The following is a 57051-nucleotide window of genomic DNA, read 5'->3' as shown; positions in this document are numbered from 1 at the left end:
TCCAATACAAAATTAGATGTGCTATTTCCAATGATTGCAACTTTATCTTTCCCATAAATACTGAGATATGTATTGGAACTTGGGTCATCAATTTCTTTATGATATTTCAAATTGCCGAAAGCATCTAATTTGAAAAACATACTTTTATAACCTGTCAAGGGAATTTCTTGGCCTCTGTAATTGATGGATTGGTTCCAGATATCAACTAAATAAATATTTTTATCTGAGTCAAAATCAAGATTGTTTGAATTCAAATTTTTTGTTTCACTAAATGGTGAATTTGAATAATCGGATGAAAAAAAAGGGTGTGACCAAAGAACATCGCCGTTAATATTAACTTTTGAAATCAATGCTGTGGAGTAGCTCGAAGAATTAGGATAAGGATTGGTGAAAGTTTCGTTTTGTAAATTCATGTTACTGTAAGTATGACCGTAAAGTACGAAATCGTCGCCATCGAACTTTACAGCTGTACTTTGGTAATCTGTATTCGGGACACCACTAGATAGATAATTTTTCGCACCTAAAACAGTACCTTGTGGATTCATCTTCAAAAGCACAAACTTATTACTGTTTTGGCCGTTCTGAGGGACAGTTACATTATCAAAATACATATCACTATTCTGATTTTCGACATTGAAGAACATAAAGATATTATTCTGCTGGTCAAATCTTGTAAACAATTCTGAGTTTGTTTGGTAAGGAAAGGACTTAAAGAAAAGTTTGTTTCCGTTCGCATCGAGTTTTAGTATAAAAAAGCCATTTCCATTGACTTGCAAATACTCTCCACCGTAAAGCAGTTGTGATGATGAAGTTTTTCCAACTATGATGATATTACCTTCGTTATCGTAATACGCAGAGATATCTCTTGTTGATAGTGGTCCAGGCCAATATATTCCGTACGCAAGATCTTTTGACCATTTGAAAGCACCAGTTTGGTCAAACTTTGATATGCTTGCTCTTGCATATTCAAATTCTTGCGAGTGTCCCTGACTATCTGTAATCTTACAATTTGAAAAATCATCTTTGTAGCAATTGAAAACAGAAACCACTTCTTTTTCGGTGTTAATATCTAAACGATGACCTTCAATCCAATATCCTGAATAATTATCTATTATTCCATCTGCTTTTATCATCCATTCCAGATTGCCTGTTGTAGATATCTTTGAAATTATATTGTTGTTGACTGCGCTTTCGTTTTCCTGTCCGAAATAATTTAAAATTTTTCCATTTGTAATATATGAATTAAAAATTTCACCATTTTCATAGACTTTAAAAAGTTCCCTACTGCTTAAATATCCATAGTTTCCAGAACTGCTGTAGGTATGGTAATTGCTAAAATCCTTTTCATTGAAAGCTTTTTTTGATATATAAGAATTTGGATTCTGCGAAAAACTCGTAAAAGTATCACCATTGTCAATGTAGATAGAAATGTCAGCTCGATTTGAGCCTAGGTCGAAAGGCGATACAAAATCAGAAGATGAGATCAAAGTCCCATCATTTTTAATAGAAATCATTCCCCTTTCCTGGAAAGAAATATATTCACCTTTATAAGTTATTGAAGACTTTGGGCTGTTCATTATAAAATGCAGGCTTCCCTCTTCACCTTTGTATAATTTTACACCATCGAAAAAACTATTTGTTGATAGGTTATTAAATGCACTTCCATAAAACCATGCCGAGACGGTTAATTCAGGATTGTACTTTCCTAACCATAGATTTTTTGAACCTGAACTACTAGTTGTGGCTCCATTTACTATTGTACCGCTATGATTTTCTGAAGAAATAATTGTTGTGGATGGATATGTAGCGGCATAGTAGACCGCATTATCCTCATCAATCATTATATCATTTATTCTTATTGCGGACGAAGTTGTATCAGGGCTATTTTGAGGATAGAACCTTATGAATGCGTCTTCCGTAAAATTCAAATCAGTCCTGATTATGATCGCATTCTGTCGGAGAATAGTTTTGCCTAAAATCTGTATATCAGCCATGGTACGTGCACCCAGATAAATCTGACTGTTTTTTAGTTTGACCGTTGATATGTTTAGATTTGAAAGAGACTTTGTAAGCATCAAATCACCAGAATCTTTGTTAAAGATTGAAAAAGTAGTTGAGCCATTAAAAAGGACTAGGTTTTGGTTTTCTATATGAATGGAGGCCGAGTTGGAAATAGAATGCTCTATATTTTTACCCCATATAACGTCGCCTGAGCTACTTAACTTTAATAACAATTTTATACTTGTTCGAGGTGATGTTGTAGAAAAGGTTTCACCATTTATCAGTATCTGTCCTTGAAGTGTACAAGCTACATAGATATTATTTTCGGAATCTACATTTATAGTAACTGGACGTATTTTACCTTTAGTACCAGCATTAAACGTTTTCAACCAAATTTTTTCTTTAGTAAACTTATTGGTTTTCGCAATATACAAGTCATCCAGACCTATGGTTGGCATAGCCTCATTTAAAAAAGTATATGAACCATTTGCATAACCCACAGATATGTGGTTTCCATCAAAATCAAAGATCGTATTTAAAATCTGACCGCCATTGTAAGTATTAACTTGGAGAAATTTTTTGGTGCCTAGCGAATTGTTTTGAGCATGGAGTAAGAGTCCTGTGATTAAACTAAATAAGAAGTAAATTTTCTTCATGGTTACAAGTTTTGCCAAAAGTACAAAAAAACCTCATAAAATTTTCTCTGAGTTTTTGATCATAAATAGTTTAAAATGATAGCTGTACTAAGTTGATTTTGCATAACACTTCATTTTTTTCTGTAAAATCTCCTATAATTATACAATTTTATAAAGTCATAAAAATTCGATTGTTAGTACTGTAAATCTCTTTATACAAATCATGTTATATTTTTCATTTTTGTATAAAACAAGTTTGTTTAAATTATTAATTAATATAATTGTAATGCATTACACTTGCTGATTTACTAATGTTAAATTATCTTCGCAGTTGCAAATTTTTAATTGATGAAAAAATTATTTTACGTGGTCTTGGTTTTGATGATGGGCTTCATGCAAGCACAAAATGTGGGAATTAATTCACCAAATCCATTGATAACTTTAGATGTAAATGGTGCTGCGGGTACCACTACAACATTGGATGGTATACGTGCGCCAAGAATCACTTTAGCACAATTGAATGTTAAGACAGGATACACAAGTGCTCATGAGGGAGCAATGCTGTATATTACTAGTATTGCAGGCGGTTCCACTGTGGCTTCCACAGCCCAGGTTACTACCGTTGGATATTATTACTACGATGGTGCAGCATGGCAATCTGTTGTTGCAAAAGCCGGATCTGCAGTTTTTGTAGCTTCGCTTGGAAATGGCCTTGGTGGTAACACCGCTGCTACCATTGCCGCTGGAGCTTTTAATACCGTTCCCTTGGCAGCAGTAAGCAAAAATATTGGTGGAGGTGTCTGGAATCCTACGAATTACACTTACACCGTCCCAAATTCTGGGACTTATCTTATCAAATCAACTGTCAGATTAGTTGATGGTAGTGTCAGCAGAAACATTTATCAGGCAGTTCATACGGCAAATTCTGATATTCCTGAAGGGATTTGGGATACAAATGCCACAATTTCAGGCAGTTCAAACAGATGGACAATGCTGTATAACAGAATTGCCTACTTCAACAAGGGTGATCTTCTAAGACTTTACATTTACTCGGACGGTCAAATCGCAAATGTTTCAGATGCATCGCTGAACATTGTACTGATCAGTCCTAACTAAAAATATACTATACTTTAAAAATAAAACCTCAAGAGATCCTTGAGGTTTTATTTTTAAACAATTACCTGAAAATCATTTTCTTACATGTTCCTTCTATATTTCCCACCCACTTCAAACAAAGCGTTGGTAATCTGCCCAAGCGAACAGTATTTTACAGCATCCATCATCACATTAAATAAATTCTGCTGATTGATGGCAGCGTGTTGAAGCGTTTTCAGGGCAGCTTCAGATTTATCTTCATTGGATTTCTGGAAATTATGAAGCGTTTCAATCTGCACCTGCTTTTCTTCCTCGGTCGAACGAATCACTTCTCCCGGACGAACCGTTGGCGAACCGTCTTTTCCTAAGAAAGTATTTACACCGATAATTGGATATTCTCCGGTGTGTTTCAGCCATTCGTAATGCATCGATTCTTCCTGGATTTTGGAACGCTGATACATCGTTTCCATCGCACCCAAAACACCGCCTCTTTCTGTAATTCTGTCGAATTCTGCATACACAGCTTCTTCTACCAAATCTGTCAGTTCTTCAATAATAAATGAACCCTGGAGCGGGTTTTCGTTTTTCGCCAAACCTAATTCTTTATTGATAATCAACTGAATGGCCATCGCTCTTCTTACAGACTGCTCAGTCGGAGTGGTGATCGCCTCGTCATAAGCATTGGTGTGTAGTGAATTACAGTTATCGTAAATTGCATACAATGCCTGAAGCGTCGTTCTGATATCATTAAAATCAATTTCCTGAGCGTGAAGTGAACGACCTGAAGTCTGAATGTGATATTTCAGCATTTGACTTCTCTCGTCTGCACCGTATTTCAGTTTCATTGCTTTTGCCCAGATTCTTCTCGCCACACGTCCGATCACTGAATATTCAGGGTCGATACCGTTGGAGAAAAAGAAGGATAGGTTCGGCGCAAAATCATTGATATCCATTCCTCTTGACAGATAATATTCAACATACGTGAAACCGTTTGCCAATGTAAATGCCAACTGAGAAACCGGATTCGCACCTGCTTCTGCAATGTGATAACCGGAAATAGAAACTGAGTAGAAGTTTCTCACTTTTTCCGTGATAAAATATTCCTGAACGTCACCCATCAGTCTCAACGCAAATTCAGTAGAGAAAATACACGTGTTCTGCGCCTGGTCTTCTTTTAATATGTCTGCCTGAACAGTTCCACGAACGGTAGCAATGGTTTTAGCTTTGATTTCAGCATAAGCTTCCGCAGGAATCACTTCGTCACCCGTTAAACCTAATAATTTTAAACCTAAGCCATTGTTTGAAGGTGGTAATTCGCCATTGTATTTTGGTCTTTCCAAACCTTTGTCGTCGAATTTTGCTTTTAAAGCTTTTTCAATATTTGCTTCTAATTGATGTTCAGCAATATATTTTTCAACATTCTGGTCGATGGCAGCGTTCATAAAGAAAGCCAGCAACATCGGCGCAGGTCCGTTGATGGTCATTGAAACTGATGTCATTGCATTCACCAAATCAAATCCGGAATACAGTTTTTTAGCATCATCTAATGTTGCGATAGAAACTCCCGCATTTCCGATTTTACCATAAATATCTGGTGGTAGGGCAGGGTCCTGTCCGTATAACGTCACAGAATCAAATGCTGTTGATAGGCGTTTTGCATCCATTTCCGCAGATACATAGTGGAATCTTCTGTTGGTTCTTTCCGGTCCGCCTTCTCCTGCGAACATTCTTGTCGGGTCTTCTCCGGTTCTTTTGAAAGGATAAATTCCTGCGGTGTAAGGAAATCCGCCCGGAAGATTTTCCTGACCCTTCCATTTAATCAAATCTCCCCAATCGGTGTACTTTGGAAGAGATATTTTTGGAATTTTTAAATGAGATAAAGATTCTGTTGAGGTTTCTACCTTGATTTCTTTTCCACGAACGAAATAAGAGTAAAACTCAGCTTTGAAAGCCTGTTTCGTGTCATCCCAATTTTTTAAGAAGTCGATGTTTTCCTGTTGAAGGTCTTTTTCTGCCTTCTGATATTCAGCATCCAGAGTTTCGTTTAAAAGGAAACTTTTTACGCCTTCAATGTGATACATTTTCCTTGCTAGTTCTGCCTGTTTTTCAACATTGGCGTCGTACTGTCTGTTGTTTTCAACGATTTCAGAAAGATAACGGACTCTTTTTGGAGGAATAATCGTGATATCTTCCGAAACTTCCTGTTCAACAAATCCTTTTAGATTTAAATCAGAATATTTAGCATTAACTTTTTCAATTAATCTGTTGTACAAATCAGTAGTTCCGTGGTCATTAAACTGGGATGCTTTTGTCGCATAAACCGGCATATCATCCAATGGACTTTCCCACAACAAATGGTTTCTCTGGAACTGTTTTCTTACCGCCTGAAGCGCATCGAGCGCGCCACGTTTGTCAGATTTATTTAATGCAACCAAATCAGCATAATCCAACATATCGATTTTTTCCAACTGTGTGGAAGCTCCGTATTCAGGCGTCATCACGTACATTGAAACATCCGCAAAATCTGAAACTTCCGAACCGGATTGTCCGATACCCGAGGTTTCCAAAATGATAACATCTGGATGAGCCAGTTTCAACACATTTAATGCTGAATGAATGAACGGAGAAACAGAAACATTGTTTTCTCTTGTCGCCATCGAACGCATATAAACTCTGGGGTCATTAATCGCATTCATACGGATTCTATCTCCCAACAATGCACCTCCTGTTTTCTTTTTTGAAGGGTCGATAGAAATAATCGCAATCTTTTTACCCGGATTTGAACGTAAGAAACGTCTTACCAATTCATCTGTCAAAGATGATTTTCCCGCTCCACCAGTTCCTGTGATTCCGATGATTGGAATATTTAAATCTTTTGATTTTTCGTCAATGGCTTTTACCAAATCCGGTTTTTCTTCTGAAAAGTTCTCAACGGCAGAAATTATTTTAGCGATGCTTGTAGAGTTTTCGAAACTGATATTATCCAAATCTTCAGCAGTCACTTCTTTTCCTGTCGCAAAGTCTGATTTTTTCACCAAATCGTCGATCATTCCCTGAAGACCAAGTTCGCGGCCGTCGTCCGGGGAATATATTCTGTCGATTCCGTAAGACATAATATCTTCGATTTCTTCGGGCAGAATCACACCGCCGCCACCACCGAAAATTTTAATTTGCGGAGAGTTTTTTTCTCTTAAAAGGTCGTAGATGTATTTGAAATATTCGTTGTGACCACCTTGATAGGAAGTCAGTGCAATGGCGTTCGCGTCTTCCTGAATTGCTGTGTTTACAACCTCTTCAGCAGATTTATCGTGGCCAAGGTGAATGACTTCGCATCCTGTTCCCTGAATCACACGGCGCATAATATTGATGGCTGCATCGTGCCCGTCGAATAACGAAGCTGCGGTGACGATTCTTACTTTGTTTGTCGGTGTATATTTTTGGTTTTCCATTTCTTAAAATCGATGTTTCCAAAGATAATATTTTTTGGGAAATGGCAATGGGATGGAAGATGGATGTTTGGGAGATTGGAGATTGGAGACGAAGAGATTGGAGACGAAGAGATTGGGGACGAGGAGATTGGGTGGTGGTGAGATTTTTGCCAAGCGTAATTTTATGAGGAAACCCATAGCCCCGATTGCAACGGCATCCTTTTTTGTGGTGGCGATGGAAATGCTCGGAAAAGATACTAAACGTCTTTCGCCATCACAAAAAAGATATAGTGGAAAGCGGGATAAAGCTCCTAAAAAATTATTGTTTGATGAATTTGAAGGTTTTGATGCCAACTTCGGTTTTCACGGAAAGTACATAAACGCCAGAAGGCAGCTTGGACACATTGATCCTTTGTTTGTTGTCGGACAGCATTTGTTTTCCTGTAAGGTCAAAAATTGCAACTTTCTGGATCTCGTGCTTCACGTTGAGAATGTTGATGTAATCTGCCGTGGGATTCGGGTAAATACTGAGGTCTTTCAGCTCAGAGGTTCCTAAGGTTCCAAGCGCATCGCCCAAGGTGATCGGTTCGCGGAAAAGCGAAAGATCGAAGAAAATGTTGTTCTGAAGCGTAGAATACGTGTAGGCTTCAGCGGTATAAACGGCAAAGTCAGTATTCTGGACGTTGTCAAAATTAAGGTCTGCAGAGGTTGCACTTAGTTTCTGGTCTAGATCTTTGAACCAAGAGAAGGTGTAATCGCCTGATAACGATTGATCCAGCTTGGCAGTTTGACCAGCGATCGCTAGCACGATCTTTTCCTGATCGTAGCGCTGAGGTGAATAGTTGAGTTCGGTCTGTTCCGCAAAGTCTGTAATGTAATCCGATAGATTTGATCTTGTAAAACGGTTGTTGGAAATATGGGTGATCTTTGGAAGCTGATCCGGAAGTTCTCCTGTCAATTGGTTGCTGTTGAGATTTACCATCATCAGTTTTTTCATTCCCAGCAATGCCGACGGAAAAGTGCCAGAGATCTGATTGTTGTTCAGGAATAACTGCTGAAGACTTGATAATCCGGTAAGCGTGGAAATTCCGCCACTGATCTTGTTTCTGCCCAAGTTCAGAGACTCTAGTTTCTTCAACTGGGAAAGTTGTGCGGGAATCTGTGAAAGCTGATTGTTTTCCAAAGACAGCCATTCCAGATTGATAAGGTTGGAAAGTGTTGTCGTATTTTGCTCCGTCAAAGCGTTGTTGCTGAGGTTGAGGCTAGTAAGTTGTGTGCGTTGCGAAACCTGAGTAGGAATCTGAGTCAAACCAGTTCCTGACAAGGAAAGTGTTTTCAGTTTTGTAAGTCCTGCAATGTTTCCATAGGCATTGGCAGGAATTGGATTGTTGTCCAGGATCAAAGTCTCAAGGTTAGAAAAAGCAGCGATTTTTGCCGGGATGCTGAGCAATTCCAGATTGGCAATATTCAGAATTTTGATGTTGTTGAAGTTCTGAAGTAACGCGTTGACATCTGCAATGGTAAAATTATTTCCGCCCAATCCAAGATCCTCTAGATTTACGAGTCCAGAAAGTGAAGTGGTTGGATTGCCGATCAATCTGTTGTTGCTAACGTCTAATCTTAACAATGTGTTGAGGGACGAAATTCCCATGGGTACTTCGCCAGTCAGTTTGTTGTTGCTGAGGTCTAGTTTTGTAAGCTTTGTAAGGGAAGTGACATAGGTCGGGAAGTAGCCACTAAGCGCATTGCCAGCGAGGTTGAGTTCTGCGACCACACCATTCTTGATACCTACGCCAAACCAGGTTCTAGGATCTTTTTCCAAGTCCCAGGTTCTGTTCCAATGTTCACCATCGGTGGAATTGTAGATGTTGACTAGCGTGCTTCTTTCAGCATTGGAGATGCTCCATTGTGCGAAGAATAAATTGGAAATCAGTAAAAAGAATAGAATTTTTCTCAAGTGTGTTCAAAATTAAAACGCAAATATAATAGATAATAGAATTAGTTGTACCGTTTTACAAAAAATTAATGGTTAATTTTAAATGACTGAAACAAAGTTCGATACGTGGTGTTCTTTCAAAAGAAAGATCCAGCATGATTGAAGCTGGATCTGTATTCGTAAGATGTGAATTTTATTTTCCAAGATAGGAGTTGTACATCCAAACTTCTTTCTCCTGTTCTGTGATGTAGTCGCTCATTTGTGAGTTGGTTCCCTCGTCGCCGGCCTCATCTGTGATGTCCAGAAGTTCTCTTTGAAGGTCAATCACCACTTTGAAGGATTCAAGAATGATCTCCACGCTTTTATTTCCGTCAGAAACTTCTTTGCTTTCTTTGATGGTTGATACCTGAAGGTAGTCCGAATAATTGTGTGCTGGCGTTGCGCCAAGTGTCAGGATTCTTTCGGCAATTTCATCGATTTTCAGGACAAGGCTGTTGTATAGCTCTTCGAATTTTGGATGAAGGGTAAAGAATTGGTGACCTTTGATGTTCCAATGCGATCCTCTCGTGTTTTGGTAGAAGACCGAATAATTGGCCAGTAAGATATTAAGTTTGTCCGAAATGTTTTTGCAATCGTTTTCATTGAGTCCGATCAATACAGAATTTTTCATAATTTAATTTTAAAAATATGAACAAGATAAGAAAATATGATGCCGAAGTCTGGACAAAAGTATAGAAGCTGGCTATGTCTAATTTTAAAAATAAATATCAAAAAAATCCTTAATATTGCCTTTGACTAATAGCAAATCAATGGCAAAATATATCGTTCTGGCTGTACTGATCATCATTTTAAATTTCATTCACAGTTTCTTTCTGCCTTCGGGCGGCGTGTATGCTGACAGTCTTTCTTATTTTGAAATTGCGAGCGATCTGCCAGATCCTGTCACCAATCTTTTTCCTTTAGGCTATCCGGCCATGCTCCGTGGCTTCTTTGAGGTCTTCGGCGATTATTTTTGGGCGGCAAAATTTCTCAATACGTCTATGCTCGTTGTGATCTTGCTGTTTTCTTATTTCAAAAGCTTTTATTTCAAAGAGACGGTTTTGTTGATGACAGGTAAAACGATCTTGTTTGTCTTTTCGATTGCTATTTCTGAAGGTCTTTTTGTGTTCCTGCTTTATTTCCTTTTGTATTATTTGAACAAGATCCTTTTGGAACATCGCAATTCTTATAAAAATATTTTGATTGCATCTCTCATTATGTTGGCAATGTTTGTCTCCAGATATTCGGGGATCTATGTCTATTTGTCAATTGGCGCATTTTCGGTCTATCTATTTTTCAAAGGCAAAGACAAAATGCAAATTAGAGGAATGATTCTATTTCTTCTTTTGTCAGGTTTAGGGATCGCGGGCTATCTTTTGTTTAACTATAATATTTTCGGAAGTTTTACAGGCGAAAATCTAAGAGGAAAACCAGAAGAAATTCTTCCTATCTATATAATAAGAGATCTATTTGGAACAGCGAATGCCATTGACCCTTATATTGGTCTGAAGCCATCTTCGAATAGTATGGCGAGTTTGGTTGTACAATTTTTCGTTTTGATGACCGATGTTTTTGTGTTTTTATACTTTCTAAGATATTTTAAAAGAGCAAAAGCAAGTAGTTCATATTATTTCCACGCCTTGTTGTGGACCGTCGCAGTTGGTTATGCTTTGTCTCTGCTCGTGTCAGGTTGTTTCCAGCAGATCGAAGAGATGAACACCAGGATGATGGCCGCTGCCAATGTGTGTCTGTTCTTTTCATTCTTGATATTATATTTTAAAAATTCTAATACGGATAAAGTTATTTTCCGTGTTGCCTGTTTTTTTGTCGCCTTCTTTACTTTATATAGTTTGAAGAATCCGGTGAATTATTTTGAAAACCGGAATCAGATAGAACCTCAGATGCCAAAATTCAGTCACAAAAAATATTTGTATAATGATGATCGAGGTGGAGCAGATGCGCTGACCACCTATCACATTCCCATTATAAACAAGACGTTCCAATACAAGCACACCAACAATCAAAAAGGTGATGTGAAGCAGTCCATTGCCGGAACCATCAATCCAAAGATCAAATGGCTGAAATATGATACCATCAAAGACAGATCACAAGTTCTCTACACTTCAGAACTTATTCTAAAATAACGGGTCAACATCAATGGTTTGATTCTGAATCAATAAATATTATTTGATTCTGCATAATTTTTTATTCTAACTACTTGTGGATTAAAAAATTATTCATAATTTTGCACCCTAAAATAAAAAGCAATTAAATGCCTACTATTCAACAATTAGTTAGAAAAGGAAGAGTCGCACTCACCAAGAAGAGTAAATCGGCTGCCCTTGATTCTTGTCCACAAAGACGAGGTGTATGTACGAGAGTATATACTACCACTCCTAAGAAACCTAACTCTGCACTTAGAAAAGTTGCAAGGGTAAGACTTTCAAACGGTAAAGAGATCAACGCCTATATCCCGGGCGAAGGACATAATCTTCAAGAGCACTCGATAGTATTGGTACGCGGCGGAAGGGTGAAAGACCTACCGGGAGTACGTTATCATATCGTAAGAGGAGCACTGGACACTGCAGGTGTAAGTGGAAGAACGCAAAGAAGATCCAAGTATGGAGCTAAGAGACCAAAACCAGGTCAGGCGGCGGCACCAGCTAAAGGAAAGAAAAAGTAATCATTAAATAAGGTACAGAAACAATGAGAAAGACAAAAGCGAAAAAAAGACCGTTGTTACCAGATCCAAAGTTTAATGATCAATTGGTAACTAGATTCGTAAACAACTTGATGCTAGATGGTAAAAAATCTATCGCATTCAAAATATTCTATGACGCACTAGACATCGTAGAAACTAAAAAAGGAGAAACTGAAAAGACTGCCCTTGAAATCTGGAAAGATGCATTGACAAACGTTATGCCTCACGTAGAAGTACGTTCTAGAAGAGTAGGTGGTGCTAACTTCCAGATCCCAATGCCGATCAGAGCTGATAGAAAAATTTCTATGGCTATGAAATGGTTGATCCTTTACTCTAAAAAGAGAAATGATAAATCAATGGCTTTGAAATTGGCTAACGAGGTTGTAGCAGCTTCAAGAGAAGAGGGTGCAGCTTACAAGAAAAAATCTGATACTCACAAAATGGCGGAAGCTAACAAGGCTTTCTCACACTTTAAATTCTAATTAGAAATGAGTAGAGATCTTAAATTTACAAGAAATATTGGTATTGCTGCGCACATTGATGCTGGTAAAACTACCACTACAGAAAGGATTTTATTCTATACTGGAGTAAATCACAAAATTGGTGAGGTTCACGATGGTGCTTCTACAATGGACTGGATGGAGCAGGAAGCAGAAAGAGGTATCACCATTACTTCTGCTGCAACTACTTGTTCTTGGAATTTCCCAACAGACCAGGGTAAAGTACTTCCTGAAACTAAACCTTACCACTTCAACATCATCGATACACCAGGACACGTTGACTTCACAGTAGAGGTTAACAGATCTTTGAGAGTATTGGATGGATTGGTTTTCCTTTTCTCTGCAGTAGATGGAGTAGAGCCTCAGTCTGAAACAAACTGGAGACTTGCTGACAACTACAAAGTTGCGAGAATGGGATTCGTAAACAAAATGGACCGTCAAGGTGCTGACTTCCTTAACGTGGTAAACCAGGTTAAGACGATGTTGGGATCAAACGCAGTTCCAATCGTTTTGCCAATCGGTGCTGAAGAAGATTTCAAAGGTGTTGTTGACTTGATCAAAAATAGAGCGATCATCTGGGATGAGGCAGGACAAGGTGCTACTTTCGAGGTAGTTCCAATTCCTGAGGATATGAAAGCTGAAGTTCTGGAATACAGAGAGAAACTAGTAGAAGCTGTGGCTGACTACGATGATACTTTGATGGAGAAATTCTTCGAAGATCCAGATTCTATCTCTGAAGAAGAAATCAACGAAGCACTTAGAAAAGCGACTATCGATCTTTCTATTATCCCAATGACTTGTGGTTCTTCATTCAAAAATAAGGGAGTACAGTTTATGTTGGATGCAGTATGTAAATACTTGCCTTCTCCATTGGATAAAGATGATATCAAAGGTACAGACCCAAGAACTGACGCTGAGATCACTAGAAAACCAGACGTAAAAGAGCCTTTCGCGGCTTTGGCATTTAAGATTGCTACCGATCCTTTTGTAGGAAGATTGGCATTCTTCAGAGCATACTCTGGAAGACTAGATGCAGGTTCTTACATCTTGAACACCCGTTCAGGAGATAAAGAAAGAATCTCTAGAATCTATCAGATGCACGCTAACAAGCAAAATCCTGTAGAATATATTGAAGCAGGAGATATTGGTGCAGCGGTAGGTTTCAAATCTATCAAAACTGGTGATACTATGTGTGACGAGAAAAACCCTATCGTTCTAGAATCGATGGTTTTCCCAGATCCGGTAATTGGTATCGCTGTTGAGCCTAAAACTAAAGCTGACCAGGATAAGATGGGTAACGCTCTAGCTAAATTGGCTGAAGAGGATCCTACTTTCACAGTGAGAACTGACGAAGCTTCTGGACAAACGATCATTTCTGGTATGGGTGAGCTTCACTTGGATATCATTGTTGACCGTATGAAGAGAGAATTCAAAGTTGAAGTTAACCAAGGACAGCCTCAAGTAGAGTACAAAGAAAATCTTACAAAAGTTGCCAGCCATAGAGAAGTTTACAAAAAACAATCTGGTGGTAAAGGTAAATTTGCAGATATCGTATTCGATCTTGGACCAGCTGACGAAGGTAAAATTGGTTTAGAATTCATCAATGAGATCAAAGGTGGTAACGTTCCTAGAGAATTTGTTCCTGCTATTGAAAAAGGCTTTAAAGCTGCAATGAAGAACGGTCCTTTGGCTGGTTTCGAAGTTGAAGGTATTAAAGTTACTCTTAAAGACGGATCTTTCCACGCGGTGGATTCTGATGCACTTTCTTTCGAATTAGCTGCAAAATTAGGATTTAAAGAAGCGGGACGTGCTGCTAAGCCAGTGATCATGGAGCCTATTATGAAATTGGAGGTTGTAACTCCAGAAGAATATATGGGTAACATCATTGGTGACCTTAACAAGAGAAGAGGTACGATCAGTGGACAAGAAGAAAAGAACGGTGCCGTTGTTATCAAAGGTTCAGTTCCATTATCTGAAATGTTCGGATATGTTACGACTCTAAGAACACTTTCATCAGGAAGAGCTACTTCTTCTATGGAATTAGAGAAGTACCAGGCTACTCCTCAAAACGTTGCTGAAGATATCATTGCTAAAGCAAAAGGTTAATTTTTTAAATCAAAGAAATGTCACAAAGAATCAGAATAAAACTAAAATCTTACGATTACAACTTGGTGGACAAGTCTGCTGAGAAAATCGTAAAAACGGTAAAGGCTACTGGTGCTGTTGTAAACGGACCAATTCCATTGCCAACGAACAAGAGAATCTTTACAGTACTAAGATCTCCGCACGTAAACAAGAAAGCAAGAGAGCAGTTCCAATTGTCAGCTCACAAGAGATTGATGGATATCTACTCTTCTTCTTCTAAAACTGTAGATGCTCTAATGAAATTAGAACTTCCTTCAGGAGTTGACGTAGAAATTAAAGTGTGATGAATGCGTTGGAAGATGGATGACGGAAGTCGGAAGTTTTTCAGCAATCGCAAAACACTTTGCAACTATATTAGATCCGTTCTCGCAAGAGAGCGGATTTTTTTGTTAATTATTTAATGAAATTTTGTTTGATTAGCTTTTCTGGTGATAGTTCATATTATTCTTAAGATATTTATTACAATAATTAATTATGATAGTTAAAGTTAAATTGCGGAGTTTGTGCTGAAAATAAAAATTGTTTATGAAATATTTATAATTATTAAAATTAAATACGGAAATTGTCATTAAATTGCTACATTTGTTGCCCTAATTTTAACAATATGAATAAAAAATTAACTACTTTACTTTTCTTAGGTGGCCTATCCCTGATGAATGCACAATGGAGCAAAGCAACACCTAATGTAGAAGTAAATCGAAAAAGTGATAACTCAGTTTATTACAAATTAGACATCAGTGCCATCCGTGGACAATTGCTTGCAGCCGATAAAGTTGGAAATGCCGCAGGAACAGTGACGGTCAGTATGCCGACAATCGATGGCAAAATTGAAAGGTTCGCTGTCAGCAGCTTCCCCGTGATGGACGAGGCATTGGCAAATCAATACCAGTTGGGATCTTATGTCGGTGTTGGAATAGATGATCCTACGAAATATGTGAGATTCAGTGTGGCGCCAAACGATTTCCAGTCTATGATGATCAGTAATGGTAAATATGAATTTATAGAACCAGCTACTGAGAGCAAGACTTTTTACTCCATCAAGGGTAAATCAAAGAAAGAAGGAATCTTCAGTTGTAATACAAAGGAGAGTTTGGAATCTGTAGAAGGTCTGAAAAAATTAATGGATGAAGGTATTGCAAGTAAAGCAGGTAACAAAAAATTCCATACGCTGAGATTAGCTTTGTCTGTAACTTCAGAATACACGGCCTATTTTGGTGGAACCGCAGGAGCTTTAACACAGATGAATGCGACGATGACAAGAGTCAATGGTGTATTTGAAAAGGAATTCAATCTTCATCTGAATATGATTAATGCTCCAGCCCTGATATTCACCAACGCATCTACAGATCCATACAGTAATGCAAGCCAAATGTGCAAATGGAACTATGAGTTGATGACCACGCTAAATGGTGGAGCCTACGGTGTGACAAGTTCTAGTTTTGATATTGGACATCTTTTTGGAGCAACTGGCGGCGGTGGTAATGCAGGTTGCATTGGTTGTATTGGTAGTAATGATACATCAACAACTTCTTATACCGCTGCGCAAAGTGATTGTCAGGTAAATGGAACAGGTGCATATTATGCATATATCTCTCCAAATAATTATAAAGGAAGTGGCATAACTTCTCCGTCTGGCGGTGGACCTTTGGGTGACACTTTTGATATCGATTATGTAGCCCACGAGTTTGGCCATCAATTGGGAGCTAATCATACTTTTAGTTTTAATGAAGGAGAAGGTGTCAATGTAGAGCCAGGTTCTGGTTCAACTATTATGGGTTATGCTGGCATCACCGGAGCAAACACCGATGTCCAGAATAATTCAGATCCATATTTTCATACAGTAAGTATCGATCAGGTTCAGACAAATCTTACTTCCAAAACAGTAGATGTTGAAACTGATATTACTAATAATCCGCCAGTCGTTACCGCTATGACAGCAACTACTTACACAATTCCACGTTCAACAGCTTTTGTTTTGACAGCTGAGGCTACAGATTCAGACGGCGATGCACTTAGTTATTGTTGGGAAGAGGTAGATCATAGTAATTTGGCAAATGGTATTGGTAAGGTGTCCGGAACTGGTGATGGAGCTGCCACTATTGGAAGTACTACCAGAGGTGCTTCTTTCAGATCTTGGTTGCCAACTTCATCTCCTACAAGATATTTTCCAAAACTAGCGACAGTTCTTGGCGGTGCTGTAAGAAATGTTGATGATTTTGAATCCACTTCTTCAGTGGCCAGAAATACCACGGCTAACCAAACAAAATTCCGCGTTACTGTAAGAGATAACAAAGGTGTTGATACCCAAACGGCATACACCACACAGAACATACAGGTAGGAACTGCGGCAGCCTTCACGGTCAACACTATTCCAACTTTGATCGCTGGTGCCAACTCAACCATTACTTGGGTAGTTTCGGGAACAACGGCTTCTCCTTACAATGTGGCCAACGTAAAAATTGATTTCACATCCGATGCTGGTACAAGTTGGACCACATTGGCCGCTTCGGTTGCTAATTCTGGTTCTGCAAGTGTGGCAATCCCAGCAAGTTTGGTAGGGAAGTCCGGACATGTCAGAGTTTCTGCTATTGGGAACGTTTTCTATGCAGTTAAGCCTGCAACGGTAAGTTCAACATTGGCTGTTTCTGATGTTACCAACAAGTCAATTCAGATCTTCCCAAATCCAGTAAAAGATGTTTTAAATGTCTCTAATGTGACTTTGAACTCAAACTATGAGATCTTCAATGCAGCAGGACAATTGGTTTCCAAAGGGAATCTTGGAACAGGAAAGGTAGCTGTGAACAAATTAGCAAAAGGCGTTTACTTCCTAAATGTAGATGATAAGGGAACGGTTGTGAAAACCAAATTCGTAAAAGAATAATCATTTCAATTTCTCTAAAACCAAAGCCGCTTCAGGATTTCCGAAGCGGCTTTTTTATGTATAATTTAAATTTTCTAAGTTTAATTCTTAACAAAAAAACCTCAATTGAAATTAAGGTTCTGATCATTATTAAAATCGTTTGTTCTTAAAAATCGTAGCCAACTTTAAAGCTAAGATCAGGAATGACCTGTGTAGAATAACCCTTCTTCAAAATCTTTCCAATACCCAAACCTGCTTTGAACTCATAGTTGAAATGCTTCGCAAAGTTCCTTCTCAATCCCCAAGTTGGGACCACAGATATTGTTTCGCTTACAGAAAGATTCTTGGTATTTGATATCACAAACCAATCCGGGATATATTCAACTTTCAAAGCAAGGTAGTTTCCAGAATTATTCGTGGTGTTTTTTCCTGCATCTGTTCTTTTTTGAAGATTGTAATAGAACTTTGGAGTCAAAGAAATAGCTGGGGTCAAAGCAAATCCTGTTTTGCTGTACATGTCGCCACCCCAAATAGATGGGTACAATTCTAACTGACTTCTCAACGTAAAATGATCAGCAAGTCTCGCTTCATTATAAAACTCAGCACCGAAAAATCCCACTTGGATCCCGGTAACAGATTTCTCTACGCTCGTTTTTTCCTGCGATTGGACGTGGATTCCTACAAACAGGGCTAATGCATATACTAGTCTTCTCATATTCTCAAAAATTATTAGTTTGATCACAAAGAAAAAGATTAAAAACGAATATAACAACAATGTGTGTTACTAATTGTAGATATTATATTATGAGATGAAAATTACTATAGATTGTTATTTATACGAATCTCAATTGAACAGATTCTTCCTTAATGACAATATTGAGTTTCATCCTTCAAATCATAGAAAACAAAAAGCCGCCTCCAAAATTGAAGCGGCTTTTTATATTTAATTGAAACTTACTTTCGTGTATAATATCCAAAATACAGACAACTGCTCTGGAGATTTTTATAAGTTGCTGTTTGGCTATAGTTGGCTTTCAGTTGTGCAAACGAGGTTCGGAATTTTTCATTCTTGGTCTTGATGGCAAAGAGCTCGTTTTGTTTAGATTTCTCTTCGTATTTCGGGTCATCGTATTTCACTTCGAGTGGATTGTTGGCTTCCCATTGGTAATATTTACCTTGCTCGGCGCTCGCCATTTGGAAAAGAATTCGGGCTTGGTTTTCTTTGTCTTTTGATAAGGTCAAAGCTTTTTTATAATAATTGATGGCGAGATCAAAGTTGTCTGGCTCCACATAACTTCTGCTGGAAAAGTTTTTATAATACAAATAAAACGGTGACTGCAACTCATTCCCAAATTGGAACTTCGGTCCATTGTAGTTATCGACATCCATCACAAAAAGCTCTCGGAAATATCCCAAGATCGATGTGTTGTAAAGCAGATTTCCCAAAAGCTGATTGGCCAATCTGGCTTTGTCATCATTACCCTTCCCAATATTTTCCAACTGGATCATCGCATCTGCCAGCTCGATCTTGTTCATTTTGTTTTTTATGAATGGAAAATTGGAAAGTCCTTCCGCCTTCATCGATTCTTCTGGCTTACTCTGGAAACTTTCCCAAACATTGTGTCCGAAAACCAAAGACGAGATATTATTGAAACCATTGTAAGCACCATTTTCAAAGACCATTGGTTTTTCTACGTAGGTTTTGCCATCGTCTTTCCAGTCGGCCAGCATTCTTGGGATGCCTTTGTAGTTCTTGGCCTTAGAATAAAAAGCTTTCGCCTTCGTGAAGTCTGCCAATCGCATCGCCCGGTCGCCATAGATCACATTGAAGAAAGATTCCGGATCGGCAATGTCTTCCATTTTCTTCACCAGGTAATTTTCGAACGCCGTTTTGTTTGGCTTTTTGTAGAACTCTTCCACCTTTTTCACGAGGTCAGAATTCGGATTGTATTGCAGGTCGGAGAGATTGTTGTTCATCAGAAAAGATTTGGCATCCTGTTTCTCGATGAAATAACGGTTGGCAAGAATGTCCACCACAAAGTCTTTCGTAGAAGGCATGTACGTCCAATCTCTATAATCGCCTTTCTCTTGGATGATCTTCGCATATTTTGTCATCAATGAGTTTTCAAAAGCCGGCGTGATCGTAGGTTGTGAAACGATCTCATTCAACATTTTGAATTTCTCGATCTCCGCCAAATATTCCTTATCTGATGTTTTGATTTTGGAAAGGACGTTTTGGCTGCCTTTGTAATCGGTGTTCAGGAATTTGATGTAGGCTTCGCAAAGTTGCCAGAATTCATCCGCGCCTTTTTTATTTTTTGCAAGGACAATGGTCGCCTCCAGATCTTTGGCGAAATCTTTTGATTGATTAGCATAATTGTCTGGTGCATAAAGTGGCAATCTCTTATTTCGGAAATGGTCGCAATCTTTGTCATTACAGTAAGGATTCACGACCAGATAATTTCTTTCCAATTGATTGATGGCTCGCACGGTCAAGACTTTTAGAATGTCAGATTCTGTGTTGTTCTCGATCATCTTGTTCATGATCGGAACGGGATTGTTGAAGGAGTTGTAGGCAAGGAGAAAGTAGGCCATATTTTTGTCTTCAGGCATTTTGGTTTGGGCAAGGATCTTATTGAAGTCTTTGTCCGTCGCCAAAAACATGGAATTGTAGGCGCTTTCTTTTTTGTTCTTCGTATTCTTGAAGACCTGGAAGAAATCCCAGTTCGCTTTGTCAAATTGTTTCAGTCCGCGTTCGGCACCGGCTTTTTGGTCCAACGCGTAGTAATACATATGGTTTTTCAGCTTCAAAGGTTCCACATAAGTTTGGAAATCATTGATCGCCGACTGATATTTTCTGGAATAATGGTTGAAGCGCACGAGTTGATAGGCATATCTCAGTTTGATTTCCGGATTGGTTGCAGCTTTGTAAAGTGAGATCAGTGCAGCGTTCGTTTTTTCATAATTAAGTTGAGTCGCATTCTTGACGACAGTCTTTTCGTCTCTGTAATAGTAAGCATCCGGATTCTCAACATAGTTGATCCGCATATAAGGTTCCATATATTTTGCCTGGATCAGATAATCCACCGCTTCCTGATATTTGGTGTAAAAACCTTTCCCAAGTTTCTGAAATAATGGATGGGTCAGCTGACCTTTCTTAAGACTGTTCAAATGTTTGATGTCCACTTTGGTGACCAAGGCGTTGGTTTCTTCGTAGGTCAGTTTGTTGTCAAAGTATTTGACCCAAGATTCGATGTTCTCGTCGGGAACATTTTTGTCTATTTTTCCATCATAATTATAACCGTAGAAATGACTGCTGTAAGTAAGCAGAAAAGGTTCATAGGTTTTGTTGTGAATGATCTCTTGCGCAAACAGGTTGAAATATTCGTGATCCGGGTCGTACCACGAACAAGCTTTTGAACTTTCTTGAAAACCTAAAAATAGAGCGGCGGTCAGAATTAGTTTTTTCATTGGAAAAGGGTATTATAGTTTTTGGTGAATCTCTCGTCGAGATGATAATATATAAGGAGTGGTTTGTAATCTAGTTTTTCATTGATGAAATTAATACTTTCCAGAATATCTTTCTCCGGAATTTCCTCCACCTTGATCTTGAAACCTTTGTTGAGATACATTCCGAAATAGAAATCGTCTTTCAGAACTTCAAAGTTATTGTCATTAATCTTCCTGAAGTTTTTATTTTGCATCAATTCTTCTGCCGTTAAGGCATTAATGAGTTTTTTCTTTCCAACATGATTCGTCACGATTCCCCAAGAATAGATCGGCAGAGCGACATCTAATTTTATAGGATAATCATCCAAGTGTTTAAGATAGGATTTCAAAGTCTTCACATCCAGGATAGAATTCTGTTTTTGATTTTCGAGTGGGGAAGAAGTGGCATAACACATCAGGTACATCTTCTCAACCGGCGGAATTCCCGTTTGCAATTTATCTTTGACTTGATGAAGCCTTAAGGTACAGGTCACATTTTTCTTTGAAACTCTTTTGAGAGTTTGTAGGAATTTAAAATAATCAACTTTTGTAGAAGTGGTCCAGTCGCTGTCGATCTGAATTTCGTTTGCCAGATCGAGATTGTTGTTTGATTTGATCCTATTAATATGCTCATTGATCTGATCAGCCATAAGTTCGATGTCATTTGGTTGGATGTTGAACCAAGTTTCATTGGTAATGAAAATGACGGGAACGATCTTTTTATTAATGGAAAGATCTTTGTCAATAGAAATCACGCCGACTTCCAAGAATTGATCATTCTCCTTCACGACATCAAAGAATCTGGTGTAGAGATTTGGGGCTTTGCTGTTATTAAGAAGTTGCTGTTCGTTTTCGGTCAAGATTAATTTTGATCGCCAGTAGTAAAAACCGTGGTCATTATCAATGTCAGTTTTAGAGCAGCTGGTCATTAACAAAATAAAAAAAAGAAGATGAAAAGTTCTCTTCATAGAAATCTGTTATTAAGCATCATTAATATTAATCATTAAAATGAAAAGGCAAAAGGAATTCCCAGGAAATAAAATTCAAAAATGCATCACGACGAATGTTTAACTTTGAAAATAAAAATGAACAATAAAAATTTGTTTGAAAGATTCTCGAACTGGGCCACGACTTTTACGGGAAGTTCTTATGCGTTTATCGGTGCGGTTCTCATCGTTATACTGTGGGCAGGTAGCGGTCCGATCTTCAATTATTCCGAAACCTGGCAGTTGGTTATCAATACCGGGACAACCATTATTACATTTCTGATGGTTTTCCTGATCCAAAAAGCACAGAACAAAGATGGGAAGGCAATCCAGCTCAAACTGAATGAACTCATCGCGGCCAGCAAACAGGCAAGTAACAGAATGGTTGATATCGAAGACCTTACTGAGAAAGAACTGGACCAACTTCATGATTACTTTGTCAAAATCGCCGAATTGTCCAAACACGCGGAGAATATCCATAAATGTTATTCTATAGATGCGGCTGTGAAAAAACACAAGAATAAGTATCAGGACAAAAATCCTGAATTATAAATCCGTCATTCAAAACATCCTTTCCAGGAGAATATTTTCCCAAAATCACGTAACTCACAAATTATCAAATAATTTCCCAATATTTATTTGTCAATATAAAAAATATTCTTACATTTGCACACTCATTTTAGGGAAGGAGTATGCCTATTTCAAACATAGTACATTACGAAGACCGCTAAAATGTTAAGTTTTAATATAATAGATATATATAAATAATGTCAGGTATTATTGGAAAAAAAATCGGGATGACATCTCTGTTTGACGAGAACGGCAAAAACTTGCCTTGTACCGTTATTCAAGCAGGTCCATGCTCGGTTTTACAGGTCAGAACCATTGAGAAGGACGGTTACAAAGCTGTTCAGTTAGGTTTCGATGACAAGAGTGAGAAGAACGTTGGTAAAGCGTTAGCTGGCCACTTTAAAAAGGCTGGTTCAACTCCTAAAGCTAAGTTGGTAGAATTCTACAGAGAATTCGTAGACCAAGTAACAGTAGGAGAAGATGTAACTGTGAAATTATTCGGCGAAGGAGAATTCGTGGATGTTACAGGGACTTCAAAAGGTAAAGGTTTCCAAGGTGTTGTTAAAAGACACGGCTTTGGAGGTGTAATGCAGGCAACTCACGGACAGCACAACAGACTTAGAGCTCCAGGTTCTATCGGTGCGGGTTCAGATCCATCTAGAGTATTCAAGGGGATGAGAATGGCAGGCAGAATGGGAGGTAAGCAGGTAACTGTTCAAAACCTTCAGGTGTTAAAAGTAGATGAGGAACAAAATCTTTTAGTAGTAAAAGGTGCTATTCCGGGAGCGAAAAATTCTTATGTAATTATCAGAAAATGGAACTAGTAGTATTAAATACATCAGGAAAAGAAACCGGAAGAAAAGTAACTCTTGACGAAACAGTTTTCGGAATTGAGCCAAACCAGCACGCGGTTTACTTAGAGGTTAAACAATATCTTGCTGCTCAGCGTCAAGGTACTCACAAATCAAAAGAAAGAAGCGAGATCACAGGTTCTACTAGAAAGCTGAAGAAGCAAAAAGGTTCTGGGTCTGCTAGATATGGTGATATCAAGTCGCCAACTTTCAAAGGTGGAGGTAGAGTTTTTGGTCCAAAGCCAAGAGATTACCGTTTCAAATTGAACAAATCTTTGAAAAGATTAGCTAAGAAATCTGTACTTTCTCAAAAATTGAAAGATAACAGTGTTAGAGTATTGGAAAGTTTCAGTTTTGATGCGCCTAAGACCAAAGAATTCATCACATTGTTGGATGCTTTGACCCTTACAGGTAAAAAATCATTATTCGTACTTCCTGAGTCTAACAAGAATGTATATTTATCTTCAAGAAACTTACCTAAAACGAGAGTTTTAACTTACAACGAGATCTCTTCTTACGACTTGATCAACGCAGGTGAGATTATCTTCTTGGAAGATGCAGTAGAAAAATTTCAGGAAAACTTAAAGAAATAAATCATGTCACTTATTATTAAACCAATCATTTCAGAAAAAGCAAACTATCTTACAGAGTTGAGAGGTGCTTATTCTTTCTTAGTTGCTCCAAAAGCAAATAAGATTCAGATCAAAAGTGCTATCGAAGCACATTATGGTGTAAAAGTAGCGGACGTTAGAACGATGATTTATGCGCCTAAAGTTTCTACTAAAAACACTAAACAAGGACTTCAAGTTGGGAAAACCAATAAATTGAAAAAAGCTATCGTAACATTGGCAGCTGGAGAAGTTATTGATATTTTCGCAACTAATTAATTAATTTATAAATAAGAGTAATGTCTGTTAGAAAATTAAAACCTATCACCCCGGGACAGAGATTCAGAGTTGTAAACAACTTTGAGGAAATTACTACCAACAAACCAGAGAAATCTCTAACAGTTGGTATTAGTAAGTCAGGTGGACGTAACCAAACTGGTAAAATGACCATGCGTTACACCGGCGGTGGACACAAAAAGAAATACAGAATTATCGACTTCAAAAGAAACAAACATGATGTTGAAGCAACGGTAAAAACTGTAGAATATGATCCAAATAGAACTGCTTTCATCGCATTGGTGGAGTACGCAGACGGAGAGAAGAGATATATCATCGCTCCAAACGGGATCAAAGTAGATCAAGTAATCATCTCAGGAGAAAGCGTAGAGCCAAATGTTGGTAACGCAATGAAGCTGAAAAGCATTCCACTAGGAACTGTGATCTCTTGTATCGAATTGAAACCAGGACAAGGTGCTACTCTTGCTAGAAGTGCTGGATCATCCGCTCAATTAACTTCAAGAGACGGAAAATATGCAATCGTTAAATTGCCTTCAGGAGAATCTAGAATGATCCTTACTGAGTGCTATGCAATGGTTGGATCTGTTTCTAACTCAGACCATCAGTTGACTGTATCAGGTAAGGCTGGTAGAAGCAGATGGTTAGGAAGAAGACCTAGAACAAGACCAGTAGTAATGAACCCTGTAGATCACCCAATGGGAGGTGGTGAAGGACGTTCTTCTGGAGGTCACCCAAGATCTAGAAACGGTATGCCAGCTAAAGGTTACAAAACTAGAAAGAAAAACAAAGCGTCTAACCGTCATATCATATCTAAACGTAAATAATTATGGCAAGATCACTTAAAAAAGGACCATTTATTCATCATACTTTAGATAAAAAGGTTCAGGCAAATATAGAGTCTAATAAAAAGACTGTAATCAAAACTTGGTCTAGAGCGTCTATGATCTCTCCAGACTTCGTAGGTCAAACTATCGCAGTACACAACGGGAAATCCTTTATCCCGGTTTATGTTACAGAAAACATGGTAGGACACAAGCTAGGCGAATTTTCTCCGACAAGATCTTTCAGAGGTCACGGTGGTAACAAAAATAAAGGAGGTAGATAATCATGGGATCAAGAAAAAGAGAAAGTGCATTAGCACGTAAAATAGCAAACCAAGATGTGGCAAAAGCGTTGCACAACGACTGCCCATCTTCTCCAAGAAAAATGAGATTAGTTGCTGATATCATTAGAGGAGTAGAGGTAGAAAAAGCTTTGTCTATTCTAAAATATTCTAAGAAAGGTGCTTCTGAGAAATTGGAAAAAGTATTACTTTCTGCAATTGCTAACTGGCAATCAAAAAACGAAGGTGCTGACATCGAGGAGGCAAACCTAGTTGTAAAAGAAATATTTGTGGATAGCGCAAGACAATTGAAGAGACTAAGACCAGCACCACAAGGTAGAGGTTACAGAATCAGAAAGAGATCTAACCACATTACATTAATCTTAGGTACTAAAAATTAATTCAAGGTATGGGACAGAAGACAAATCCAATCGGTAACAGATTAGGTATCATCAGAGGATGGGATTCTAACTGGTATGGAGGTAAAAACTACGGTGATAGAATCGCTGAAGATTACAAAATCAGAAGATACCTTGAAGCAAGATTAGCTAAAGGTGGTATTTCAAAAATATATATTGAGAGAACACTTAAATTAGTAACTGTAACTATCACAACTGCTAGACCAGGTTTAATTATAGGTAAAGGAGGACAAGAGGTTGACAAACTAAAAGAAGAGTTGAAAAAATTGACTGGAAAAGATATCCAGATCAATATCTTCGAGATCAAAAGACCTGAGCTAGATGCAGTACTTGTTGCTGACAGCATTGCGAAGCAAATTGAAAACCGTATCTCTTACAGAAGAGCTGTGAAAATGGCGATCGCTTCTACAATGAGAATGGGTGCAGAAGGTATCAAAGTTCAAATCTCTGGAAGATTGAATGGCGCTGAGATGGCACGTTCTGAAAACTTCAAAGACGGAAGAATTCCTTTATCTACTTTCCGTGCAGATATCGATTATCACATCGGTGAAGCATTGACCCAGTATGGTAAATTAGGAGTGAAAGTTTGGATCATGAAGGGAGAAGTGTACGGTAAAAGAGACCTTACTCCACTTGTAGGACAACAGAAAAAAGCACCTTCTGGAGGACGTAATGACAGAAATGACAGAGGCGGAGACAGAGAGAACAGAGGAGGCGACAGAAAACCAAGAAGAAATAATTAATAAAATTTTAGAGGCCAGTTTTTAAATGACCGTTACTTTTTTAAAATCTAAATTCTAAAATCTAAAATTTAAAATTATGTTACAACCAAAAAGAACCAAATTCCGTAGAGTTCATAAGATGAAGATGAAGGGGATTGCCCAAAGAGGGAATCAACTCGCTTACGGAACTTTCGGGATCAAAGCTACTGAAGGAGCTTGGATTACTGCAAGACAAATTGAAGCAGCTCGTATCGCTGCGACAAGATATATGAAAAGAGAGGGTCAGTTATGGATCAAAATATTCCCAGACAAGCCTATTACCAAGAAACCAGCCGAAGTAAGGATGGGTAAAGGTAAAGGTGCTGTAGAATATTGGGTAGCCGTAGTGAAACCTGGTAAAATTATGTTCGAAGTTGGTGGAGTACCTTACGAAGTAGCAAAAGAAGCGCTTAGGCTTGCTGCTCAGAAGTTACCGATCGTTACCAAGTTCGTAGTTGCTAATGATTTTGTTAAACCTCTATAATCTCTATTAAAATGAAAAACGCTGACATCAAAAATTTAAGCAAAGAGGATCTACAAAACCAATTGGCTGAAGCTAAAGCTAACTACGCGAAAACGAAGATAGCTCACAAGATCAGTCCACTTGAGAATCCGATCTTAATCAGAGATTTGAGAAAATCAATCGCAAGACTTAACACAGAGTTAACTAACAAACAATAATTCCTTTTTACAATGGACAGAAATTTAAGAAAAGAAAGAATCGGAATAGTTTCCAGCAATAAAATGGAAAAGACTATTGTTGTTAGTGAAACTACGAGAGTAAAGCATCCAATGTACGGTAAATTCGTTTTGAAAACGAAAAAATATACTGCACATGATGAGAACAACGAGTGCACAGAGGGCGATACAGTTTTGATTACAGAAACTAGACCTTTGAGTAAAAGCAAAAGATGGAGATTAGTAAGAATCATAGAAAAAGCTAAATAATGTTACAAACCGAATCAAGATTAAAAGTTGCTGATAACACAGGTGCTAAAGAAGTACTAGTGATCAGAGTTCTAGGTGGTACTAGAAGAAGATATGCTTCTGTTGGTGATAAAATTGTAGTGACTATCAAAGATTCTACACCATCAGGAAACGCAAAAAAAGGTCAAGTATCTAAAGCGGTAGTAGTAAGAACTAAAAAAGCAGTACGTAGAAAAGATGGTTCATACATCAAATTCGAAGACAACGCTTGTGTTTTGCTAAACGCTGGAGGAGAGATGAGAGGAACACGTGTTTTCGGACCGGTTGCTCGTGAGTTGAGAGACAAAGAATATATGAAGGTTATTTCATTAGCTCCTGAAGTACTTTAATTTTAAAATTTTAGAAAAAATGACAAAAGTTAAAATAAAAAGAGGAGACAACGTACTGGTAACTACTGGAAAAAATAAAGGTAGCAAAGGTGAAGTTCTTGAAGTAATCAGAAAAGAAGGTAAAGATCCAAGAGTGATTGTTGCAGGTATCAACATCGTGAAAAAACACGTTAAGCCGTCTGCTTCCAACCCTCAAGGTGGAATTGTTGAAAAAGAAGCTTCTTTACACATTTCAAACGTAGCACTTGTTGACAAAGACGGGAAAGCTACTAAGACTGGAACCAAAGTAGAAGGAGACAAAAAAGTAAGAGTAGCGAAAACTACTGGAGAAACTTTATAATTAAAATTTACGATGGAATATATAGTAAGACCAAAACAACAATATAAAGACACGATTGTTCCTGCAATGATGGAAGAATTTGGGTACAAATCTGTAATGCAGGTTCCTAAATTATTGAAGATTGTTGTCAGCCAAGGACTTGGTGCAGCTGTTCAAGATAAAAAGATCGTGGATTATGCTGTAGAAGAATTGACTGCAATCACTGGACAAAAAGCTGTAGGTACTTTATCTAAAAAAGATGAGGCTGCTTTCAAACTAAGAAAAGGAATGCCGATCGGAGCTAGAGTAACTCTTAGAGCTGATAAAATGTATGAATTCTTAGACAGATTGACATCTTCTGCACTACCAAGAATTAGAGATTTTTCTGGTATCAAGGCTGATGGTTTCGACGGTAGAGGTAATTATAACTTAGGAATCACTGAGCAAATTATCTTCCCAGAGATCGTGATCGACAAAGTGAAGAAGATCCAAGGGATGGACATCACTTTCGTAACGACTGCGAAAACTGACAAAGAAGCAAAATCATTATTAACTCACTTCGGTTTACCGTTCAAAAAGAACTAAGATGGCTAAAGAATCAATGAAAGCGCGTGAGCGCAAAAGAGAAGCTACTGTAGCTAAATATGCTGAAAAAAGAAAAGCTTTGAAAGAAGCTGGAGATTATGATGCACTACAGAAGTTACCTAAAAATGCTTCTCCTGTAAGATTACACAACAGATGTAAATTGACAGGAAGACCTAGAGGATATATGAGAACATTCGGAATTTCCAGAGTAACTTTCAGAGAAATGGCAAACAATGGACTTATCCCAGGCGTGAAAAAAGCTAGTTGGTAAGCAATTAAAATTTTTACAGCTGACTTCTATATTTTTATAAGTCAGCTGTATTTTAATAAATAGAGGATAAATTGAAATGACTCAAGGACAAAGAAAAAAATAAATACTATTAATTTTTTTTGTACTTTTGCACCCGCTCAGAAAATTATTATTTCCCTGGGTGACAATTATTCTTTTTGACTTTGTTTATTAGAATATAATGAAATTAAGAAAATCAAAGTGACAATTAAGTTGTTTAGATACTGAAGGTAAAGAGATCAGGCGAAGAATTATTCGGATCCATATAAGTCTTTAATCTTCAAGTCTTTTCAATACTGATTGTCATTAACCAATAATTTAAAACAAAGAAATGGTAACAGATCCAATTTCAGATTTCCTAACAAGAGTAAGGAACGCACAAAGCGCAGGCCACAAAGTGGTGGAAATTCCTGCATCAAAAATCAAAAAAGAGCTTACGAAAATTCTTTTTGACCAAGGTTACATCTTGAACTACAAGTTCGAGGATAGCGCGGTTCAAGGAACTATCAAAATCGCTCTTAAGTACGACAAGCAAACTAGCAAGCCGGCTATCAAGTCTATCCAAAGAGCTTCTAGACCAGGTCTAAGACAGTACAAAGGTTCTACAGAACTTCCAAGAGTACTTAACGGACTAGGTGTAGCTATTATCTCTACTTCTAGAGGAGTAATGACAGATAAAAAAGCGAGACAAGAGAAAGTAGGAGGTGAAGTAATTTGCTACGTATATTAATTTTTTAAAACAAGGAAAATGTCAAGAATTGGTAAAGCAATTATAGAAGTTCCTGCTGGTGTTACAATCTCTCAAAAAGATAACGTTGTAACAGTTAAAGGTCCAAAGGGCGAATTGATCCAGGAACTTACAGGAGGGATCACCTTCACACAGGAAGACGGCGTACTTACGTTCAGCCGACCTTCTGACTCAAAAGAGCACAAAGCGCTTCACGGTTTGTACCGCGCGCTTATCAACAATATGATTGTTGGTACTACTACAGGATTTACTAAGAAATTAGAATTGGTAGGAGTTGGATACAGAGCGTCTCACAACGGCCAAAGATTAGAATTGGCTCTTGGATTCTCTCACGGTATCGTTCTAGAACTTCCAAAAGAAGTAACACTAGATACATTGACTGAAAAAGGGAAAAACCCGATCGTTACATTATCTTCTTACGATAATCAACTTCTTGGAATGGTGGCTGCAAAGATCAGATCTTTCAGAAAGCCTGAGCCGTACAAAGGAAAAGGTGTTAGGTTCGTAGGTGAAATCATTAGAAGAAAAGCCGGTAAATCTGCATAAAATTTAAGAAAATGGCATTAACAAAAGTTGAGAAGAGAAACAGAATCAAAAGAAGAGTAAGAGGTAAGATCTCAGGATCTGCTACATTACCAAGATTGTCTGTATTCAAAAGTAATAAAGAGATCTACGCACAATTAGTAGATGATAAAGAAGGTAAAACATTAGTATCTGCTTCCTCTAGAGATAAAGGAGTAGACGCTAAGGGTACAAAAACAGAAGTATCTACAGCAGTAGGTAAAGCAATTGCTGAGAAAGCAAAAGCAGCTGGTATCGAGAATATTGTATTTGACAGAAACGGATTCGTGTATCACGGTAGAGTGAAAGCTCTTGCTGACGGTGCTAGAGAAGCTGGTCTTAAATTCTAATTTTAAAAATTCAGAAAACATGGTAGATAGTAATATAGAAAGAGTTAAACCTGGAGGATTAGAATTAAAAGATCGTCTAGTTGATGTTAACAGAGTAACTAAAGTGACCAAAGGTGGTAGAGCTTTCGGATTTTCTGCAATTGTTGTTGTAGGAAACGAGGACGGGATCATCGGTTACGGACTGGGTAAATCTAAAGAAGTTGCTTCTGCAATCGCGAAAGCGGTAGAAGATGCTAAGAAAAACTTAGTGAAAGTTCCTGTGATCAACCATACAATTCCTCACCAGACTTCTGCAAGATACGGTGGTGCTGATATCTTCTTGAGACCTGCGTCTCACGGTACAGGACTTATCGCTGGTGGTGCAGTACGTGCAGTACTAGAATCTGCAGGTGTACACGATGTATTGTCAAAATCTAAAGGTTCTTCTAACCCGCACAATGTGGTGAAAGCTACTTTCAACGCATTGTTGGACATCAGAAGACCAGAAGAGATTGCAAGAATGAGAGGAGTTTCTTTAGATAAAGTGTTTAACGGTTAATAAATATAATAATGGCAACAATTAGAGTAAAACAAGTTAGAAGCGCTATTAATAGATCTAAGACCCAAAAAAGAACGCTTGAAGCTTTAGGATTCAAAAAACTTCACCAAGTAGTAGAGCACGAAGCTACACCTTCCATCTTAGGAATGATAGCTGCTGTAAGCCACTTACTAGAAGTTCAGAAATAAGACATTAGACATAGAGAGAAGAGACTCTGATCAGGACGTCTCTTATCTCTTATCTTTTAATCTATAATCTCAATTACAATACAACAATGAATTTAAATAATTTAAAACCATCAACTGGTTCTACATTCAGCACAAAAAGAATTGGTAGAGGTCAGGGAAGTGGATACGGAGGTACTTCAACAAAAGGGCATAAAGGTCAAAAAGCTAGAGCTGGTTATTCTCAGAAAATCGGTTTCGAAGGTGGACAGATGCCTTTGCAAAGAAGATTACCAAAATTCGGTTTCAAAAATGTTAATAGAAAAGAGTTCAGAGCGATCAATCTTGATACGATCCAAACTTTGATCGATACTAAAAACATCACTGGTGAGATCACTAGAGACGTATTGGTAGAAAACGGTCTTGCATCTAAAAACGAATTAGTAAAGATCTTAGGAAGAGGTGACTTGAAATCTGGTATTTCTATCACTGCTGATAAGTTTACTAAATCGGCTGAGGAAGCAATCAACAAAGCTGGAGGTAAAGCAATCACGACTCTTTAATTATTGACTAATGAAAGAATTTATACAAACACTTAAAAACATTTGGAGCCTAAAAGAGCTTAGAGATAAAATCGTCTTGACGCTTTTGTTGGTCCTTGTGTATAGATTCGCATCGTATGTTTCTCTTCCTGCAATCAACACTGCAGAAGTAGGAAACTTACTTCAACATTACAAAAACCAAGGCGGGAACCAACAAGGTGCCGGCCTTTTGGGTTTATTGTCTTCTTTCACAGGTGGAGCATTTAGCCGTGCTTCCGTTATGGCATTAGGAATTATGCCGTACATTTCTGCATCGATCATTGTACAGTTGATGGGTATGGCGATCCCTTACCTTCAGAAGTTACAAAAAGATGGAGAAAGTGGAAGAAACACTTTGAACCAGATCACCAGATGGCTTACAATCGCGGTTTGTCTTGTACAGGCGCCTTCTTATTTGACATCGGTAACGCAATTTTTCTTGCCTTATTCACAATTTGCATCCGCATACTACATCGATCCAAACTCGGTGATGTTCTGGTTGCCAAGTATCATTATCCTGGTAGCAGGTTCTGTATTTGCAATGTGGCTAGGAGAGAAGATTACGGACAAAGGGATTGGTAATGGTATTTCTATTTTGATTATGGTGGGTATCCTTGCGGACCTTCCAACAGCATTTTATCAGGAAGTTTTGACACAGAATGGTAAAGGTGGATTGGGAAGCATCATGATCTTGGTGGAGATTATTTTCTGGTTATTGGTAGTTCTTTTAGCAATTGTATTATCAGTTGCGGTAAGAAAAATTCCGATCCAGTATGTAAGTAGAGCTCAGGCAAGAGGTGGCGTAAGCAGAAACTTGATGGATGGCGCCAGACAATGGATCCCATTGAAGGTGAATGCCGCAGGTGTAATGCCGATCATCTTTGCACAAGCATTGATGTTTGTTCCGGGATTGCTTACAAAAGTTGACGAATCCAATACATTTTTGGCAGGTTTCAAAAATGTTTTTAGCTGGCAGTACAATGTATTGTTTGCATTACTAATTATAATTTTCTCATTTTTCTATACGGCAATTACCATTCCTGTAAATCAGATGGCTGATGATCTAAAGCGTAATGGTGGGTTGATCCCGAAAGTAAGACCCGGAAAAGAAACGGCAGATTACCTGGATGATATTTTATCCAAGATAACCTTGCCAGGTGCAATTTTTTTATCTATCTTTGCAGTCCTTCCGGCAGTAGTGCACGGAGCGTTTGTTCAGACAGATAGATTTGCCCTATTTTTTGGGGGAACATCGTTGTTAATCATGGTGGGCGTTATCTTGGATACCGTTCAACAAATTAACACCTATCTGCTGAACCATCATTATGATGGGTTGATGCAATCTAAATTATCAAGATCATCAAACCTTTAATAGAATAAATGGCTAAACAGAAACATATAGAACAAGACGGCGTGATCACGGAAGCACTTTCGAACGCGCAGTTCCGTGTAGAGCTAGAAAATGGGCACGTATTGATTGCCCATATTTCTGGTAAAATGAGAATGCATTATATTAAACTCTTACCTGGAGACAAGGTAAGACTCGAACTCTCTCCTTATGACTTAACTAAAGGGAGAATAACTTTTAGATATTAAAAATAACAAAATGAAGGTTAGAGCATCTATCAAAAAAAGAAGTGCTGATTGCAAGATTGTACGTAGAAAAGGCGTGCTTTTCGTGATCAACAAAAAGAACCCTAAATTTAAACAAAGACAAGGTTAAGAACCAATTAAATTATGGCGAGAATTTCAGGTATTGATTTACCAAAGAACAAAAGAGGCGTTATCGGTCTTACTTACATCTACGGTGTTGGAAGAAGAACAGCTTCAGAAATTTTGAAAAGCGCTGGAATCAGCGAAGACAAGAAAGTCAACGAATGGAATGACGATGAATTGGCAGCAATCAGAGGGTATATCTTGGACAACATCAAAGTTGAAGGAGAATTACGTTCTGAAGTGCAATTGAACATCAAGCGATTGATGGACATTGGATGCCAACGAGGAATACGTCACAGACTAGGACTACCTTTAAGAGGCCAGAGAACGAAAAACAACTCTAGAACCCGTAAAGGAAAGAGAAAAACAGTTGCTAACAAGAAAAAAGCAAGTAAATAATCGTTAGGAATTATGGCAAAACAAACAAAAGTAGTTAAGAAAAGAAAAGTAAAAGTTGAGGCTATTGGTGAAGCGCATATTCAAGCTTCTTTCAATAACATCATCATTTCTTTAACAAATAAAGCAGGAGAAGTTATCTCTTGGGCTTCTGCCGGTAAAATGGGTTTCAGAGGTTCTAAAAAGAATACTCCATTCGCAGCTCAAATGGCTGCAGAAAACTGTTCTCAGGTAGCTTTCGAAGCTGGTCTTAGAAGAGTTAAGGTGTTTGTAAAAGGTCCAGGTGCTGGTAGAGAGTCTGCAATCAGAACACTACACAACTCAGGGATTGAAGTAAGCGAGATCGTTGACGTGACGCCTATGCCACACAACGGATGTCGTCCACCTAAAAGAAGAAGAGTATAATCTTTTAACCTCAAATCTAAAACAATGGCAAGATATATTGGCCCTAAAACAAAAATTGCTAGAAAATTTGGTCAAGCAATTTTCGGAGATGACAAAAACTTCGAGAAAAGAAAAAATCAACCACCTGGACAACACGGTGCAAACAAAAGAAGAGGATCAAAGAAATCTGAGTATGCAGTACAGTTGATGGAAAAGCAAAAAGCTAAGTACACGTACGGTATCCTTGAGAAACAATTTGCTAACCTTTTCGACAAAGCTCATAGAAGTAAAGGGGTAACAGGTGAAGTCCTATTGCAACTTTGCGAATCAAGATTGGATAACGTCGTTTTCAGATTAGGTTTTGCTAAAACCAGAGCTGGAGCTAGACAACTAGTTTCTCACAGACACATCACTGTGAACGGAGAGCTGGTAAACATTCCTTCTTATTTGCTAAAAGCTGGTGACGTGATTGCGATCAGAGAGAAATCAAAATCTCTTGAAGTAATTGCTGACGCTCTAGCTTACAAAGCAAATTATGAGTGGTTACAATTCAATGACGAGAAAAAAACTGGTACTTTTACAACTGCTCCTGAGAGAATTCAGATTCCTGAGGACATCAAAGAACAGTTAATCGTCGAATTATACTCTAAATAATAATTTTTTCAAATTTTTGCTCAACCAGACTATGGCAATTTTAACATTTATAAAACCCGATAAAGTAATCCTTTTAAACTCGACTGATTTTAAAGGTCAATTTGAATTCAGACCTCTTGAACAAGGTTTCGGGCTTACAATCGGTAATGCATTGAGAAGAGTTTTACTATCTTCTCTGGAAGGATATGCTATTTCATCTATCAAAATAGAAGGCGTAGAGCACGAATTTTCAACTATACCAGGAGTGATCGAAGATGTTACTGAAATCATTCTTAATCTTAAACAACTTCGTCTTAAAGCAAAAACTGAAAATCCAGGAAGCGAGCAGATCACTGCAAAGATCACTGGGAAGGAAGTCGTAACTGCTGGAGATCTAGGAGACTCGATTGTTAATTTTGAGATCCTTAACCCAGATTTGGTTATCGCAACTTTGGCTAAAGATGTAACGTTTGAAATTACTTTCAACGTAGAAAAAGGAAGAGGATATGTTCCGTCTGATCAGAACAAATCAAACAATGCGCCTGTTGGCACTATTGCTATCGACTCTATCTTTACACCTATCAAGAAAGTACAATATAGTATCGAAAATTACCGTGTAGAGCAAAAAACAGATTACGAAAAATTAGTATTGGATATTGAAACTGATGGATCTATCACACCTCAGAACGCTTTAACAGAAGCTTCTAAGATCTTGATCTATCACTTTATGTTGTTCTCCGATGAGAGAATCACATTAGAGACTGAGGCTGTAAAAGCTTCTATCCAATATGATGAAGAGACCCTTCACACAAGACAACTTCTTAAGTCAAAATTAGCAGATATGGATCTTTCTGTAAGAGCCCTAAACTGTCTGAAAGCAGCTGAAGTAGAAACGCTTGGAGAGTTGGTATCTTTCAGTAAATCTGATTTGATGAAATTCAGAAATTTTGGTAAAAAATCTTTAACAGAACTTGAAGAATTGGTTCACTCAAAAGGACTTAATTTCGGGTTTGATGTTGCAAAATATAAGTTAGACGCTGATAAATAATCCTTACAATGAGACACGGAAAGAAAATAAATCACTTAGGGAGAACAGCCCCGCATAGAAAAGCAATGCTTGCTAATATGGCTTGTTCACTAATTGAACATAAAAGAATCAACACTACTGTTGCTAAAGCGAAAGCTTTAAGAGTTTACGTGGAACCACTCCTTACAAAAGCTAAAGAAGATACAACGCACAATAGAAGAACAGTTTTCTCTTACCTACAAAGTAAAGAAGCTGTGACTGAATTGTTCAGAACTGTAGCTCCTAAAATCGCTGAAAGAAACGGTGGTTACACAAGAATCATCAAAACTGGTTTCAGACTTGGTGATGCTGCCGATATGGCAATGATCGAGTTGGTAGATTTCAACGAGATCTACAATCCAAACGCAGAAGAGAAGAAAACAACCAGAAGAAGTAGAAGATCTACTGCAGCTCCTAAAAAGGAAACTGCTGCTGTGGAAGCTACTGAAGCTAAAGTTGAAGAAACGCCTGCTGCTGAAACTTCTACAGAAGAAAAAACTGAAGAATAAGAATTCTAAGTTTTTAAATACAAAACCATCTCTTTTTAGAGATGGTTTTTTTTATGGGTTGATTTCAATAGTGTATTTTTGTAGATATATATATATAAACCTTAAAAATAGTATTAATGAAATTACACCGCAAAGATCTGCTCAAGGTCTTCTGTCTGTTTGCCGTGTTGATGGGGTTTTCCCAGATGACATTTGCACAAATTCTCAAGAATAACAAAGTCACATCACCCGATGGGAAAATCGTCTTGGAAGTAGGATTGGACAAATCCAAGATCTATTACAAAGTTTCCAAAGAAGGAAAGTCAATTTTAAATCCATCTTTTCTAGGATTTGATTTGAAGGATGGTTCGCTTAAGGACAATCTTTCTGTGAAAAATATTACCCATTCTAAATTTGATGAAACCTGGAAGCAACCGTGGGGCGAAGAGATCGAGGTTCGAAACCATTACAACGAGATGAAGGTCTTGGTTAAGGACAATTCAAAGCTTTCCAGAGAATTCATCATCGATTTTAAAGTTTATGACGACGGTTTCGGTTTCCGATACGAGTTTCCTAAACAGAAGAATCTGAATGAATTTGTGATAATGGATGAGTTGACGGAATTCAATTTTCCTGAGGACCACAAAACCTGGTCGATTCCTTACAATACAGAATTTTACGAAGGCTTGTTCAAGTCCAATCCAATTTCAAAGATAGACACAGTTGCAACGCCTTTGACGATGGAAACCAGGTCAGGCTTGTTCCTCACCATTCATCAAGCAAATCTAACCGATTACGCGTCAATGAATCTTGCGAAAGTTGGAAATTCAACCAAACTAAAAAGTTATCTCACACCTTGGGCAACTGGCGAGAAAATGTTTGCAAAAGCGCCTTTCAACACACCTTGGCGAACAATGATCATCGCCAATTCTGCAGGTGACCTGATGATTTCAAGATTGATGTTGAATCTGAACGAACCAAACAAACTTGGAGATGTCTCCTGGATCAAACCTGGACGCTACATCGGGATTTGGTGGGCGATCCATATGGAAAAGTACACTTGGAAAGCCGGACCAAAACACGGTGCAAATACCGAGAATGTTTTAAGATATATTGACTTTGCGGCGAAACATAAGTTCTCAGGCGTTTTGGTAGAAGGCTGGAACAAAGGTTGGGAAGACTGGAAAGATTTTAAATTTACAGAACCATATCCAGATTTTGACATCAAGAAGATCACAGATTACGCGAAGTCCAAAAACGTAACCTTGATTGGTCACCACGAAACAGCAGGAAACACCGTGAATTACGAAAACCAGATGAGCGATGCTTTTGCTTATTACAAGAAATTCGGTGTTGATGTCGTGAAAACAGGTTATGTTGGTGGGAAATTGGATGGCAAACAACCACACAGCAGCCAATACGGCGTTCGCCATTACAGAAAAGTCATTGAGGAAGCGGCGAAGCACAAAATAATGATCGATAATCACGAACCCGTAATGCCTACTGGTTTGCAAAGAACACTTCCGAATCTGATGACGCAGGAAGGCGTGAGAGGTCAGGAATGGGATGCTTGGTCCAAAGACGGTGGCAATCCGCCGGAACATACGACCATCATTCCTTTTACGAGAGGTTTGGCTGGCCCAATCGACTTCACGCCGGGAACTTTCAATTTCACAAATCCTGTCTTGCCAAATACGAAGGTCCACACGACCTTGGCTAAGCAGTTGGCATTGTCGGTTATCATCTACAGTCCGCTTCAAATGGCGTCCGATATGATCGAGAATTATGAGAACAATCCAGCTTTCGAATTCATCACCTCTTGCCCGACAGATTGGAGCAAAACAGTTGTGCCAGATGCGAAGATTGGAGAGTTTGTGACGATTGCCAGAAGAGATAAAGCGACCGATAATTGGTTCCTGGGAAGCATTACCAACAAAGATGCAAGAACTGTAAAACTAGATCTGAAGTTCCTGGATCCAAATAAAAAATACAAAGCGAAAATCTTCCGAGACGGGAAAGGTGCAGATTACGAAACGAATCCTTATCCAATCATCATCGAGGAGAAAGAAGTGGACAGCAAAACAATTTTGTCAGTTGACTTGGCGAGAAGTGGTGGTGTTGCGATGATTTTGACGAAGCTTTAAAAAGATAATTAATTTTAAAGGCAAAACCGCAGAGCGGTAATCTGTTGGTAGAACAATTTGATTATTACAAGCGGAGCTCCAGAGGAGCGACCTATAAAAACGTCCGTATTTTTAAAAAAATGATACGGACGATTTCATTAAAAGGTAAGGAGGTTTTTAGCAAAACGTGCGTGCGTTTTTAGATGCCTTTGCAAATGTCCTATTCATCAAACTTGCAAGATTATGTTTTTTTCAATTTGAATAGTTATTAAATGTCAAAAAGAGAGTAGGATTTCCCTGCTCTCTTTTGTTTTTAGCATCAATAAAAACCATTAATTTTGCGTTTTAAATTTCATTAAAACAGTTATGAATCCAATTCGAAAGTTCACATCCTTATATTTTTTATTGATCAGTTTCATTGCTTTTTCCCAATCAGCAGAGCCGGTTTACACGTTGCCAAAGATCAAATCGAATATCACGTTGCCGGTTTCACTTCCGATTTCGGAGATCAATAGTTTGATCAATCAATCTGTGAAAGGTGTTTTGTACGAGGATCAATCCTACACGGACAATAACAATGACCAGTTCAAAGTGAAAGTTGAGAAGCAAGGCAACATCGCCATCAAAGCCTTGACAGGAAATCGATTGATGATCTCTGTTCCGTTGAAAATATGGGCACAAAAAGGCTATGGAACTTTCGGATATTATGTTTACCAGGACACGAATTTCAATTTGATAATGAACTTCATTACGAATATTTCGGCCTCATCCGATTGGAGATTGAATACCAAAACCACAACGGCAGGATTTGTTTGGACACAAAAACCGGTTTTGGATTACGGGAAAATTAAGATCCCGATTGCACCACTAATTGAAAGTACGTTGAAAGAACAACAGAATAAATTCACGACCATTATCGATCAGCAGATCAAATCGCAGTTCAACCTTCAGCCTTATCTTGTGATGGCTTGGAATCAATTTTCAAAACCCATCAATGTTTCGGAGGAGTACAACACTTGGCTGAAGATATCGCCTCAAAGTACTTATATGTCGCCACTTCAGGTTTTTCAGGATAAGATCAAAATGACCATCGGAATTGACCTTTATTCCGAAACTTATGTTGGGCAAGTTCCTTTGGCGACTAGAGATGTCAACACGATTCCTAATTTTACATTGAATCCAAATCTTCAAAACATCTTCAATCTTCAAACGACTGCAAATATCAGTTTTGATGAAGCCACAAGGATTGCCAAACAACAATTCCTTAATAAAGAATTTGCGATGAGCAGCGAAGATCAAAAAGTGAAGATCACAGATATCAAGGTCTATAAAGAGAAAGAAAACGTTGTAATAGAAGCGCAAACCACTGGTGAAGTGAATGGAACGGCTTTCATCAAAGGAAAACCATTCTACAGCGCGGAAGAACATAAGATAAAACTAGATGTCACGGATTTCAATCTTAAAACAAAGAATTTCTTTCAGAAAGCTTTAACTGTTTTGTTTGAAGGCAAGATCCGAAGAATGATTGAGAAGGATTATGGCATTCCACTTTTGGACATCGAGAATGCGTCCAGAAAAAGTATGGTCGAAAACTTCAACAAAGAATATGTGAAAGGCATCAAACTGCAAGGAAATGTTTTGGATCTGAAACCAACGCAATTCCTGTTATCGGAAAAGTACATTACGATTATCATCGATACCAAGGCACAATTACAGATGAACATTTCAGGTTTAAGTTTTTAACAATTTGTTATTATTTGTGCTATATCATTGATTTAATTGCATGGAATAATGCTTATATTTGTTTTTAAAGAAAATTTAAAAATGAAGAAAACTCTATCTCTGGTTCTAGCATTAGGCTATCTATGTACATTTGCCCAGGAATCAAAAGAACTTACAAAACTTAAAAAAGAAACCAATGCCAGCGTTACAATCAGTAACAGCACCTCCAATCCCAACTTTATCCGTTTCGGAAATTCGACTTCACCTCAGCTAAGGTCTGCCGGCGCAAAAGCGAAAACAGCGGAGTTCTTGGCAGAAAACTTCAAAGCTTTCAATCTAAGATCGGTCAATGATCTTGTTTTTGTAGAAGAAAATGTGGACAACTACGGGTTGAAGAACGTGATCTACAGACAACAGCACCAAGGTGTGCCTGTTTATGATGGAATCTTGAAATTTCATTTTAATGGAAAAGAAGAACTGACATCCATCAATGGTAATGCGATCTCTAATATCAAGGTCAATGCAACGCCGGATATTTCCTCTGAGCAGGCTGCGAGTATCGCAAAAGGTCTGGTTACAAAACAAAATTTGACCAATAACAATGTTCCTCTGGAAATCGGGAAAAACAATCTTTTGATATTCCCGAAAAATTTGGTTCAAGGTGGAGTAGTCACTTCTTATCTCGCTTATGAAGTAGAAGTGACCAATAAAAATGATGTGAGAGAATTTCTTTTTATAGACGCCCACACAGGAGAATTGGTAGAACAGTTCACGGGTATTCATCCTATTGAGAGAAAACTATATGAGACCAATACCAATGCTACCAACTTGAAATGGAAAGAAGGAGATGCTTTTCCTGGAACGCTTGACAAATGGCAGCAGAATGAAGTAGTGACCTCTGAACACGTTTATAACTTCTTTAAAAATGCATTTGGCTATGTTTCTTATAACAGTGCCGACGCAGCGATGGTGACCATCAACAACAATCCAAATATCAATTGTCCTAATGCCAACTGGAACGGCGTAACAGCTAATTACTGTACCGGAACTGCTGCCGATGATGTGGTCGCTCACGAATGGGGACATGCTTATACAGAATATACCAGTGGTTTGATCTATCAATACCAGTCAGGTGCACTCAATGAATCTTACTCAGATGTTTGGGGAGAAACCATCGACATCCTAAATAATTATGAGGACGAAGGCGAAAACCTAAACGTGAGAACTACCACTGCTTGCTCATCTGGCTCAATCCGTTGGAAAATGGGTGAAGATGCAACTGCTTTTGGAGCACCGATCCGCGATATGTGGAACCCAAACTGTAATGGTGATCCAGGAAGAGTTTTGGATACCTCAAATTATTTCTGTGGCACAACAGATAGCGGTGGTGTCCATACCAATTCTGGCGTCACTAACCATTTGTATGCGCTCCTTGTGGATGGTGGAACTTACAATGGCTACACAATGGCAGGAATGGGATTTGTAAAAGCAGCCCATCTTTGGTGGAGAGCTCAGAAAAATTATCTGACACCGACCAGTGATTTCGCCAACTTTGCTGATGCCTTAGAAGCTGCAGCCAATGACCTTATCGGAATCAACCTAGAAGGTCTATCTACGACCACTTCTGCTGCAGGATTGACAGGTCAAGCTTTTACACTTGCTGATGTTCAAAATGTGAAAAATGGGATACTGTCAGTACAACTGAGATTGTCTCCGGCTACACAATGTAACTACACACCAATTTTAAAAGCTGTGCCAGAGCTATGTGCCGTAGCCACGTCCAATCCGCTGTTCAAAGAAGATTGGGAAAATGGCTTAGGTAACTGGACTGTTTCCAATGTGCCTACAAAACCGTCGACATGGGAAGCTAGAGACTGGACCATTAAGGAAAATTTACCAAAAGAAAGAGCTGGAAAGGCAATTTTTGGAGTTGATCCGATCAATGGCGATTGTGCTTCGGATCTGCAAAATGGTATTCTGCGTCTAGAAAGTCCACAAATCACTTTCCCTGCCTTTACAAGTGGTAATTACGAAATGGCATTCAACCATTACATTGCGATGGAATCTACATGGGATGGTGGGAATATCAAGTACAGCCTGGATGGTGGTGCTTGGACCTTGCTACCAATGACCGCGTTTACACAAAATGGTTACAATAGTGCACTGGCTGCTTCTGGAAGTGATAATCCACTGAAAGGTCAACGTGCCTATACAGGAACGGATGGCGGATCTCTAGGTGGAAGTTGGGGACAAAGTGTGATCGACCTTTCTAAAATCGGTGTGACTTCTGGCTCGAACATCAAATTCCGATTTGAACTGGGAACTGATGGCTGTAACGGGATTGAAGGTTGGTATCTAGACGAGATCTATATTTACAACTGTGCTACGCTTGCTGTTGAAGATGCTCAGAAGAAAAATAGCATCCAGGTGTTTCCAAATCCAACTTCTGGCTTTGTGACCATTCAGAATAAAAATAATTCCAATCTGAAGAATGTCGAAGTGTACAACGTGGCTGGACAGCTGATCCAAAGATTCAACGTCAATAATGTGAAGAATGCTTCTTTGGATATGAGCCAAATGGTGAACGGAACTTATATCCTGAAAGTGAATTCTGAAACAGAAAGCAACTCTGTAAAAGTGATCAAGAAGTAATTCGAGATCTCTGATCATACAAAAACGCCTTATGAATTGTCATAAGGCGTTTTTTATTTTAATGATATCAAGTTCAATTTAAAACTTCAAAGCGGTTTCCAATGACAACTCCATCATTGTTCTCAGTGCTTGTTCTCTTTGGTCTGCAGAGATTTGCTCATGCGTTGGGATGATATCCGAAACAGTCAGAATCGTAGCGGCATTTTTACCCAAATGTTTAGCATTCGCAAACAATGCAAAAGCTTCCATTTCTACTGCAGGACAATTGTGTTTTACGGCAATTTCCGGAACAGCTGGATCTTTTCTGTAGAAAATGTCGCTGGAATGGATGTTTGTGGCCTTCGCATCAAGTCCTAATTCTTTTGCTGTTTCATTGATCTTATCAAAGGCAACGCCTTGGTTGGAGATCAACTCTTCTTCGATTCCCCAGGCAAATTTTGCATACGTACTTTCACTTGCCGCATTTTCTACATTTAGAATATCAAATAATTTCAGATCGGTGGAATAAGCGCCGCAAGTTCCAATCCTGATAATCGTATCAACTTCATATTCTGTGAACAGTTCAAAAGAATAGATTCCGATACTTGGGAATCCCATTCCGCTGGCACCAACGGTGATCTCCTTTCCTTTGTAAAGTCCGGTGTAGAAGAAAATATTTCTCGTTTGACTTACCAATTTGGCATCGGTCAAGAAATTATCAGCAATATATTTAGCTCTCAATGGATCGCCCGGCATCAAAACGGTTTTTGCGATTTCTCCTTTTTTAGCACTAATGTGAACACTCATTTTATGAATTTTTTTAAGACCGTGAATATAAAATTAATTTCCAATCTGAGCCAAACGCAGAAAAGTATAATTTACTAATGATGATCTGCTATCTTAAATCTGCCAAATTTGCTAAATCTGCGAGAATATTTATTTTAATGAATTTTCAAATTCCAAAGTTCACAAACAATCCAAACCTAGATTTAGCCTCAATATCACCACTTGCCAAATTGGTGTAAGCTGGCAACATTACTTCACTGCCGACGCTCCATTTTTTATACGAAGCTTCGAAACCGATTTTTCCATAAAGTGCACTTCCGGCAGTTCTCGGCATCACTTCGCCAAACTGTTTGTTCCAATCGTAAACTTCGCCTTGCAATCCCAACTTTCCTGAAATAATACTGTTCTCATTTCTCCAAATCCGCTGAAATCCTGTCATTGCATAATTCCATTGATTCCCAAATTGGTAATGTTTCTTGTTCTCAGTTTTAATGGTATAATCTGTATTGATGAGCAATGCGAAAAGATTTTCCTGAAATTTATAATTAAGAGCCAATTGATAATCCCAACTTCCCGTTCCCAATTGAAAACTTGGATTTACACCCGAAATTCCTCTCTCATCAAATTTTCCAATCGGAATTTTCACACCAAATCCGCCATTGAGTTGATGAAACGTATTTTTAGAATCAAGGATTTGATAAATTCCCATCAAACTCGCATCGCCGATTCCGCTGATTCTAATGTCGCCTTGCAAAGTCTTCTTCTCGTGAAACTGAAATGGCAAACTTCCATAAACACTCAGCTTTTCCGTAATCGGAATCTTTCCCCAAATCTGAATCGTGTTGAAATATTGGTCTTGCGTCAACTCATTTGTGAAGAGATTTTCCTTCGCTTTGTAATGTTGCGAAAAATATTTGATGCCAATGAATTGCGGATTCAACAAAGATTCGAAGCCAGACGAACCATTTCCTGCACCGCAACCGCAAGCGTCACAAAAGAATTCCTGAGTTTTCAAAAGATTCTGATTATCATATTTCGGAATGTATAGACTGTCTTTCTCAATTGCTGAAATTAAAATATTAAAGATTGAAAATAAAATTAAAATTAGCTTCTTCATTATTCTGCAAATTTTTTGTTGTTGATGAAATTCTGGTCGGTCAAGGTTTTCAAGAAAGCGATGATATACTGTTTTTCCAAGTTTGTCATTGCAATTCCGATGTGATTGTTTTGTTTTAAAATAGGGTCGAGGTTTGGTTGATTTTCCACATTGTCGGAATAGAAATTCAGAACAGCTTCCAAAGAGTAGAATCTGCCGTCGTGCATATAAGGCGCGGTCAATTCTACATTTCTCAAACTTGGAACACGGAATTTCATATTATCATTCCAATCCAAAGTCACGCGATATCTCCCGCGGTCATCGTATTGCGAATTGTAGTACATTCCTGTATTTCGGTAACTTTCATCGGTAAATAATTCGCCTGAATGACAACTCGAACATTTATTTTCGAACAGAGTTTTTCCCTGAGATTCTTCATTCGTAAAACTCGCTTTTCCATTTTTGACCTGGTCGTATTTTGAATCTGCAGAAACCATTGTGACCATAAATTGCGACAAAGCTTTCAGAATTCTTTCGCCATTGATTTGGTCGTCGCCAAAAGCCGATTTAAACATTTTTTTATAATTCGCATCTGCACTTAACTTCGAAATCACTTCCGGAATCGAGCTGTCCATTTCAAAATCTGTCGTGATGGGAACCAACGAACGCTCATCCAGATTATGACTCACGCCGTCCCAAGTGTAATTTTTCAGCCAGGCCATATTTTGAATTGCGGGCGCATTTCGCATTCCCAATTTGTCATCGATGCCGTGACTGACTGGATGTCCGTGGTGCGTGAAAGCATATTCCTGAATGTGACAAAATCCACAGGAAATCGTATTGTTTCGGGATAATTTTCCTTCATAAAATAATTTCTTTCCCAACGCAACGCCGTTGACTGTGACTGGATTTTTCTCAATGTCAAAAGCCAAAGCCGGAAAATAATTTGGAATTTCTAGGTTGTAAGCTTTGTCTTCCTCGAAAACTTCGCCTTCAATTTCGTCGGAACAAGATGTTAGAATTCCTGAAATGAAAACAAGGAAAATCCAAAGAGAACGGAATCGGCCTCTCTGGAATTTTTGAAATGGATTAATCATTATGAACGTGGTCAACTTTGAACATTTGGATTAAGTTGTTGCTCACGCTCACCAGATGCGGACTGCTTCCCATCGCCATTTGGTTGGTTTGGTTTAATATCAATGCAGTTTGTCCACTTAGATATTGATTGAAATCTGCTAGAATATGAATCGATGGCGTGATGTCTTTGCTGACTCTCGCGGTTGTTGGCAAATCCAAAACAACTTCTCGGTAAAGGTCTGCGGTTCCGTTGATGGTTGTGTCGCCCATATTTCCTGTGTGGTTCATAAATTCTGTGTAGGCGGAAGTTGTTCCATATTTGCCTTCGAGCTTTGCGAAAATGTAGCCGGCTGACCACGACCAAGCCATTCCTTCCTGCTTGGCTTTTTCCCAGAAAATCCCTTGTCCGTCTTGTCCAATCAAATATGCCGTTGGGCTGATTCCCAATCCGAGTTTGATTTTCCTGTAGTTTCCTTTTGGGATTTCTGTGAGGTTAGCATAAACGATTCCGCCTTTTGCATCGGCTTGATTGATGATGAAGGCGCCTTTGTCAGGATTGTTGTAATGGTATTTGAACTCGTTGCCGTTCTCATCGATGAGGGAAATGTTGCTGATGACATATTTCAAAGTAGAAAATTGGTGTTTTTGTCCGCTGGATGAAGTTTGCGTGGTTTGATTCAGGACGATGTTTCCAAGATTGTTGAATCCGTTTTCGAATTTGAGTTGGAGATTTCCGGGTTCTGTGTTTGGAATGTCGTCATCTTCGTTGTTGGAACAGGATGAGATTGTGATTAAGGTAAAGGCAATAAGAATTAGTGATAAAAATTTGTAAATTTTCATTGTTGATTTTTTAGTTGAAACGTTGATTTTATACCGAATCCCGCGATAGGGATGATAGCGGATATCCTTTTTGTCTTTTGACCAAACGTCGTTTTATAGACTCATGTGGCAAGACAAAAAGATAGTAGCGGACAGCCCGACCCGAGCTAAGGCCTTAGCTTTGGAGAGGGAATCGCCCAAATGATTGATATGTTCAACTAAAAAATTGGTGGTCTGAAAATGTGGCTCAGAAAGAGGAAGGTGTAACCTGTTTTGTATGTGAAAGTCAGGTTTAGGAGGGAAAAATTGTGTTCGATTGAGGCTTTGAAAATCTCAGTCGGAATGTAGAAATCCAATACTTTTTGGACTTGATTTTTGCCTTTGGAAAGCGGTGAATTATCGGATTCGGTTGATTTTGCGAGTTCTTTACCGAGGTAGCATTTTCCGTTGCAATTGAGTTCTGGTCGCGCTTTGTTGACGCAGAGCACTTGGATTTGATTATAATTTACAACATATTCCGCCAGTGGAAATGCGGGTTTGCACACCAGATAAAGGATGAGGAATATGTTGCAAATTAATTTCAAGGAGGGCTTATTTTGTGGCTTCTTCGTAGCGTTTGCTCACTTCTTTCCAGTTGGTCACGTTCCAGAAAGCGGTCAAATAATCGGCTCTTTTGTTCTGATATTTCAGGTAATACGCGTGTTCCCAAACATCGATGCCCAAGATTGGCGTTCCTTTGACCTCGGCAATATCCATCAATGGATTGTCCTGATTTCCGCTGGAAGTGACTGCCAGTTTTTTGTCAGCCGTCACGACCAACCAAGCCCAACCAGAACCGAAACGGTCTGCGCCAGCTTTGCTCAATTTTTCTTTCAAAGCGTCCAAACTTCCGAAAGATTCGTTGATGGCTTTCGTCAACTTTGCTGATGGTTGCGTGTTTTTCTCAGGTGTTAGAACAGTCCAGAACAATTCGTGGTTGTAGTGTCCACCGGCGTTGTTTCTCACGGCTGGACTTTCTTTGGAAATGTGGGAAAGGATTTTGGTGATGCTTTCTTTTTCCAATGGTGTTCCGGCGACGGCCTTGTTCAGATTGGAAACGTAGGTCGCGGCGTGCTTGGAATAGTGGATTTCCATTGTCTCTGCGTCAATCGAACCTTCCAAAGCATTGTAGGCGTAAGGCAAAGGTGTTTGTTTAAATTGTGCCGTCGCAAAAGTGGCTACAGAAAGCGCACTTGCGAGAAATAATTTCTTGATTTTCATAATATTGGATTTAGATTAATATTTAAATTTTTAAATGCAAAAAGCTAGTAGCAAAAAGCCAACCGCCATCAGCATTTTATTGTTTTAATAATTTTCGAATGTCTTCTATCAACTTCTCACGGTCGGGATGGTATTTTCCTGTGAGCGAAGTTGTCTTACCTTCTGGGTCTTCATAATTCAAGCCAGAGTAGTATAAAATCGGGCTGTTGTTCTCATCAAATCTGGAACGGAGATTTCCTTCTTGGTCAACGAGGGCAATCATTCCGCTGTGGTTCAGGCTTTCCGATTGGTCTTCCTTATCGCCGACATAGATATTGAATTGGTCTGCCAAGTTATCGATGTAATCCCGGTTTCCTGTTAAGAAATGCCAGTTCGGCGATTTGGTTCCAAGCATTCTGGCGTGGTTTTTTAATACTTCCGGCGTGTCATTCGTTGGGTCGATGCTGATGGAAATGATTCCGAAATTCTTGTCGTTGATGGTTTCCTCGATGTGTTTCATATTGGAATTCATCACGGGACAAATCGTTGGGCATTTGCTGAAGAAAAACTCTACCAGATAGACTTTGCCAAGCATATCTTTGTTGCTGATTTTCTGATTGTTTTGATTCGTTAGTTCAAAATCAGGAACTTTCATCACGGTGAAAAGGCTCTTTTTGAAATAGCTCATTCCGGCGCCAATTGTCACAAAAATCAAAGCCAGAACGACAATCGGAATGATAATTTTGCTCTTCGGATTCTGCTTTGCTTTTTTGTTACTTCGCATTTTGGGCATATTTCTCAGGATTCTTTTTGAATTCCGCTTTGCAATGGTCACTGCAAAAACCGTACTTTTTTCCTTTGTAGTCTGCGGTATCTTTCAGATAATCTGCTGTTTTCATTTTGCAGATTGGGTCTTCGGCGTTGACGACTTTCACATTTTTAAGGTCGGTCGCAGGTTTCATCTTCGAAACGTGTTTGACTTTTGGTGTTTCCTGAGCGCAGGAAAATGCAGATACAGAAAGAAGTATCGTTAAAATGAATGTTTTCATTTGATGTTGATTTTAATCTTAATCTTAATAAAATTTAAAAATTACTCTTGTAGAGGAGAATTGAATCATTAAAATCAAACCAACGGCGGATGGAAAATTTTTGAGAATAGAGAGAAATTATAAGAATTAGAAAACTCGGAATTGATTTTCAGGTTTTCTTTTATATTAAAATCATTAGATGAAAAAACAAAGGCGTCATTAATGATAAAAATGTCTGCCAGAGCGCAAATGTTGATTCGGGAATCATTTTTAGATTGGTCTGTTGAGGTCTTTGCAATTTCCTTTTTCAAATAACATTTACCGTTGCAAAGCAATTCTGGTTTCGCTTTGTTTTCGCAAAGATTTTTATTGATGAAATCATAATTTACCGCATAATCCATCAATGGCACTAGCGGGCGCAATGCGATGGTGAGGATGATGAAAAAGGTAAATAGACTTTTCAATGCTGAATATTAATACAAATATAAAGCATTATCTTTTGAGTGACTGATGATAAAAGTCAGAACTCAATAAAATTAAGACAATAAAAAAACCCACAGAGAAGTGGGTTTTAAATTTTTTCATTTACAGTAGTTTTGCAAATGCAGTGGGGATAGATTTAATCCAAAGGCTTACGTCCTGAGATGATATTAAATAACACCACAATGATTGCGATTACCAATAAAACGTGTACCAAATTTCCTGTTGCCATTCCTGGTACAACTCCTAACATTCCAAGTAGCCAGACTATAATACAAATCACTGCTACTAACCATAATAGACTTCTCATAACTTTTATTTTTTTTGTTTATTTGATTTTACACTATACATATTCTGTGCCTTTTTTTTAAAAGCTTGTTTTTGTGGGTTTTAATATTTGGGCTTTGTCGTATGGTATTAGAATTGATTGCTAATGAGTTATAAATTTTTATTAATTAAAATAAATTTTCAAAATCAAGACTATGGAATCAAATCATATTATAGAAAAAAGTCTAGCAGGAAAAACAGTCGTCATCACAGGCGGAAGCAGTGGCGTGGGAAGAGCGACCGCGGAAGCATTTGCATTGGAAGGTTGTAATGTCGTAATTGCGTCGCGAGGAAAGGAAGCTTTGGACGAAACAGTAAGTCTGTGTAGAGATTTGGGTGCTATCGCATTAGGCGTTCAAACCGATGTTTCTGTAGCAGAAGAAGTACAAAAACTAGCAGAAGAGGCTTTGCAATTCAATGGAAGAATTGATATTTGGGTGAATAATGCCGGCGTGATGTCCAGCGGAAAATTCGAAGAAATCCCAATGGAAATCAACGAGCAGGTCATTAAAACTAATCTTTTCGGTTATATGCACGGCGCGTATAGCGTTCTACCGATTTTCAAAAAACAAGAGGAAGGGATTTTAATTAACAATGTTTCGATTGGTGGATTTATGCCGGCGCCTTACAGTGCGGTTTATTCCTCCACAAAATTCGGAATCCGTGGGATGATGGAAGGTTTACAAGGTGAAATTTCTGATTTTGCTAATGTTCATATCTGCAATCTATTTCCTCAAATCCAACGTTCGACAGGAAATGCACACTCTGCAAAATTCTCTGGATTGGATTTCAAAGTACCACCTTTCGCAGCCGACCCAAGGGACACAGCCGCAAAAATTGTTGAATTGGCAAAAAATCCAAGAAAAGGATTGTTTCCAGACATCCAATCGCTTATCATCAAAAATCTCTACGGGATATTCCCAAAAACAATTATGAATACTGCGTCTGCAGCAATGCGCACAATGATGAAAATCAAAAATGCAGACCCAACCCCTGGAAACATTATGTGGCCATCTCCAAAACCCCACAGAATCTATGTCGAAACCAGTTTGCCAGTTCCGAGCAGAAAGACGAAGTTGGCCTTGTTGGCAGGTATTGGATTGGGATTGTCTTATATGATTATTAAGAATAGTTCTTCGAGGAAATAATCAGTTTAAATAAAAAATACAAGAAATGACTTGCTGATTCAGCAGGTTATTTTTTTTGAAATGTGAAACAAGTCTGCTGCTCGTCAGATGTAGCAGTAAGGGTTGCATCATGAGCTTTTGCAATTTCGGAAGCGATATATAGTCCCAAACCTAAGCCGTTGTGGCTGGAGTGAGAATCTTCTCTATGAAAAGGATGAAATAGATTTTGCAGAGCATCTTTTGGAATTGGCAGACCTTGATTGGTTACAGATATTTCCCAGAAGTCACCTCGTACTTCAGCTTTAAAATGGACAGGTTTATCAGGAGCGCCATGCGTGATAGCATTTGCAAGCAGATTGGAAACCAATTGGGACATCCTTGCTGGGTCGCAATCTACGAGATTATGAATGTTAAAATCGGATTCAATTATTTTTTCTGGCCATGTCACTTTTAATTCCCCACTTACCTGATCAAGCAGCTCTTCCAAATCTACAGGTACTGGAGTTATGGTAATTCCGCCACCCAAGCGTCCGCGCGCAAGATCCATAATATTATCGATCATTTCGTGCATCCTTTTGGAGCTGGTTTTCAAAATATTGACCATTTTCTTTTCACGATCACCTAAGTCCAATCTTTCGAGTAATTGGGTGGCGCTCATGATACCGCTAAGTGGATTTCGTAAATCATGGCCTAATACTGCAATAAACTGTTCACGGATTATGGCATTTTGTTTTTCGATATTCAAATTTGTTTCGGCAAGTTGTGTTGCTATTTGAAGATTCTGCTCATATAATCGCCTGTCTGCAGCTCGGAACAAAGTAAAGCACATAAATGTTGGCTTACTGTTGTCGTCTCTTCTTTCGTAGCCATTTATATAAATTGGAATTTTTCCACTTCCTGAATCTACAAGTTCTACCGCTACCTCATCAAAGTATCCCTGCATACGAAGCAGAGGCCAAAGATGTGTTTCAAAATAGATTTTTCCGCCTATTGAAAGGACATCAGAAAAACGTTTTCCCAGAAATTTTTCAGGGTCACTATTGAGCCAATTTGTCGCACGTCTATTAATTCTTATGATCTTTCCTTCGCCATCTGTAATGATAAAACCACTTAAGGACGATTCAAAAAAATCGTCAAAATCTTCAGGGAAAGAGTTTGCTTGGTTATTGATCATTTAAAAAATTGCTAATGGCAGAGATGGTTTCTTCGGGAGCACTTAAATTCGGACAATGTCCGGTAGCCTTCATTACTACCAATTTACTGTCGGGGATTTGATCGTGCATATAATGGCCTACTTCCACAGGTGCTATCACATCACTGCTGCATTGAAGGATGAGAACAGGGATTTTTGTATGTTTCAATATATCGCGCTTATCCGTCAAAAAAGTAGTTTTTGCAAAATGTTTAGCTATTTCGGGATCCGTTTTGCAGAAACTGTTTGTAAGTTCATTTCCAAGCTCTGCTCTATCTGGATTGCCCATTATAACTGGAGCCATAGCCATGGACCAGCCAAGATGGTTGTTGTTCAAAGACTCAAGTAATTCGTTAATTTCCGACTTGCTGAACCCGCCAACATAATCCTCATCATTAATATAAGATGGAGAAGGGCTGATGAGAATTAGACTTTTGAAAATATCAGGCGCCATATCAGCTGCAATGATTCCCATCACAGCACTCACGGAATGTCCGACAAAAATTGCATTTTTAAGGTTTAATTCTCTGGCAATTTCTACAATATCTTCAGCATAGCCCTCGAGTTTATCATATTTTTTGAAAGAATAGGCAGAAATATCAGAGTTTCCCGCACCAACGTGATCGAACAGTACAATCTTATGATCTTCCTGAAAAGATGGATAGACATAACGCCACATGTTCTGATCGCAACCGAAACCATGCGCAAACATCATTGCATTTTCGCCACTTCCACTTACGACAACGTTATTCCTTTTAATTGCACTCAAAACACTTAATTTCGGTAAATTTAATCTATTAATTTCATTTTCAACAAAAAATGAAAATGTTATGCTACCACATTTGTTACCACCAAAATGACATTCAAAGACAATCAATGGAAGTAGATGAAAAATAAAAAACACTCTAAATCATTGATAAAGAGTGTTTTTGTTGTCAAAAGGATTCAAATCCTTTCATGTAAAGTGGAGTTGGAGGGACTATGTTTATTGTTTGAAAATCAATTAATTAAGCAGTATTTGTTGTAATTTTTTGTAGTAGATGAATTTTTTTTAAAATCACCAAAATTGCTTTGAAGAGGATAATTTCAGTTGTCAGAAAATAAAAGTTGTTTTCAAAGCTTCATTTTCTACATTATTTAATTTTCTGCAATTACTTTGTCTTTCTCAGTCTTAAATTCTTCTTGTGTGAGAATTCCAGAATCCAATAATTCCTTGAGCTTTTTTAATTTGTCATATTTATCAGTCGTCGGCATTTTACCAGTGTCGTTTGTGGGAATGGTTTTTCTTAATTTCTCAGGCAATTCAAGTTCTCCTGTTCTTATCGCATTTTCAACATCAACTTCGTATGCAATCACATTTTTTAGAACGACATAGTAATTAAACCCTCTCTTTTAGAACCTCTTTCTTCTACTTTTTTAATAACGTACTTCAATCCAGAATTGTTTCTTGGAAGGGAATTGGCCTGGTTTGCTAAACCTTGGTAGCCAGTAGTCGAAGTGTAATTAAAAAGTGATGCCGAATTTGTTCTTATGTACTTAAAATCCCCGTCCGGCATTGTACCAACACCTATCTAACTTCTAGTTTAGGATACAATTTGTAGCCAGATGTGGTGTATAACGTATCATTTTCGATTCTAGGCAATGACTGTGCAAAAAATAATGATGAATTAATAATAAATAATAGTAATACATTTTTCATTTTGATTATTTAATTTCAAAGTAATAGATTTTATTCCAATATTCTTTACGGTTTCCCTTAAAACCGATTACTTATTATCCGAAATTTGATTTTCATTTCCTTTCACAGTCAATACAAAGAGCGTGTTTCGAATTCTGCGAGTTTGCCTTATTGGATTGAGGATAATCTTGATGCTTTAAAAAAGTTCAACTTTTAATAATTCAAAATCATTTTCGTTATAATCTTCAAAAATGTCTACTACATTTATTACACCTGGTCTTTCAGCCTCTGATCGCTTCGCTAAGAAAGCATCTTTTGCATGCAATTTTTGTTGTTGAATATAAATCGTCTGTAAAGTAGAAGCATCAATTATATGAAGTGGCTTATTTTTTATAAATAAATCTTGTGCGAAGAAAAATGCAGTATTAAAGTCACCAATGTTTGTTGAGTTTACCCATTCTTTTTCTGTAATGTGAAGCATCCAATCCCATAATAATACTCCATCAAAATCACGTGTTTCCCATAAGCGGGAAAATTCTATCAGATAATTATCGTTTATTAAAATACCATCGTAATTGACTACGATATTTTCTCCAAATTTCACTTTCATAATTTCTATTTTTATTACAAATGTACATAAATGGAATTGTTTTGTAAATGGTAAAAAGGATTTGATCTAATTTTCTACCAACTCAACATCACATTTTTTACACACAATCTCAATAGTATCTTTTTCCTCTCCTGATTTTATATTGCAATCCCGAGTTGCATTTAAAAATTCCATAGCTAAATTTTTATCCTGCCAAATCCCTCGATTGTTTCATTCTTGATAAATTATACTTAAAAGCGTTGCGAAGATTCCCGTAACTCGATGTTATATCCGGTCATTAGGTCCATTGTCTGCATTTTGGTAAGAAGGAATTTACGTTGGTCACGGTTAGCAGAATCTTTATAAGAGGTCTGTCCAATTGTGGATAGATCTAATTTGATGTAATTTTCATTGAGTTTATCACAATCGCGAAGTACGTGCTGATGTTCTTTTCCAGTCAATTGAGCAATCTCACGGCTACTCATTTTGTCGGTTGGCGCTGCTAAAAATTTTTGTAAATCCATTGGTTAGTTTTTAAGCGATTACTTTGTAATTTTTGAGCTTAGTGATAGTTTGATGATTTTTACTATTTTTAAGGAAATTTAAGCAAGGCTTATTTCAATTTAAGCAAGGCGCCGAGAAGACAGTAGAATTATTGAATTTCAATAGTTTAAAATTAATAAACAAGATTATTACTAAAATAAGCAAGTGTAAAATGAATACTCCTATTTCCAAAATAAATACAATAGTTACTCTAGAATATTTACAAACACAAAGAGAAAATCAATACTTTGAAAGAAAGGGCTTAGGTGAAAAGGATATTAAGCCAGCAAAAATAGCTGAAGAATTAATCGGTATGTTAAACGCAGACGGCGGAATTTTAGTTTTTGGTGTAGCCGATAATGGGGCAATTGAGGATTTGAATACTTTGGGAGATAAAATTGATTCTTATCGTAAGCTAGCCTTTGACTTTATCAAGCCTCCCTGTAATATCCAATTGGAAGAAATAGAAATAGATGATAAATTAATATTTCTATTTCATGTAGAACAAGATTTAGAAAGAGTGTTTTGTCAAAAAGATAGCGATAATGTGTATTTGAGAGTATTAGATACAAATCGGCTTTTGGATCGAGACAGAATTAAGAAGCTTGAATACGATAAATCTATAAGACGTTTTGAAGAGGAAAGCTCAAAAAATTTTGATATTGATGACTTCGATCAAGAATTACTAGAGGAATACAGACAAAAATTGAATTATAAAGGTGATGCTTATGATCTTCTGACTAAGCGACACTTGACGCAGAAGAAGGAAGATGTACACCTGTTTAAAAATGCTGCAGTACTGTTATTTGCCAACGACCCTGAAAAATATATTCCTTCTGCATCAATGCGTTATATTCGTTACGAAGGAATCACTGCACTAACTGGATCGAGTCATAATGTAATTAAAGACGAGCGTTTTGAAAATAATATACCTCGGCTACTAGAAGAAATTAAACTGTTTTTAAAAGCTTCTTTTAAAGACTATTACTTTTTAGATATTGATACAGGCCGATTTGTTAAAGTTCCAGAATATCCTGAGGAAGCTTGGCTTGAAGGTATTGTAAATGCGCTTTGTCACCGCTCCTATAATGTTCAGGGTAATGCAATATACATAAAACACTTTGATGATCGTCTAGAAATAAGCAATAGCGGACCTTTACCGGCTCAGGTAACAATTGAGAATATAAAATCGGAACGTTTTGCAAGAAATCCTAGAATAGCCAGAGTACTGGAAGACCTTGGGTATGTACGTCAATTGAATGAAGGTGTTTCTAGAATTTATGAGTCTATGGAAAAATCAATGCTTTCAGTTCCTGAATACAGCGAAAAAAACGGAAATGTTTATTTAGTATTAAGAAATAGAATTAGCCGTCATTCAAAGACTATTCATGATACAGTAATGGAAAAGATTGAAAAAGACTGGAAAAAATACAATGAAACACAGCGGAGGATATTGTTATTTTTATTTATTAGACATACTGCTACTTTAGGGGAAATAGTGGATTATATCAATATAAATGAAAATACTGTACGTACTTATTTAAATAAAATGATAGATGATGGTATGCTAGATAGACTATCCGAAAAACAACGAGATAAAAACGCAGTGTATCGATTTAAAAAGCAATAAGCAATATTTAAGCAATTATAAGCAAGAGGTTGTAGGTGGCGTAAGTGGTTTACAGTGAGTTGCTTAATTATTGTTAGCAAGATTTATAACTACTTTAGCAAGATTTATAACTATTTAGTTTAAATGAATCAATATTATTTATTAAAATAAAAATTATCTAATAATTTAGTTTTTAAACACCAAAAGATGTCAAGAATAAAACAAAATTTTGACTCCCAAGAAGATTTAATAATTATTTCAATCAAAAAATTCGGATTCTTTGATAATTAATAAAACCTCCCATTTCTGAGAGGTTTTTTTTATTTTCCTAAGATGCAACCTTAAATCATCCCAGCTGCCCTAATTGCAGCTAATCCATTTTTCATTTTGGAATTCATTTCTTGAAGGTTTTTGTCCATATTATGTAA

At 37.9% G+C, this 57051-nt stretch carries 64 protein-coding genes (1 of these 64 running past the window's edge); 42 read left to right on the top strand and 22 right to left on the bottom strand.

What is annotated here, in order from left to right; genetic code table 11:
* Nucleotides 1-2657, bottom strand: the 5' portion of a protein-coding gene (locus BMW39_RS06010) for a T9SS type A sorting domain-containing protein (RefSeq protein WP_034973071.1). 307 nt of this gene lie to the left of the window's left edge; the window shows 2657 of its 2964 coding nt (coding positions 1-2657); its start codon is at nt 2655-2657; its stop codon lies beyond the left edge, outside the window.
* Nucleotides 2658-2984: 327 nt separating this feature from the next.
* On the opposite strand from BMW39_RS06010, the gene BMW39_RS06005 reads away from it, so the two are divergent.
* On the top strand, nt 2985-3752 hold the full coding sequence (locus tag BMW39_RS06005; RefSeq protein ID WP_034973069.1) for a hypothetical protein: 768 nt from the start codon (nt 2985-2987) through the stop codon (nt 3750-3752).
* Between the two features lie 80 nt (nt 3753-3832).
* Here BMW39_RS06005 and BMW39_RS06000 read toward each other — a convergent pair whose 3' ends face one another.
* The gene (locus tag BMW39_RS06000; RefSeq protein WP_034973067.1) at nt 3833-7180 is read right to left on the bottom strand and encodes a methylmalonyl-CoA mutase family protein; all 3348 of its coding nucleotides are present in this window, start codon (nt 7178-7180) and stop codon (nt 3833-3835) included.
* Between the two features lie 12 nt (nt 7181-7192).
* Here BMW39_RS06000 and BMW39_RS19595 point away from each other — a divergent pair, with 12 nt between their 5' ends.
* Entirely contained in the window at nt 7193-7321 is a 129-nt protein-coding gene (locus BMW39_RS19595; protein WP_260260016.1) for a hypothetical protein, read from the top strand.
* 157 nt (nt 7322-7478) lie between these two features.
* Here BMW39_RS19595 and BMW39_RS05995 read toward each other — a convergent pair whose 3' ends face one another.
* Entirely contained in the window at nt 7479-9116 is a 1638-nt protein-coding gene (locus BMW39_RS05995) for a leucine-rich repeat domain-containing protein (RefSeq protein ID WP_034973065.1), read from the bottom strand.
* 172 nt (nt 9117-9288) lie between these two features.
* On the bottom strand, nt 9289-9765 hold the full coding sequence (locus BMW39_RS05990; protein WP_034973063.1) for a Dps family protein: 477 nt from the start codon (nt 9763-9765) through the stop codon (nt 9289-9291).
* A 139-nt stretch (nt 9766-9904) separates the two neighbouring features.
* Between BMW39_RS05990 and BMW39_RS05985 the strand changes: the two genes are divergently transcribed.
* From BMW39_RS05985 to BMW39_RS05960, 6 genes are all read left to right on the top strand, one after another.
* Nucleotides 9905-11278 carry a hypothetical protein gene (locus BMW39_RS05985; protein ID WP_034973061.1) on the top strand — a complete coding sequence of 458 codons (1374 nt, stop codon included), beginning with the start codon at nt 9905-9907 and terminating at the stop codon, nt 11276-11278.
* 128 nt (nt 11279-11406) lie between these two features.
* A complete protein-coding gene (rpsL, locus tag BMW39_RS05980) occupies nt 11407-11817 on the top strand; it encodes a 30S ribosomal protein S12 (RefSeq protein ID WP_034962877.1) in 411 nt (136 codons plus the stop codon).
* 23 nt (nt 11818-11840) lie between these two features.
* Nucleotides 11841-12317 carry a 30S ribosomal protein S7 gene (gene rpsG, locus BMW39_RS05975; RefSeq protein WP_034962875.1) on the top strand — a complete coding sequence of 159 codons (477 nt, stop codon included), beginning with the start codon at nt 11841-11843 and terminating at the stop codon, nt 12315-12317.
* A 6-nt stretch (nt 12318-12323) separates the two neighbouring features.
* Nucleotides 12324-14441, top strand: a complete 2118-nt coding sequence (gene fusA, locus BMW39_RS05970) for an elongation factor G (protein WP_034973059.1) — start codon at nt 12324-12326, stop codon at nt 14439-14441.
* Between the two features lie 17 nt (nt 14442-14458).
* Nucleotides 14459-14764: a 30S ribosomal protein S10 gene (gene rpsJ, locus BMW39_RS05965; RefSeq protein WP_002661363.1), complete on the top strand. Its 306-nt coding sequence runs from the start codon at nt 14459-14461 to the stop codon at nt 14762-14764.
* A 320-nt stretch (nt 14765-15084) separates the two neighbouring features.
* Complete coding sequence (locus BMW39_RS05960; RefSeq protein ID WP_074719309.1) at nt 15085-17361, top strand: zinc-dependent metalloprotease; 2277 nt, start codon at nt 15085-15087, stop codon at nt 17359-17361.
* A gap of 145 nt (nt 17362-17506) precedes the next feature.
* On the opposite strand, the gene BMW39_RS05955 is transcribed toward BMW39_RS05960, so the two are convergent.
* From BMW39_RS05955 to BMW39_RS05945, 3 genes are all read right to left on the bottom strand, one after another.
* Nucleotides 17507-18055: a hypothetical protein gene (locus BMW39_RS05955; RefSeq protein ID WP_034973057.1), complete on the bottom strand. Its 549-nt coding sequence runs from the start codon at nt 18053-18055 to the stop codon at nt 17507-17509.
* 239 nt (nt 18056-18294) lie between these two features.
* Nucleotides 18295-20811, bottom strand: coding sequence for a hypothetical protein (locus tag BMW39_RS05950; RefSeq protein WP_034973055.1), 2517 nt, complete (start codon nt 20809-20811; stop codon nt 18295-18297).
* On the bottom strand, nt 20808-21797 hold the full coding sequence (locus BMW39_RS05945; RefSeq protein WP_083391898.1) for a hypothetical protein: 990 nt from the start codon (nt 21795-21797) through the stop codon (nt 20808-20810). Before BMW39_RS05945 ends, BMW39_RS05950 begins: the two co-directional genes overlap by 4 nt.
* Nucleotides 21798-21914: 117 nt before the next feature.
* On the opposite strand from BMW39_RS05945, the gene BMW39_RS05940 reads away from it, so the two are divergent.
* The 32 genes from BMW39_RS05940 to BMW39_RS05785 all read left to right on the top strand — a co-directional run bounded on the left by BMW39_RS05940 (nt 21915) and on the right by BMW39_RS05785 (nt 43054).
* Nucleotides 21915-22367 (top strand): low affinity iron permease family protein, encoded by a 453-nt coding sequence (locus BMW39_RS05940; RefSeq protein WP_034973051.1) that lies wholly within the window; start codon nt 21915-21917, stop codon nt 22365-22367.
* A gap of 215 nt (nt 22368-22582) precedes the next feature.
* The gene (gene rplC, locus BMW39_RS05935; RefSeq protein WP_034962870.1) at nt 22583-23209 is read left to right on the top strand and encodes a 50S ribosomal protein L3; all 627 of its coding nucleotides are present in this window, start codon (nt 22583-22585) and stop codon (nt 23207-23209) included.
* Entirely contained in the window at nt 23200-23829 is a 630-nt protein-coding gene (gene rplD / locus BMW39_RS05930; protein ID WP_034973049.1) for a 50S ribosomal protein L4, read from the top strand. The genes rplC and rplD overlap by 10 nt, the downstream gene beginning before the upstream one ends.
* Before the next feature lie 3 nt (nt 23830-23832).
* Complete coding sequence (gene rplW / locus BMW39_RS05925) at nt 23833-24123, top strand: 50S ribosomal protein L23 (protein WP_034962868.1); 291 nt, start codon at nt 23833-23835, stop codon at nt 24121-24123.
* Nucleotides 24124-24143: 20 nt separating this feature from the next.
* Nucleotides 24144-24965 (top strand): 50S ribosomal protein L2, encoded by an 822-nt coding sequence (gene rplB / locus BMW39_RS05920; RefSeq protein ID WP_034962863.1) that lies wholly within the window; start codon nt 24144-24146, stop codon nt 24963-24965.
* Between the two features lie 2 nt (nt 24966-24967).
* Nucleotides 24968-25246 carry a 30S ribosomal protein S19 gene (gene rpsS / locus BMW39_RS05915; protein WP_028122169.1) on the top strand — a complete coding sequence of 93 codons (279 nt, stop codon included), beginning with the start codon at nt 24968-24970 and terminating at the stop codon, nt 25244-25246.
* A 2-nt stretch (nt 25247-25248) separates the two neighbouring features.
* A complete protein-coding gene (rplV, locus tag BMW39_RS05910) occupies nt 25249-25644 on the top strand; it encodes a 50S ribosomal protein L22 (protein ID WP_034962861.1) in 396 nt (131 codons plus the stop codon).
* A gap of 8 nt (nt 25645-25652) precedes the next feature.
* Nucleotides 25653-26405 carry a 30S ribosomal protein S3 gene (gene rpsC, locus BMW39_RS05905; protein ID WP_034962859.1) on the top strand — a complete coding sequence of 251 codons (753 nt, stop codon included), beginning with the start codon at nt 25653-25655 and terminating at the stop codon, nt 26403-26405.
* A gap of 76 nt (nt 26406-26481) precedes the next feature.
* Nucleotides 26482-26907 carry a 50S ribosomal protein L16 gene (rplP, locus tag BMW39_RS05900; RefSeq protein ID WP_028122172.1) on the top strand — a complete coding sequence of 142 codons (426 nt, stop codon included), beginning with the start codon at nt 26482-26484 and terminating at the stop codon, nt 26905-26907.
* A gap of 11 nt (nt 26908-26918) precedes the next feature.
* Nucleotides 26919-27104, top strand: coding sequence for a 50S ribosomal protein L29 (gene rpmC, locus BMW39_RS05895; RefSeq protein WP_028122173.1), 186 nt, complete (start codon nt 26919-26921; stop codon nt 27102-27104).
* Nucleotides 27105-27116: 12 nt separating this feature from the next.
* Complete coding sequence (gene rpsQ, locus BMW39_RS05890) at nt 27117-27371, top strand: 30S ribosomal protein S17 (RefSeq protein ID WP_015806738.1); 255 nt, start codon at nt 27117-27119, stop codon at nt 27369-27371.
* Nucleotides 27371-27739, top strand: a complete 369-nt coding sequence (gene rplN / locus BMW39_RS05885) for a 50S ribosomal protein L14 (RefSeq protein WP_028122174.1) — start codon at nt 27371-27373, stop codon at nt 27737-27739. Before rpsQ ends, rplN begins: the two co-directional genes overlap by 1 nt.
* Nucleotides 27740-27758: 19 nt before the next feature.
* Nucleotides 27759-28079: a 50S ribosomal protein L24 gene (gene rplX / locus BMW39_RS05880; RefSeq protein WP_034962856.1), complete on the top strand. Its 321-nt coding sequence runs from the start codon at nt 27759-27761 to the stop codon at nt 28077-28079.
* 12 nt (nt 28080-28091) lie between these two features.
* Nucleotides 28092-28643, top strand: coding sequence for a 50S ribosomal protein L5 (gene rplE / locus BMW39_RS05875; protein WP_034962854.1), 552 nt, complete (start codon nt 28092-28094; stop codon nt 28641-28643).
* Nucleotide 28644: 1 nt separating this feature from the next.
* On the top strand, nt 28645-28914 hold the full coding sequence (rpsN, locus tag BMW39_RS05870; protein ID WP_034962852.1) for a 30S ribosomal protein S14: 270 nt from the start codon (nt 28645-28647) through the stop codon (nt 28912-28914).
* Nucleotides 28915-29263: 349 nt separating this feature from the next.
* Nucleotides 29264-29662: a 30S ribosomal protein S8 gene (rpsH, locus tag BMW39_RS05865; RefSeq protein WP_034962849.1), complete on the top strand. Its 399-nt coding sequence runs from the start codon at nt 29264-29266 to the stop codon at nt 29660-29662.
* Nucleotides 29663-29680: 18 nt separating this feature from the next.
* Nucleotides 29681-30226 carry a 50S ribosomal protein L6 gene (rplF, locus tag BMW39_RS05860; protein ID WP_034973047.1) on the top strand — a complete coding sequence of 182 codons (546 nt, stop codon included), beginning with the start codon at nt 29681-29683 and terminating at the stop codon, nt 30224-30226.
* Nucleotides 30227-30237: 11 nt separating this feature from the next.
* Entirely contained in the window at nt 30238-30591 is a 354-nt protein-coding gene (gene rplR, locus BMW39_RS05855) for a 50S ribosomal protein L18 (protein WP_034962845.1), read from the top strand.
* 19 nt (nt 30592-30610) lie between these two features.
* A complete protein-coding gene (gene rpsE, locus BMW39_RS05850; protein WP_028122181.1) occupies nt 30611-31129 on the top strand; it encodes a 30S ribosomal protein S5 in 519 nt (172 codons plus the stop codon).
* An 11-nt stretch (nt 31130-31140) separates the two neighbouring features.
* Nucleotides 31141-31317, top strand: coding sequence for a 50S ribosomal protein L30 (gene rpmD, locus BMW39_RS05845; protein ID WP_034962842.1), 177 nt, complete (start codon nt 31141-31143; stop codon nt 31315-31317).
* 86 nt (nt 31318-31403) lie between these two features.
* Nucleotides 31404-31856, top strand: coding sequence for a 50S ribosomal protein L15 (gene rplO, locus BMW39_RS05840; protein ID WP_028122183.1), 453 nt, complete (start codon nt 31404-31406; stop codon nt 31854-31856).
* Nucleotides 31857-31866: 10 nt separating this feature from the next.
* On the top strand, nt 31867-33246 hold the full coding sequence (secY, locus tag BMW39_RS05835) for a preprotein translocase subunit SecY (protein ID WP_034973045.1): 1380 nt from the start codon (nt 31867-31869) through the stop codon (nt 33244-33246).
* 8 nt (nt 33247-33254) lie between these two features.
* A complete protein-coding gene (infA, locus tag BMW39_RS05830) occupies nt 33255-33470 on the top strand; it encodes a translation initiation factor IF-1 (RefSeq protein ID WP_027383300.1) in 216 nt (71 codons plus the stop codon).
* A 10-nt stretch (nt 33471-33480) separates the two neighbouring features.
* Nucleotides 33481-33597, top strand: a complete 117-nt coding sequence (gene rpmJ, locus BMW39_RS05825; protein ID WP_007839480.1) for a 50S ribosomal protein L36 — start codon at nt 33481-33483, stop codon at nt 33595-33597.
* 14 nt (nt 33598-33611) lie between these two features.
* Nucleotides 33612-33989: a 30S ribosomal protein S13 gene (rpsM, locus tag BMW39_RS05820; RefSeq protein ID WP_028122185.1), complete on the top strand. Its 378-nt coding sequence runs from the start codon at nt 33612-33614 to the stop codon at nt 33987-33989.
* Between the two features lie 12 nt (nt 33990-34001).
* Nucleotides 34002-34391: a 30S ribosomal protein S11 gene (gene rpsK, locus BMW39_RS05815; protein WP_027383298.1), complete on the top strand. Its 390-nt coding sequence runs from the start codon at nt 34002-34004 to the stop codon at nt 34389-34391.
* Nucleotides 34392-34415: 24 nt separating this feature from the next.
* Entirely contained in the window at nt 34416-35024 is a 609-nt protein-coding gene (gene rpsD, locus BMW39_RS05810; RefSeq protein WP_034962833.1) for a 30S ribosomal protein S4, read from the top strand.
* 31 nt (nt 35025-35055) lie between these two features.
* Entirely contained in the window at nt 35056-36051 is a 996-nt protein-coding gene (locus BMW39_RS05805) for a DNA-directed RNA polymerase subunit alpha (RefSeq protein WP_034973044.1), read from the top strand.
* Between the two features lie 8 nt (nt 36052-36059).
* Nucleotides 36060-36578: a 50S ribosomal protein L17 gene (gene rplQ / locus BMW39_RS05800; RefSeq protein WP_034973042.1), complete on the top strand. Its 519-nt coding sequence runs from the start codon at nt 36060-36062 to the stop codon at nt 36576-36578.
* 116 nt (nt 36579-36694) lie between these two features.
* Complete coding sequence (locus BMW39_RS05795) at nt 36695-38701, top strand: glycoside hydrolase family 97 protein (protein WP_034973041.1); 2007 nt, start codon at nt 36695-36697, stop codon at nt 38699-38701.
* Nucleotides 38702-39046: 345 nt separating this feature from the next.
* The gene (locus tag BMW39_RS05790) at nt 39047-40423 is read left to right on the top strand and encodes a DUF4403 family protein (RefSeq protein ID WP_245750454.1); all 1377 of its coding nucleotides are present in this window, start codon (nt 39047-39049) and stop codon (nt 40421-40423) included.
* Nucleotides 40424-40504: 81 nt separating this feature from the next.
* Nucleotides 40505-43054 (top strand): M4 family metallopeptidase, encoded by a 2550-nt coding sequence (locus BMW39_RS05785; protein WP_034974176.1) that lies wholly within the window; start codon nt 40505-40507, stop codon nt 43052-43054.
* A gap of 78 nt (nt 43055-43132) precedes the next feature.
* Here the strand turns inward: BMW39_RS05785 and deoD are convergent, their stop codons facing one another.
* The 10 genes from deoD to BMW39_RS19150 all read right to left on the bottom strand — a co-directional run bounded on the left by deoD (nt 43133) and on the right by BMW39_RS19150 (nt 49868).
* Nucleotides 43133-43840, bottom strand: coding sequence for a purine-nucleoside phosphorylase (deoD, locus tag BMW39_RS05780; protein WP_034973040.1), 708 nt, complete (start codon nt 43838-43840; stop codon nt 43133-43135).
* Between the two features lie 145 nt (nt 43841-43985).
* The gene (locus BMW39_RS05775; protein WP_034973039.1) at nt 43986-44936 is read right to left on the bottom strand and encodes a transporter; all 951 of its coding nucleotides are present in this window, start codon (nt 44934-44936) and stop codon (nt 43986-43988) included.
* Nucleotides 44936-46012, bottom strand: coding sequence for a cytochrome-c peroxidase (locus BMW39_RS05770; RefSeq protein ID WP_034973038.1), 1077 nt, complete (start codon nt 46010-46012; stop codon nt 44936-44938). Before BMW39_RS05770 ends, BMW39_RS05775 begins: the two co-directional genes overlap by 1 nt.
* On the bottom strand, nt 46005-46832 hold the full coding sequence (locus tag BMW39_RS05765; protein WP_051879795.1) for an MbnP family protein: 828 nt from the start codon (nt 46830-46832) through the stop codon (nt 46005-46007). The genes BMW39_RS05770 and BMW39_RS05765 overlap by 8 nt, the downstream gene beginning before the upstream one ends.
* A 197-nt stretch (nt 46833-47029) precedes the next feature.
* The gene (locus BMW39_RS05760; RefSeq protein WP_034973037.1) at nt 47030-47395 is read right to left on the bottom strand and encodes a hypothetical protein; all 366 of its coding nucleotides are present in this window, start codon (nt 47393-47395) and stop codon (nt 47030-47032) included.
* Nucleotides 47396-47402: 7 nt separating this feature from the next.
* Nucleotides 47403-48071, bottom strand: coding sequence for a superoxide dismutase (locus BMW39_RS05755; RefSeq protein WP_034973036.1), 669 nt, complete (start codon nt 48069-48071; stop codon nt 47403-47405).
* A gap of 76 nt (nt 48072-48147) precedes the next feature.
* Nucleotides 48148-48834 (bottom strand): SCO family protein, encoded by a 687-nt coding sequence (locus tag BMW39_RS05750; protein WP_375600486.1) that lies wholly within the window; start codon nt 48832-48834, stop codon nt 48148-48150.
* Entirely contained in the window at nt 48824-49099 is a 276-nt protein-coding gene (locus tag BMW39_RS05745) for a YHS domain-containing protein (RefSeq protein WP_034973033.1), read from the bottom strand. Before BMW39_RS05745 ends, BMW39_RS05750 begins: the two co-directional genes overlap by 11 nt.
* Before the next feature lie 74 nt (nt 49100-49173).
* Complete coding sequence (locus tag BMW39_RS05740; RefSeq protein ID WP_034973032.1) at nt 49174-49542, bottom strand: hypothetical protein; 369 nt, start codon at nt 49540-49542, stop codon at nt 49174-49176.
* Nucleotides 49543-49697: 155 nt separating this feature from the next.
* On the bottom strand, nt 49698-49868 hold the full coding sequence (locus tag BMW39_RS19150) for a lmo0937 family membrane protein (protein ID WP_034962807.1): 171 nt from the start codon (nt 49866-49868) through the stop codon (nt 49698-49700).
* Nucleotides 49869-50040: 172 nt separating this feature from the next.
* On the opposite strand from BMW39_RS19150, the gene BMW39_RS05735 reads away from it, so the two are divergent.
* Nucleotides 50041-51033, top strand: a complete 993-nt coding sequence (locus BMW39_RS05735; protein WP_034973030.1) for an SDR family NAD(P)-dependent oxidoreductase — start codon at nt 50041-50043, stop codon at nt 51031-51033.
* Nucleotides 51034-51079: 46 nt separating this feature from the next.
* Here BMW39_RS05735 and BMW39_RS05730 read toward each other — a convergent pair whose 3' ends face one another.
* The 5 genes from BMW39_RS05730 to BMW39_RS05705 form a co-directional block, all read right to left on the bottom strand.
* A complete protein-coding gene (locus tag BMW39_RS05730; RefSeq protein ID WP_034973028.1) occupies nt 51080-52186 on the bottom strand; it encodes a PAS domain-containing sensor histidine kinase in 1107 nt (368 codons plus the stop codon).
* Nucleotides 52176-53108 carry an alpha/beta fold hydrolase gene (locus tag BMW39_RS05725; RefSeq protein ID WP_245750452.1) on the bottom strand — a complete coding sequence of 311 codons (933 nt, stop codon included), beginning with the start codon at nt 53106-53108 and terminating at the stop codon, nt 52176-52178. The genes BMW39_RS05730 and BMW39_RS05725 overlap by 11 nt, the downstream gene beginning before the upstream one ends.
* Nucleotides 53109-53341: 233 nt before the next feature.
* A complete protein-coding gene (locus BMW39_RS19405) occupies nt 53342-53560 on the bottom strand; it encodes an SHOCT domain-containing protein (protein ID WP_034973026.1) in 219 nt (72 codons plus the stop codon).
* A gap of 518 nt (nt 53561-54078) precedes the next feature.
* Nucleotides 54079-54492 (bottom strand): hypothetical protein, encoded by a 414-nt coding sequence (locus BMW39_RS05710; RefSeq protein WP_034973022.1) that lies wholly within the window; start codon nt 54490-54492, stop codon nt 54079-54081.
* Between the two features lie 230 nt (nt 54493-54722).
* Nucleotides 54723-54995: a Rha family transcriptional regulator gene (locus BMW39_RS05705; protein WP_051879793.1), complete on the bottom strand. Its 273-nt coding sequence runs from the start codon at nt 54993-54995 to the stop codon at nt 54723-54725.
* A 191-nt stretch (nt 54996-55186) separates the two neighbouring features.
* Here BMW39_RS05705 and BMW39_RS05700 point away from each other — a divergent pair, with 191 nt between their 5' ends.
* On the top strand, nt 55187-56644 hold the full coding sequence (locus BMW39_RS05700; RefSeq protein WP_034973020.1) for an ATP-binding protein: 1458 nt from the start codon (nt 55187-55189) through the stop codon (nt 56642-56644).
* The last annotated feature ends 407 nt before the right edge of the window (nt 56645-57051 follow it).

Source organism: Epilithonimonas lactis (assembly GCF_900110605.1).
Lineage (GTDB): Bacteria > Bacteroidota > Bacteroidia > Flavobacteriales > Weeksellaceae > Epilithonimonas > Epilithonimonas lactis.
Note: the sequence above shows the minus strand (reverse complement) of the source record. Positions and strands in the feature narration are given on the sequence as shown.

Excerpts from the sequence above, each read along its gene's own strand:
- BMW39_RS06005 (WP_034973069.1), top strand. The coding sequence starts at position 2,985 with ATGAAAAAATTATTTTACGTGGTCTTGGTTTTGATGATGGGCTTCATG.
- BMW39_RS06000 (WP_034973067.1), bottom strand. The coding sequence starts at position 7,180 with ATGGAAAACCAAAAATATACACCGACAAACAAAGTAAGAATCGTCACC.
- BMW39_RS19595 (WP_260260016.1), top strand. The coding sequence starts at position 7,193 with ATGTTTCCAAAGATAATATTTTTTGGGAAATGGCAATGGGATGGAAGA.
- BMW39_RS05990 (WP_034973063.1), bottom strand. The coding sequence starts at position 9,765 with ATGAAAAATTCTGTATTGATCGGACTCAATGAAAACGATTGCAAAAAC.
- BMW39_RS05985 (WP_034973061.1), top strand. The coding sequence starts at position 9,905 with ATGGCAAAATATATCGTTCTGGCTGTACTGATCATCATTTTAAATTTC.
- rpsL (WP_034962877.1), top strand. The coding sequence starts at position 11,407 with ATGCCTACTATTCAACAATTAGTTAGAAAAGGAAGAGTCGCACTCACC.
- rpsG (WP_034962875.1), top strand. The coding sequence starts at position 11,841 with ATGAGAAAGACAAAAGCGAAAAAAAGACCGTTGTTACCAGATCCAAAG.
- fusA (WP_034973059.1), top strand. The coding sequence starts at position 12,324 with ATGAGTAGAGATCTTAAATTTACAAGAAATATTGGTATTGCTGCGCAC.
- rpsJ (WP_002661363.1), top strand. The coding sequence starts at position 14,459 with ATGTCACAAAGAATCAGAATAAAACTAAAATCTTACGATTACAACTTG.
- BMW39_RS05960 (WP_074719309.1), top strand. The coding sequence starts at position 15,085 with ATGAATAAAAAATTAACTACTTTACTTTTCTTAGGTGGCCTATCCCTG.
- BMW39_RS05955 (WP_034973057.1), bottom strand. The coding sequence starts at position 18,055 with ATGAGAAGACTAGTATATGCATTAGCCCTGTTTGTAGGAATCCACGTC.
- BMW39_RS05950 (WP_034973055.1), bottom strand. The coding sequence starts at position 20,811 with ATGAAAAAACTAATTCTGACCGCCGCTCTATTTTTAGGTTTTCAAGAA.
- BMW39_RS05945 (WP_083391898.1), bottom strand. The coding sequence starts at position 21,797 with ATGAAGAGAACTTTTCATCTTCTTTTTTTTATTTTGTTAATGACCAGC.
- BMW39_RS05940 (WP_034973051.1), top strand. The coding sequence starts at position 21,915 with ATGAACAATAAAAATTTGTTTGAAAGATTCTCGAACTGGGCCACGACT.
- rplC (WP_034962870.1), top strand. The coding sequence starts at position 22,583 with ATGTCAGGTATTATTGGAAAAAAAATCGGGATGACATCTCTGTTTGAC.
- rplD (WP_034973049.1), top strand. The coding sequence starts at position 23,200 with ATGGAACTAGTAGTATTAAATACATCAGGAAAAGAAACCGGAAGAAAA.
- rplW (WP_034962868.1), top strand. The coding sequence starts at position 23,833 with ATGTCACTTATTATTAAACCAATCATTTCAGAAAAAGCAAACTATCTT.
- rplB (WP_034962863.1), top strand. The coding sequence starts at position 24,144 with ATGTCTGTTAGAAAATTAAAACCTATCACCCCGGGACAGAGATTCAGA.
- rpsS (WP_028122169.1), top strand. The coding sequence starts at position 24,968 with ATGGCAAGATCACTTAAAAAAGGACCATTTATTCATCATACTTTAGAT.
- rplV (WP_034962861.1), top strand. The coding sequence starts at position 25,249 with ATGGGATCAAGAAAAAGAGAAAGTGCATTAGCACGTAAAATAGCAAAC.
- rpsC (WP_034962859.1), top strand. The coding sequence starts at position 25,653 with ATGGGACAGAAGACAAATCCAATCGGTAACAGATTAGGTATCATCAGA.
- rplP (WP_028122172.1), top strand. The coding sequence starts at position 26,482 with ATGTTACAACCAAAAAGAACCAAATTCCGTAGAGTTCATAAGATGAAG.
- rpmC (WP_028122173.1), top strand. The coding sequence starts at position 26,919 with ATGAAAAACGCTGACATCAAAAATTTAAGCAAAGAGGATCTACAAAAC.
- rpsQ (WP_015806738.1), top strand. The coding sequence starts at position 27,117 with ATGGACAGAAATTTAAGAAAAGAAAGAATCGGAATAGTTTCCAGCAAT.
- rplN (WP_028122174.1), top strand. The coding sequence starts at position 27,371 with ATGTTACAAACCGAATCAAGATTAAAAGTTGCTGATAACACAGGTGCT.
- rplX (WP_034962856.1), top strand. The coding sequence starts at position 27,759 with ATGACAAAAGTTAAAATAAAAAGAGGAGACAACGTACTGGTAACTACT.
- rplE (WP_034962854.1), top strand. The coding sequence starts at position 28,092 with ATGGAATATATAGTAAGACCAAAACAACAATATAAAGACACGATTGTT.
- rpsN (WP_034962852.1), top strand. The coding sequence starts at position 28,645 with ATGGCTAAAGAATCAATGAAAGCGCGTGAGCGCAAAAGAGAAGCTACT.
- rpsH (WP_034962849.1), top strand. The coding sequence starts at position 29,264 with ATGGTAACAGATCCAATTTCAGATTTCCTAACAAGAGTAAGGAACGCA.
- rplF (WP_034973047.1), top strand. The coding sequence starts at position 29,681 with ATGTCAAGAATTGGTAAAGCAATTATAGAAGTTCCTGCTGGTGTTACA.
- rplR (WP_034962845.1), top strand. The coding sequence starts at position 30,238 with ATGGCATTAACAAAAGTTGAGAAGAGAAACAGAATCAAAAGAAGAGTA.
- rpsE (WP_028122181.1), top strand. The coding sequence starts at position 30,611 with ATGGTAGATAGTAATATAGAAAGAGTTAAACCTGGAGGATTAGAATTA.
- rpmD (WP_034962842.1), top strand. The coding sequence starts at position 31,141 with ATGGCAACAATTAGAGTAAAACAAGTTAGAAGCGCTATTAATAGATCT.
- rplO (WP_028122183.1), top strand. The coding sequence starts at position 31,404 with ATGAATTTAAATAATTTAAAACCATCAACTGGTTCTACATTCAGCACA.
- secY (WP_034973045.1), top strand. The coding sequence starts at position 31,867 with ATGAAAGAATTTATACAAACACTTAAAAACATTTGGAGCCTAAAAGAG.
- infA (WP_027383300.1), top strand. The coding sequence starts at position 33,255 with ATGGCTAAACAGAAACATATAGAACAAGACGGCGTGATCACGGAAGCA.
- rpmJ (WP_007839480.1), top strand. The coding sequence starts at position 33,481 with ATGAAGGTTAGAGCATCTATCAAAAAAAGAAGTGCTGATTGCAAGATT.
- rpsM (WP_028122185.1), top strand. The coding sequence starts at position 33,612 with ATGGCGAGAATTTCAGGTATTGATTTACCAAAGAACAAAAGAGGCGTT.
- rpsK (WP_027383298.1), top strand. The coding sequence starts at position 34,002 with ATGGCAAAACAAACAAAAGTAGTTAAGAAAAGAAAAGTAAAAGTTGAG.
- rpsD (WP_034962833.1), top strand. The coding sequence starts at position 34,416 with ATGGCAAGATATATTGGCCCTAAAACAAAAATTGCTAGAAAATTTGGT.
- BMW39_RS05805 (WP_034973044.1), top strand. The coding sequence starts at position 35,056 with ATGGCAATTTTAACATTTATAAAACCCGATAAAGTAATCCTTTTAAAC.
- rplQ (WP_034973042.1), top strand. The coding sequence starts at position 36,060 with ATGAGACACGGAAAGAAAATAAATCACTTAGGGAGAACAGCCCCGCAT.
- BMW39_RS05795 (WP_034973041.1), top strand. The coding sequence starts at position 36,695 with ATGAAATTACACCGCAAAGATCTGCTCAAGGTCTTCTGTCTGTTTGCC.
- BMW39_RS05790 (WP_245750454.1), top strand. The coding sequence starts at position 39,047 with ATGAATCCAATTCGAAAGTTCACATCCTTATATTTTTTATTGATCAGT.
- BMW39_RS05785 (WP_034974176.1), top strand. The coding sequence starts at position 40,505 with ATGAAGAAAACTCTATCTCTGGTTCTAGCATTAGGCTATCTATGTACA.
- deoD (WP_034973040.1), bottom strand. The coding sequence starts at position 43,840 with ATGAGTGTTCACATTAGTGCTAAAAAAGGAGAAATCGCAAAAACCGTT.
- BMW39_RS05775 (WP_034973039.1), bottom strand. The coding sequence starts at position 44,936 with ATGAAGAAGCTAATTTTAATTTTATTTTCAATCTTTAATATTTTAATT.
- BMW39_RS05770 (WP_034973038.1), bottom strand. The coding sequence starts at position 46,012 with ATGATTAATCCATTTCAAAAATTCCAGAGAGGCCGATTCCGTTCTCTT.
- BMW39_RS05765 (WP_051879795.1), bottom strand. The coding sequence starts at position 46,832 with ATGAAAATTTACAAATTTTTATCACTAATTCTTATTGCCTTTACCTTA.
- BMW39_RS05755 (WP_034973036.1), bottom strand. The coding sequence starts at position 48,071 with ATGAAAATCAAGAAATTATTTCTCGCAAGTGCGCTTTCTGTAGCCACT.
- BMW39_RS05750 (WP_375600486.1), bottom strand. The coding sequence starts at position 48,834 with ATGCGAAGTAACAAAAAAGCAAAGCAGAATCCGAAGAGCAAAATTATC.
- BMW39_RS05745 (WP_034973033.1), bottom strand. The coding sequence starts at position 49,099 with ATGAAAACATTCATTTTAACGATACTTCTTTCTGTATCTGCATTTTCC.
- BMW39_RS19150 (WP_034962807.1), bottom strand. The coding sequence starts at position 49,868 with ATGAGAAGTCTATTATGGTTAGTAGCAGTGATTTGTATTATAGTCTGG.
- BMW39_RS05735 (WP_034973030.1), top strand. The coding sequence starts at position 50,041 with ATGGAATCAAATCATATTATAGAAAAAAGTCTAGCAGGAAAAACAGTC.
- BMW39_RS05730 (WP_034973028.1), bottom strand. The coding sequence starts at position 52,186 with ATGATCAATAACCAAGCAAACTCTTTCCCTGAAGATTTTGACGATTTT.
- BMW39_RS05710 (WP_034973022.1), bottom strand. The coding sequence starts at position 54,492 with ATGAAAGTGAAATTTGGAGAAAATATCGTAGTCAATTACGATGGTATT.
- BMW39_RS05705 (WP_051879793.1), bottom strand. The coding sequence starts at position 54,995 with ATGGATTTACAAAAATTTTTAGCAGCGCCAACCGACAAAATGAGTAGC.
- BMW39_RS05700 (WP_034973020.1), top strand. The coding sequence starts at position 55,187 with ATGAATACTCCTATTTCCAAAATAAATACAATAGTTACTCTAGAATAT.